61 protein-coding genes and 1 tRNA gene (1 of these 62 running past the window's edge) are annotated in these 57,671 nt (G+C 39.7%); 56 read left to right on the top strand and 6 right to left on the bottom strand.

What is annotated here, in order from left to right:
- The 20 genes from dnaA to HCK02_RS02825 form a co-directional block, all read left to right on the top strand.
- Positions 1–251, top strand: the 3' end of a protein-coding gene (gene dnaA / locus HCK02_RS02920; protein ID WP_167628641.1) for a chromosomal replication initiator protein DnaA. Its footprint begins 1,096 nt before the window's first position; 251 of the gene's 1,347 nt are visible here — the last part of the coding sequence; its start codon lies off the left edge, out of view; the stop codon is at positions 249–251.
- Positions 252–428: 177 nt separating this feature from the next.
- Positions 429–1,574 carry a DNA polymerase III subunit beta gene (gene dnaN, locus HCK02_RS02915; RefSeq protein ID WP_167628640.1) on the top strand — a complete coding sequence of 382 codons (1,146 nt, stop codon included), beginning with the start codon at positions 429–431 and terminating at the stop codon, positions 1,572–1,574.
- A 214-nt stretch (positions 1,575–1,788) separates the two neighbouring features.
- On the top strand, positions 1,789–2,007 hold the full coding sequence (gene yaaA / locus HCK02_RS02910) for a S4 domain-containing protein YaaA (protein WP_167628639.1): 219 nt from the start codon (positions 1,789–1,791) through the stop codon (positions 2,005–2,007).
- Positions 2,008–2,016: 9 nt separating this feature from the next.
- Positions 2,017–3,123: a DNA replication/repair protein RecF gene (recF, locus tag HCK02_RS02905; RefSeq protein WP_167628638.1), complete on the top strand. Its 1,107-nt coding sequence runs from the start codon at positions 2,017–2,019 to the stop codon at positions 3,121–3,123.
- Between the two features lie 46 nt (positions 3,124–3,169).
- Positions 3,170–5,107, top strand: a complete 1,938-nt coding sequence (gene gyrB / locus HCK02_RS02900; RefSeq protein ID WP_167628637.1) for a DNA topoisomerase (ATP-hydrolyzing) subunit B — start codon at positions 3,170–3,172, stop codon at positions 5,105–5,107.
- A 65-nt stretch (positions 5,108–5,172) separates the two neighbouring features.
- Positions 5,173–7,704, top strand: coding sequence for a DNA gyrase subunit A (gyrA, locus tag HCK02_RS02895; RefSeq protein ID WP_167628636.1), 2,532 nt, complete (start codon positions 5,173–5,175; stop codon positions 7,702–7,704).
- A gap of 167 nt (positions 7,705–7,871) precedes the next feature.
- The gene (locus HCK02_RS02890; protein WP_115753567.1) at positions 7,872–8,126 is read left to right on the top strand and encodes a hypothetical protein; all 255 of its coding nucleotides are present in this window, start codon (positions 7,872–7,874) and stop codon (positions 8,124–8,126) included.
- Positions 8,123–9,475, top strand: a complete 1,353-nt coding sequence (locus HCK02_RS02885) for a tripartite tricarboxylate transporter permease (RefSeq protein WP_167628635.1) — start codon at positions 8,123–8,125, stop codon at positions 9,473–9,475. Before HCK02_RS02890 ends, HCK02_RS02885 begins: the two co-directional genes overlap by 4 nt.
- Before the next feature lie 22 nt (positions 9,476–9,497).
- Positions 9,498–10,466, top strand: coding sequence for a mevalonate kinase (gene mvk / locus HCK02_RS02880; protein ID WP_167628634.1), 969 nt, complete (start codon positions 9,498–9,500; stop codon positions 10,464–10,466).
- Positions 10,423–11,394, top strand: a complete 972-nt coding sequence (gene mvaD / locus HCK02_RS02875; protein ID WP_167628633.1) for a diphosphomevalonate decarboxylase — start codon at positions 10,423–10,425, stop codon at positions 11,392–11,394. The genes mvk and mvaD overlap by 44 nt, the downstream gene beginning before the upstream one ends.
- Complete coding sequence (locus tag HCK02_RS02870) at positions 11,384–12,448, top strand: phosphomevalonate kinase (protein ID WP_167628632.1); 1,065 nt, start codon at positions 11,384–11,386, stop codon at positions 12,446–12,448. The genes mvaD and HCK02_RS02870 overlap by 11 nt, the downstream gene beginning before the upstream one ends.
- A 258-nt stretch (positions 12,449–12,706) precedes the next feature.
- Positions 12,707–13,813, top strand: a complete 1,107-nt coding sequence (gene qoxA, locus HCK02_RS02865) for a cytochrome aa3 quinol oxidase subunit II (protein WP_167628631.1) — start codon at positions 12,707–12,709, stop codon at positions 13,811–13,813.
- 16 nt (positions 13,814–13,829) lie between these two features.
- Positions 13,830–15,815, top strand: a complete 1,986-nt coding sequence (gene qoxB, locus HCK02_RS02860) for a cytochrome aa3 quinol oxidase subunit I (protein WP_167628630.1) — start codon at positions 13,830–13,832, stop codon at positions 15,813–15,815.
- Positions 15,803–16,414: a cytochrome aa3 quinol oxidase subunit III gene (gene qoxC / locus HCK02_RS02855; protein ID WP_167628629.1), complete on the top strand. Its 612-nt coding sequence runs from the start codon at positions 15,803–15,805 to the stop codon at positions 16,412–16,414. The genes qoxB and qoxC overlap by 13 nt, the downstream gene beginning before the upstream one ends.
- Positions 16,415–16,747 carry a cytochrome aa3 quinol oxidase subunit IV gene (qoxD, locus tag HCK02_RS02850; protein ID WP_167628628.1) on the top strand — a complete coding sequence of 111 codons (333 nt, stop codon included), beginning with the start codon at positions 16,415–16,417 and terminating at the stop codon, positions 16,745–16,747.
- Between the two features lie 188 nt (positions 16,748–16,935).
- Positions 16,936–17,595: a deoxyribose-phosphate aldolase gene (deoC, locus tag HCK02_RS02845; protein ID WP_167628627.1), complete on the top strand. Its 660-nt coding sequence runs from the start codon at positions 16,936–16,938 to the stop codon at positions 17,593–17,595.
- A gap of 139 nt (positions 17,596–17,734) precedes the next feature.
- The gene (locus tag HCK02_RS02840; protein ID WP_167628626.1) at positions 17,735–18,925 is read left to right on the top strand and encodes a phosphopentomutase; all 1,191 of its coding nucleotides are present in this window, start codon (positions 17,735–17,737) and stop codon (positions 18,923–18,925) included.
- Between the two features lie 28 nt (positions 18,926–18,953).
- Positions 18,954–19,901 carry a sugar-binding transcriptional regulator gene (locus HCK02_RS02835; RefSeq protein WP_122865707.1) on the top strand — a complete coding sequence of 316 codons (948 nt, stop codon included), beginning with the start codon at positions 18,954–18,956 and terminating at the stop codon, positions 19,899–19,901.
- 5 nt (positions 19,902–19,906) lie between these two features.
- On the top strand, positions 19,907–21,211 hold the full coding sequence (locus HCK02_RS02830; RefSeq protein WP_167628625.1) for a pyrimidine-nucleoside phosphorylase: 1,305 nt from the start codon (positions 19,907–19,909) through the stop codon (positions 21,209–21,211).
- A 64-nt stretch (positions 21,212–21,275) separates the two neighbouring features.
- Positions 21,276–22,469 carry a NupC/NupG family nucleoside CNT transporter gene (locus tag HCK02_RS02825; RefSeq protein ID WP_167628624.1) on the top strand — a complete coding sequence of 398 codons (1,194 nt, stop codon included), beginning with the start codon at positions 21,276–21,278 and terminating at the stop codon, positions 22,467–22,469.
- 292 nt (positions 22,470–22,761) lie between these two features.
- Here HCK02_RS02825 and HCK02_RS02820 read toward each other — a convergent pair whose 3' ends face one another.
- A complete protein-coding gene (locus HCK02_RS02820; protein ID WP_167628623.1) occupies positions 22,762–23,223 on the bottom strand; it encodes an NUDIX hydrolase in 462 nt (153 codons plus the stop codon).
- A gap of 337 nt (positions 23,224–23,560) precedes the next feature.
- On the opposite strand from HCK02_RS02820, the gene HCK02_RS02815 reads away from it, so the two are divergent.
- The 8 genes from HCK02_RS02815 (at position 23,561) to ahpF (ending at position 32,403) form a co-directional block, all read left to right on the top strand.
- On the top strand, positions 23,561–25,000 hold the full coding sequence (locus HCK02_RS02815) for a 6-phospho-beta-glucosidase (RefSeq protein WP_167628622.1): 1,440 nt from the start codon (positions 23,561–23,563) through the stop codon (positions 24,998–25,000).
- Positions 25,001–25,275: 275 nt separating this feature from the next.
- Positions 25,276–27,180: a beta-glucoside-specific PTS transporter subunit IIABC gene (locus tag HCK02_RS02810; RefSeq protein ID WP_167628621.1), complete on the top strand. Its 1,905-nt coding sequence runs from the start codon at positions 25,276–25,278 to the stop codon at positions 27,178–27,180.
- 13 nt (positions 27,181–27,193) lie between these two features.
- Positions 27,194–27,997 carry a histidine phosphatase family protein gene (locus HCK02_RS02805; protein ID WP_167628620.1) on the top strand — a complete coding sequence of 268 codons (804 nt, stop codon included), beginning with the start codon at positions 27,194–27,196 and terminating at the stop codon, positions 27,995–27,997.
- Between the two features lie 13 nt (positions 27,998–28,010).
- On the top strand, positions 28,011–28,739 hold the full coding sequence (locus tag HCK02_RS02800; protein ID WP_167628619.1) for a glucosamine-6-phosphate deaminase: 729 nt from the start codon (positions 28,011–28,013) through the stop codon (positions 28,737–28,739).
- 83 nt (positions 28,740–28,822) lie between these two features.
- A complete protein-coding gene (locus HCK02_RS02795; protein ID WP_115753592.1) occupies positions 28,823–29,161 on the top strand; it encodes a DUF4064 domain-containing protein in 339 nt (112 codons plus the stop codon).
- A 286-nt stretch (positions 29,162–29,447) separates the two neighbouring features.
- The gene (locus tag HCK02_RS02790) at positions 29,448–30,110 is read left to right on the top strand and encodes a DedA family protein (protein WP_167628618.1); all 663 of its coding nucleotides are present in this window, start codon (positions 29,448–29,450) and stop codon (positions 30,108–30,110) included.
- Between the two features lie 188 nt (positions 30,111–30,298).
- Positions 30,299–30,862, top strand: a complete 564-nt coding sequence (gene ahpC, locus HCK02_RS02785) for an alkyl hydroperoxide reductase subunit C (RefSeq protein ID WP_115753594.1) — start codon at positions 30,299–30,301, stop codon at positions 30,860–30,862.
- Positions 30,863–30,876: 14 nt separating this feature from the next.
- Entirely contained in the window at positions 30,877–32,403 is a 1,527-nt protein-coding gene (gene ahpF, locus HCK02_RS02780; RefSeq protein ID WP_167628617.1) for an alkyl hydroperoxide reductase subunit F, read from the top strand.
- Here the strand turns inward: ahpF and HCK02_RS02775 are convergent.
- Complete coding sequence (locus tag HCK02_RS02775) at positions 32,400–33,020, bottom strand: hypothetical protein (protein WP_167628616.1); 621 nt, start codon at positions 33,018–33,020, stop codon at positions 32,400–32,402. The two genes, ahpF and HCK02_RS02775, sit on opposite strands and share 4 nt — an antisense overlap.
- Before the next feature lie 425 nt (positions 33,021–33,445).
- Between HCK02_RS02775 and rpsF the strand changes: the two genes are divergently transcribed.
- The 18 genes from rpsF (at position 33,446) to HCK02_RS02685 (ending at position 49,728) form a co-directional block, all read left to right on the top strand.
- Positions 33,446–33,739, top strand: coding sequence for a 30S ribosomal protein S6 (gene rpsF / locus HCK02_RS02770; RefSeq protein WP_115753597.1), 294 nt, complete (start codon positions 33,446–33,448; stop codon positions 33,737–33,739).
- A 60-nt stretch (positions 33,740–33,799) separates the two neighbouring features.
- Positions 33,800–34,309, top strand: coding sequence for a single-stranded DNA-binding protein (ssb, locus tag HCK02_RS02765; protein WP_167628615.1), 510 nt, complete (start codon positions 33,800–33,802; stop codon positions 34,307–34,309).
- Positions 34,310–34,366: 57 nt separating this feature from the next.
- Entirely contained in the window at positions 34,367–34,606 is a 240-nt protein-coding gene (rpsR, locus tag HCK02_RS02760) for a 30S ribosomal protein S18 (RefSeq protein WP_036073876.1), read from the top strand.
- A gap of 225 nt (positions 34,607–34,831) precedes the next feature.
- On the top strand, positions 34,832–35,446 hold the full coding sequence (locus tag HCK02_RS02755) for an accessory gene regulator B family protein (RefSeq protein ID WP_167628614.1): 615 nt from the start codon (positions 34,832–34,834) through the stop codon (positions 35,444–35,446).
- Positions 35,430–35,588, top strand: coding sequence for a cyclic lactone autoinducer peptide (locus HCK02_RS02750; protein ID WP_167628613.1), 159 nt, complete (start codon positions 35,430–35,432; stop codon positions 35,586–35,588). The genes HCK02_RS02755 and HCK02_RS02750 overlap by 17 nt, the downstream gene beginning before the upstream one ends.
- Before the next feature lie 80 nt (positions 35,589–35,668).
- A complete protein-coding gene (locus tag HCK02_RS02745; protein ID WP_167628612.1) occupies positions 35,669–36,985 on the top strand; it encodes a sensor histidine kinase in 1,317 nt (438 codons plus the stop codon).
- A 16-nt stretch (positions 36,986–37,001) separates the two neighbouring features.
- On the top strand, positions 37,002–37,730 hold the full coding sequence (locus HCK02_RS02740; protein ID WP_167628611.1) for a LytR/AlgR family response regulator transcription factor: 729 nt from the start codon (positions 37,002–37,004) through the stop codon (positions 37,728–37,730).
- A gap of 150 nt (positions 37,731–37,880) precedes the next feature.
- Positions 37,881–39,854, top strand: a complete 1,974-nt coding sequence (locus HCK02_RS02735; protein ID WP_167628610.1) for a DHH family phosphoesterase — start codon at positions 37,881–37,883, stop codon at positions 39,852–39,854.
- A gap of 3 nt (positions 39,855–39,857) precedes the next feature.
- Positions 39,858–40,304 (top strand): 50S ribosomal protein L9, encoded by a 447-nt coding sequence (gene rplI / locus HCK02_RS02730; protein WP_115753604.1) that lies wholly within the window; start codon positions 39,858–39,860, stop codon positions 40,302–40,304.
- 27 nt (positions 40,305–40,331) lie between these two features.
- Complete coding sequence (gene dnaB, locus HCK02_RS02725; RefSeq protein ID WP_167628609.1) at positions 40,332–41,693, top strand: replicative DNA helicase; 1,362 nt, start codon at positions 40,332–40,334, stop codon at positions 41,691–41,693.
- A gap of 98 nt (positions 41,694–41,791) precedes the next feature.
- On the top strand, positions 41,792–42,247 hold the full coding sequence (locus HCK02_RS02720; protein ID WP_246215515.1) for a universal stress protein: 456 nt from the start codon (positions 41,792–41,794) through the stop codon (positions 42,245–42,247).
- 90 nt (positions 42,248–42,337) lie between these two features.
- Positions 42,338–43,009 (top strand): response regulator transcription factor, encoded by a 672-nt coding sequence (locus tag HCK02_RS02715; protein WP_167628608.1) that lies wholly within the window; start codon positions 42,338–42,340, stop codon positions 43,007–43,009.
- Complete coding sequence (locus tag HCK02_RS02710) at positions 43,006–44,394, top strand: sensor histidine kinase (RefSeq protein WP_167628607.1); 1,389 nt, start codon at positions 43,006–43,008, stop codon at positions 44,392–44,394. The genes HCK02_RS02715 and HCK02_RS02710 overlap by 4 nt, the downstream gene beginning before the upstream one ends.
- Positions 44,395–44,461: 67 nt before the next feature.
- Entirely contained in the window at positions 44,462–45,538 is a 1,077-nt protein-coding gene (locus HCK02_RS02705; RefSeq protein ID WP_167628606.1) for an ABC transporter permease, read from the top strand.
- Between the two features lies 1 nt (position 45,539).
- On the top strand, positions 45,540–46,220 hold the full coding sequence (locus tag HCK02_RS02700; protein ID WP_167628605.1) for an ABC transporter ATP-binding protein: 681 nt from the start codon (positions 45,540–45,542) through the stop codon (positions 46,218–46,220).
- Between the two features lie 152 nt (positions 46,221–46,372).
- Positions 46,373–47,665, top strand: coding sequence for an adenylosuccinate synthase (locus HCK02_RS02695; RefSeq protein WP_167628604.1), 1,293 nt, complete (start codon positions 46,373–46,375; stop codon positions 47,663–47,665).
- A gap of 488 nt (positions 47,666–48,153) precedes the next feature.
- On the top strand, positions 48,154–49,536 hold the full coding sequence (locus HCK02_RS02690) for an amino acid permease (RefSeq protein WP_167628603.1): 1,383 nt from the start codon (positions 48,154–48,156) through the stop codon (positions 49,534–49,536).
- Positions 49,537–49,655: 119 nt separating this feature from the next.
- A tRNA-Lys gene (locus HCK02_RS02685) sits at positions 49,656–49,728 on the top strand.
- A gap of 105 nt (positions 49,729–49,833) precedes the next feature.
- On the opposite strand, the gene HCK02_RS02680 is transcribed toward HCK02_RS02685, so the two are convergent.
- Genes HCK02_RS02680 through HCK02_RS02670 form a run of 3 tightly spaced genes read right to left on the bottom strand, consistent with a single transcriptional unit; the run spans position 49,834 to position 51,839 of the window.
- Positions 49,834–50,958 carry a tyrosine-type recombinase/integrase gene (locus HCK02_RS02680; RefSeq protein WP_246215514.1) on the bottom strand — a complete coding sequence of 375 codons (1,125 nt, stop codon included), beginning with the start codon at positions 50,956–50,958 and terminating at the stop codon, positions 49,834–49,836.
- A gap of 32 nt (positions 50,959–50,990) precedes the next feature.
- Positions 50,991–51,485: an ImmA/IrrE family metallo-endopeptidase gene (locus tag HCK02_RS02675; protein ID WP_167628602.1), complete on the bottom strand. Its 495-nt coding sequence runs from the start codon at positions 51,483–51,485 to the stop codon at positions 50,991–50,993.
- Positions 51,486–51,506: 21 nt separating this feature from the next.
- Positions 51,507–51,839: a helix-turn-helix domain-containing protein gene (locus tag HCK02_RS02670; protein ID WP_167628601.1), complete on the bottom strand. Its 333-nt coding sequence runs from the start codon at positions 51,837–51,839 to the stop codon at positions 51,507–51,509.
- A gap of 185 nt (positions 51,840–52,024) precedes the next feature.
- Between HCK02_RS02670 and HCK02_RS02665 the strand changes: the two genes are divergently transcribed.
- The 10 genes from HCK02_RS02665 (at position 52,025) to HCK02_RS02620 (ending at position 57,100) form a co-directional block, all read left to right on the top strand.
- The gene (locus HCK02_RS02665; protein WP_167628600.1) at positions 52,025–52,228 is read left to right on the top strand and encodes a helix-turn-helix domain-containing protein; all 204 of its coding nucleotides are present in this window, start codon (positions 52,025–52,027) and stop codon (positions 52,226–52,228) included.
- Complete coding sequence (locus HCK02_RS02660; RefSeq protein WP_425482845.1) at positions 52,206–52,445, top strand: hypothetical protein; 240 nt, start codon at positions 52,206–52,208, stop codon at positions 52,443–52,445. Before HCK02_RS02665 ends, HCK02_RS02660 begins: the two co-directional genes overlap by 23 nt.
- 749 nt (positions 52,446–53,194) lie before the next feature.
- Complete coding sequence (locus HCK02_RS02655) at positions 53,195–53,497, top strand: hypothetical protein (protein ID WP_167628599.1); 303 nt, start codon at positions 53,195–53,197, stop codon at positions 53,495–53,497.
- Positions 53,498–53,525: 28 nt separating this feature from the next.
- Positions 53,526–53,816, top strand: a complete 291-nt coding sequence (locus HCK02_RS02650; RefSeq protein ID WP_167628598.1) for a hypothetical protein — start codon at positions 53,526–53,528, stop codon at positions 53,814–53,816.
- A gap of 226 nt (positions 53,817–54,042) precedes the next feature.
- A complete protein-coding gene (locus HCK02_RS02645) occupies positions 54,043–54,234 on the top strand; it encodes a hypothetical protein (RefSeq protein ID WP_167628597.1) in 192 nt (63 codons plus the stop codon).
- 107 nt (positions 54,235–54,341) lie between these two features.
- Complete coding sequence (locus HCK02_RS02640) at positions 54,342–54,653, top strand: DUF961 family protein (protein WP_167628596.1); 312 nt, start codon at positions 54,342–54,344, stop codon at positions 54,651–54,653.
- 35 nt (positions 54,654–54,688) lie between these two features.
- Entirely contained in the window at positions 54,689–55,093 is a 405-nt protein-coding gene (locus HCK02_RS02635; RefSeq protein WP_167628595.1) for a DUF961 family protein, read from the top strand.
- 12 nt (positions 55,094–55,105) lie between these two features.
- Complete coding sequence (locus tag HCK02_RS02630; RefSeq protein WP_167628594.1) at positions 55,106–56,515, top strand: cell division protein FtsK; 1,410 nt, start codon at positions 55,106–55,108, stop codon at positions 56,513–56,515.
- 27 nt (positions 56,516–56,542) lie between these two features.
- Positions 56,543–56,830: a hypothetical protein gene (locus HCK02_RS02625; protein WP_167628593.1), complete on the top strand. Its 288-nt coding sequence runs from the start codon at positions 56,543–56,545 to the stop codon at positions 56,828–56,830.
- Between the two features lie 24 nt (positions 56,831–56,854).
- Positions 56,855–57,100: a hypothetical protein gene (locus HCK02_RS02620; protein WP_167628592.1), complete on the top strand. Its 246-nt coding sequence runs from the start codon at positions 56,855–56,857 to the stop codon at positions 57,098–57,100.
- Between the two features lie 64 nt (positions 57,101–57,164).
- Here the strand turns inward: HCK02_RS02620 and HCK02_RS02615 are convergent, their stop codons facing one another.
- Positions 57,165–57,503, bottom strand: a complete 339-nt coding sequence (locus HCK02_RS02615; RefSeq protein ID WP_167628591.1) for a hypothetical protein — start codon at positions 57,501–57,503, stop codon at positions 57,165–57,167.
- Positions 57,504–57,671 lie beyond the last annotated feature (168 nt).

The raw sequence follows: 57,671 nt of genomic DNA, 5'->3' as shown, positions 1-57,671 counted from the left end.
ATTTCCACGTTAAACTCGAAGATTTTAAAGCTAAAAAAAGAACCAAAAGCATTGCCTTCCCTAGACAAATCGCCATGTACATGTCACGGGAATTAACCGATGCTTCACTTCCAAAAATTGGCGATGAATTTGGTGGGCGTGACCATACAACTGTCATTCATGCTCACGAAAAAATTTCACAGATGCTAAAAAGTGATCAAGTTTTAAAAAACGATATTCAAGAAATAGAAAAAAATCTGCGTAAAAACTAAACTGTGGATAATGTGGATAACAGGACACTAGTTTTCCACTGGTTATACACATGTGGAAAACTTAGAAGAAAAATGGATTAGCTTACTTATCCACAAATCCACAAGGCCTATTACTATTATTACGATTTTCTTATTAATTAATTAAAGAACATCATAAAAATGAACGGGGGATTTTTCATGAAATTTGTCATCGATCGAGATCATTTGGTCAATGCTGTTAACGAAGTTACACGTGCTATTTCTGCTCGAACAACGATTCCAATTCTTACTGGGATTAAAATTGATGTGAATGATGAGGGTGTTACGCTTACCGGGAGCGATTCAGATATTTCCATCGAAGCTTTTATTCCACTTATTGAACAAGATGAAGTAATTGTTGAAGTCGAATCGTTTGGCGGAATCGTTTTACAATCGAAATATTTTGGAGATATCGTTAGACGACTGCCAGATAAAAACGTTGAAATCGAAGTAACGACTAATAACCAAACGACGATTCGTTCCGGACAAGCATTCTTTACACTGAATGGCTTAGACGTTTTAGAATACCCGAAACTTCCTGAGGTATCTGAAGGAAAACAAATTCGGATTCCAATCCATGTCCTCAAAAACATTATTCGCCAAACAGTTTTTGCTGTTTCAACGATTGAAGTTCGTCCTGTACTTACTGGGGTAAATTGGATCATTAAAAATGGAACTTTAACTGCTGTTGCAACGGATAGTCATAGACTTGCGCTTCGGGAAATTCCAATTGAAGCTCCTGAAGCTGAAGAATATAACATTGTTATCCCAGGAAAAAGTTTGTCAGAACTCAATAAAATTTTGGATGAAGCTTCTGATTCACTTGAAATCATCCTAGCCAACAACCAAATTTTATTTAAATTAAAAGATTTACTATTTTACTCGCGTTTACTCGAAGGAAGCTATCCTGATACTTCAAGACTGATTCCAGCTGAAACAAAATCAGAGCTGATTATTAACGCGAAAGCCTTTTTACAAGCGATTGACCGTGCTTCCCTACTCGCAAGAGAAAATCGCAATAATGTAATTAAACTTTCCACATTGGAAAATGGACAAGTAGAGGTTTCGTCTAACTCTCCTGAAATTGGGAATGTTTCTGAAAAACTCTTCAGTCAAAGCTTTACTGGCGAAGATTTACAAATTTCCTTTAACGGAAAATACATGATGGATGCTTTGCGTGCGTTTGAAGGCGACGATATTCAAATTTCGTTTTCTGGAACAATGCGTCCTTTCGTTCTTCGTCCACGTGATGCGGAAAATCCAAATGAAATTTTACAATTGATTACACCTGTTCGAACTTATTAATAGATAAAAAGCTCACCAATTTAGGTGGGCTTTTTTTTGTGAATTTTACAGAAGCTCCATATTAGCCTTAAATTTCATTTTTCACTTAAAATAGTATCCCCCCATTATTTTTAGTAAAAAACCGAAAAACGATGCTTTAGAAAATAATCTTTGTAATTATAGGCAAACTTTAGTAAAATAGAAGATAGCGATAAAATAGATTGGGTGTGAGGTTTTGGCGAATATTGTAACAATAGACAGTGACTATGTAACACTGGGACAGCTTTTGCAGATGCTTGATGTTGTTGAATCTGGGGGAATGGTAAAAGTATTTCTAAGCGAACATCCGATTTATGTAAACGGCGAACAAGATAACAGACGAGGCAGGAAACTGCGGAATGGCGATGTCATTTTAGTTCCCGGAAAAGGAAAAGTTAAGATTGAACAATCTTAGGAAAAAAGCATGCTGTTAAAACAATTAACGCTTAAAAATTTCCGAAACTATCATGAACTTACACTCGATCTCGACCCGTCTATCAATGTATTTCTTGGCGAAAATGCTCAAGGAAAAACAAATTTATTAGAAGCGATATTGATGCTTTCGCTTGCTAAGTCGCATCGGACGACAAATGACAAAGATTTTATCCAGTGGGATAAAGCGGAAGCAAAGATCAGCGGACGAATTGAAAAACACGGACAAACTCTGCCACTTGAACTCACGCTTACTCAACAAGGAAAAAAAGCAAAGGTCAATCACATTGAGCAAAAAAAGTTGAGTCAGTATGTTGGAAATTTAAATGTGGTCATGTTTGCCCCAGAAGATTTAACGCTTGTAAAAGGTGCACCAGGCGTAAGACGACGCTTTATGAATATGGAAATCGGCCAAATGCAGCCTGTTTATTTACATGATTTAAGTGTTTTTCAGCGGATCTTACATCAGCGAAACCAATTTTTAAAGCAAGCAAAACTGAAGAAGAACTTTGATGAAGTCATGCTCGGCATTCTTGATGAGCAATTTGCAGAGGTCGCCATTAAATTGACGGAAAGGCGTTCCGCGTTTATCCAAAAGTTGCAAGCTTATGCAGCTCCGATCCATCATGATATTTCGCGAGGGCTTGAAACGCTGCAAATTGAGTATAAGCCTTCCGTTTCACTCGATCAGGACGGCGATTATTTACAGAACTTACTTGAAAAAATGAAAACCATTCGGCAAAGAGAAATCGACCGAGGCGTCACACTTATCGGACCGCATCGGGATGATTCTCTATTTTATGTTAATGGGCAAAATGTACAAGTGTTCGGCTCGCAAGGTCAACAGCGGACAACAGCTTTATCTGTAAAACTTGCTGAAATTGACTTGATTCATGAAGAAACAAAGGAATATCCCCTCCTCTTGCTTGATGATGTGTTAAGTGAACTTGATGACTATAGGCAGTCTCATTTGCTTGAAACGATTTCTGGCAAAGTACAAACATTTGTTACGACAACAAGTGTGAGCGGGATTAAACACGCAAAGCTTGAACAAGCTACTACTTTTGAAGTGGAAAAAGGTCACATAAAAAAATCCTAATTTTAGGTTGATATAATAGAAAATGAGAAAGTGCGGTGAAGCTTAGATGTCAGAAGAAAATATTACAAATGTACATGAAAATGCTTCGGACTATAATGACAATCAAATTCAGGTTTTAGAAGGATTAGAAGCCGTAAGAAAACGGCCAGGTATGTATATAGGTTCAACCAGTCAGCGCGGACTTCACCATTTAGTTTGGGAAATCGTTGATAACTCAATTGACGAAGCTTTAGCTGGTTTTTGTACAGAAATCGAGATTACGATTGAAGCCGATAACAGTATTACTGTTCAAGATAATGGACGTGGAATGCCAACAGGAATCAATGAAAAAGTAGGTCGACCAACAATTGAAGTTATTTTCACAGTGCTTCATGCTGGCGGTAAGTTCGGCGGTGGCGGCTACAAAGTGTCTGGTGGTCTTCACGGTGTTGGGGCTTCCGTTGTTAATGCTCTTTCAACAGAGCTAGAAGTTTACGTGCATCGAGATGGAAAAAAATATTATCAACGTTTTGAACGTGGAAATGTTGTATCAGATCTTGAAAATCAAGGGGAAACGGATTATCGTGGTACGATTGTCCACTTTAAACCAGATCCTGAAATTTTCACCGAAACTGTGGAATTTGACTACGAAGTTTTACGGACACGTGTCCGCGAATTAGCTTTCTTAAATCGTGGATTAATGATTTCGATTGAAGATAAACGTACTGAACATCAAGTGAAAAAGGAATACCACTATGAAGGCGGAATTAAATCGTATGTTGATCACTTAAATCAATCGAAAGAAGTCATTCATGACGAGCCGATTTACATTGAAGGTGAACGTGATGGCATCATGGTGGAAGTGGCTATCCAATATAATTCTGGATTTTCAAGTTCGATCATTTCCTTTGCCAACAATATTCACACTTATGAAGGTGGAACACATGAATCTGGCTTTAAAACAGCACTTACGCGTGTAATCAATGATTATGCAAGACGTAATAAGCTTTTTAAAGATAATGATGAAAATTTGTCTGGTGAAGATGTGCGAGAAGGTTTAACTGCGATTATTTCGGTTAAACACCCTGACCCACAATTTGAAGGGCAAACGAAAACCAAATTGGGAAATTCAGAAACGCGCTCGATTACAGATAAGCTTTTTTCAGAAGCTTTGAGCAAGTTCATGTTGGAAAATCCAGATGTCAGCAAGAAAATTGTTGAAAAAGGAGTTATGGCTTCGAGAGCTCGACTAGCAGCAAAACGTGCCCGCGAAGTTGCTCGTAAAAAAACTGGGCTTGAAATTTCCAATTTGCCAGGGAAACTTGCGGATTGTTCGTCCAGAAACCCAGAAATCAGTGAGCTTTATATCGTTGAGGGGGATTCAGCCGGCGGTTCTGCTAAACAAGGACGTGATCGACTTTTCCAGGCAATTCTCCCAATCCGTGGTAAAATCTTGAATGTTGAAAAAGCGCGTCTCGATAAAATTTTAGCAAACGAAGAAATCCGAACGATCTTTACGGCAATGGGAACTGGTTTTGGTGGCGATTTTGATGTTTCAAAAGCACGCTATCATAAACTGATTATCATGACGGATGCCGATGTGGATGGTGCGCACATCCGGACGCTACTGCTTACGCTTTTCTATCGTTATATGCGTCCGCTTGTAGATGCTGGTTATATTTATATTGCTCAGCCTCCCCTTTATCAAATTAAACACGGGAAACAAGTTGAATATGTGTATTCAGATGAGCAATTAGATGATTATTTGGCAAAATTAGGCGATGAAAAATATGCCATTCAGCGTTATAAAGGGCTTGGAGAAATGAATCCGGAACAACTTTGGGATACGACAATGAATCCTGAAAACCGGACGTTGCTACAAGTTAGCGTTAATGATGCCATTGATGCGGATGAAACATTTGAAATGCTTATGGGTGACCGAGTTGAACCACGTCGTAAGTTCATCGAAGAAAATGCTCAGTATGTTAAAAACTTGGATATTTAATTTTATTTCCTGGGAAATAATCAAATCTAATTTAGCTTAGAATTGGAAAGGGAGGTTTCGCTATAATGGCAGAAACACCAGATCATCGAGTCAAAGAAGTTAATTTAAATAAAGAAATGCGAACGTCTTTCCTAGATTATGCAATGAGTGTTATCGTTGCTCGTGCCCTTCCTGATGTGCGTGACGGACTTAAACCCGTTCACCGCAGGATTTTATATGCAATGAATGATCTGGGAATGACTTCTGACAAGGCCTACAAAAAATCGGCTCGTATTGTCGGTGAAGTAATTGGTAAGTATCATCCGCATGGTGACTCAGCTGTGTACTTCACGATGGTTCGGATGGCGCAGGATTTCAGTTATCGTTATATGCTTGTTGATGGACACGGAAACTTTGGTTCTGTCGATGGAGATATGGCTGCTGCGATGCGTTATACGGAAGCGCGGATGTCAAAAATCTCGATGGAACTTTTGCGAGATATCAATAAAGACACGATTGATTATGAAGATAACTATGATGGTTCGGAAAAAGAGCCGTCAATTTTGCCAGCACGTTTTCCAAACTTGCTTGTCAATGGTTCATCTGGGATTGCGGTTGGGATGGCTACAAATATTCCAACGCACCATCTTGGTGAAGTCATTGATGGGGTCCTTGCATTAAGTCATAATCCAGATATTTCGATTCGAGAACTAATGGAATATATTCCGGGACCTGACTTCCCTACTGCTGGTCTTATTATGGGACGTAGCGGAATTAGACGGGCTTATGAAACAGGACGTGGATCCATCACTGTTCGTGCTCGCGTGGATATTGAAACAAAGAGTAATGGAAAAGAAACCATTTTGATTACGGAATTGCCTTATCAAGTGAATAAAGCACGGCTGATTGAGCGGATTGCTGAATTGGCTCGTGAGAAGAAAATTGATGGAATTACTGAACTGAATGATGAATCTGACCGTTCAGGTATGCGGATTGTCATTGAAGTTCGTCGTGACATTAGTGCAAGTGTAGTTGTCAATAATTTGTATAAAATGACAGCACTACAAACTACTTTTGGGATTAACATGTTGGCGCTTGTTGACAGCCATCCAAAAGTGTTGAATTTAAAACAAATTCTATATCATTATCTAGAACATCAAAAAGTCGTTATTCGTCGTAGAACTGAATTTGATTTGCGTAAAGCGGAAGCACGTGCGCATATTTTGGAAGGTTTACGAATTGCACTTGATAATATTGATGCCGTGATTAGTTTGATTCGAGGATCGAAGACAACTGAAATCGCTAAAGAAGGCTTGATGACACAATTTAGCTTGTCTGAAAAGCAATCACAAGCCATTCTCGATATGCGTTTGCAACGTTTAACAGGTTTAGAACGCGAGAAAATCGAGGAAGAATACAACAATTTGATGCAGCTAATCAATGAATTAAAAGCGATTCTGGCTGATGAAGAACGTATTCTCGAAGTTATTCGTGAAGAATTAGAAGAAATCAAACAGAAGTATAGCGATAAACGCCGCACAGAAATCTTAACGGGAGACCTTGTCAGCATTGAAGATGAGGACCTTATTCCTGAAGAAGAAGTGGCAATTACATTAACGAAAAAAGGCTACATCAAGCGTTTGCCGCTGTCTACGTATCGGAGTCAGCGCCGTGGTGGTCGTGGAATTCAAGGCATGTCCACTCATGAAGATGACTTTGTGGAACATTTGATCGCAACGAGCACGCATGATACTCTCCTATTCTTTACGAATACAGGGAAAGTCTACCGGGCGAAAGGTTACGAGGTTCCTGAGTACGGACGTACGGCAAAAGGAATCCCGCTAATCAATTTGCTAGGCATTGAAAGCCAAGAACAAGTGAATACGGTCATCAATTTAAGTGAATTCACTGATGATGATTATCTCTTCTTTGCAACGAAACACGGTGTTGTGAAGCGCTCTGCCCTTTCTCAATTTGCGAATATCCGTCAAAGCGGTTTACGTGCAGTGGATCTTCGTGAAAATGATGAACTCATCTCTGTTCAAATGACTGATGGCAGTAAGAAGATGATTATTGCAACGAAAGCAGGTCAATCAATTTATTTCCCAGAAGATAATATTCGGGTAATGGGTCGTACGGCTGCTGGAGTGCGCGGAATTCGTCTTCATAATGATGATGAAGTAATTGGCATGGAAGTGCTTGAAGATGACCAGAACGTGCTTGTCGTGACGGAGAACGGTTACGGGAAACAAACCCCTGCCGAACAGTATCCGCTTCGTAATCGTGGCGGTATGGGTGTTAAAACCGTATCTATTACTGAAAAGAATGGTCCACTTGTTTCGATGAAGACCGTTTCTGGCGATGAAGATATCATGTTGATGACGATTCATGGCGTCTTGATTCGTTTTGAAGTGGAAACTGTATCTGAAACTGGAAGAAGCACGATGGGTGTGAAACTGATTCGTTTGGATGAAAACGAAAAAGTTGCTACTGTTGCTAAAGTTCCTAAAGAAGATGATGAAATACTTGAGGAAGAAGAAACAGAAGACGATCAAACCTTAAGAACAGAAGTTCCAGATGAAAGTTTTGAAGAAGACGGACCAAACTTAGAAGAATAATGAAATTATATGCGGATGGCACGTTGAGATTCTTCTCAATGTGCCATCTGTTTTTTTATGAATAAAAATTTACAGTCAAGTAAGATTGAAAAAAATCAATGAAATGATTATCATTATCATAGTAGTCTATTTTAATAGCAAACCTTGTGCAGAAAGTAGGAGAAAGAATGACCAAGAAAAACAAGGATTCGCAAAATGTTGAAATTTGGGCGGATCTTGTCAACATAAAGGATTTGATTCTTGCAATCATTATTTGTATAGGATTTACCATGGGAGGTTATTTTATTGCTCCCGGGAAAGCACCAATGCCCCTTTTCTTTGGGCTAGGCGGTGCCATCATCGGCTTCATCATTTCAAGTTTAATCATCAAGCCGAAACGAACGCTTCGTGAAAGTGATGAGACGGAGGCGACTGACAAATGACGCTTCAACTTGTGATTGAAATGATTCTTGATTCTGTTCTCGCAGCTGGAATTTATACGATTATTGGGATTGCTCCCGGGACAGATGAAACAGCAGTACTTGCTCCTGTGACTCTTGCTCTCGTTTTATTAGGCGTTTCGCCGATGGTTGTGCTTGCTTTTTTTGTTTCGGCTGTTGTGACGCTTAATTTGACGGACGCAGTACCTGTCGCTGTTGCAGGAACACCGGGTGGGGTTATGGCCTCGCCAATGGTCCCTTATGGGCTCACCTTGAAAGAGGCTGGTCAATCAGTTGTTGGGATACGCAAAATGGCTTCTGGTGCTGCTATCGGAACAATTGTGGCTGTTCCAATTAGTTTAGCTTTGGCAGGTCTTTTGGCCCCGCTATCCGAAGTGATTACGAAGTACTCGGCCCCTGTTTTCTTTATTGGCGCTATATTTCTTGCCTTAGTAAGTAAAAATAAAATTTTATCGTTACTCGCTATTTTACCTTTCAGTTTGCTCATCGAGGGAATGCGTTATTTGTATTGGGGTGTTGGCGCGGTTCCTGAAACGAAAACGATCACGATTTCATTTTTCCTTGGGATTACGATCGGTCCGATGATTTTTAGTATGATTTCGCTGCTGAATAAAGAACATCGTGAAAAATTGCCTAAACAAGATAAGCGCGAGATTGTGATTGCAAATGTTGAAAAACAAAAGGGATTTCCTAATCCGTTCAAGGTATTAACGAAGCAAGAATCTTGGGCGACGCTTGGAACTTCTATTGCTGGCTGTTTTACCTTTTTTATGAGTCCGGTTGGAATGACAGTGCTATTTGGTGAAGCGGTTGTGAGCCGAGTGAAGAATCCGATTAAGAAGGCAAAAATTGCTCTGGCTAGTATGGAAGGTTTGGCACATTCGACTTATTTGGCGGGGCTATTGATTCCACTTATCGCACTTGGGGTTCCCCTGTCGCCTGTTGCGATTGGTCCGGCAAATCCGCTTTTTAATGCCCCTCCTGTTTTCACGTTAGAGAAAAATATGCACCACTTGCTCACGATGTCGGAATTCACGATTGCAACGATTGTCGGTTCAGTTGTAGGACTTGGACTAACATATTATGTTATCATGAAGTATTCCCAGCAAATTTGTCGTTTTGTGTTTAAATTTATTCCACATGAAGCGATTTTAGGATTATTTATTGCGCTTGTCATGATGCTTAGCTACATGGATGGTGGATTTATCAATATGATGGGTGTACTTCTTGTCGCAATTGTGTCAGGCGCACTTAGTCGACTCGGGATCAACTTTGGTGTGTTATTTATGACGCTTTATGCTGCACCTTGGATTGTCACAACGTTATTCTAAAATCAGGAAGGAATGGAGCCAATTGGCTACAGGACGTGCAACTGCAAAATTAATACTATGTGGCGAACACGCTGTTGTTTATGGTGAACCTGCAATTGCTGTACCTTTTTCGCAGGCTGTCATTGAAACAGAGGTTTTGCCAACTAATCAAAAAACTAAATTCTCGTCTGCTTTTTTTACAGGCGATTTGGATAATATGCCCCCGATTCTCTTTGGGATTAAAGAAATGGTCGAGGCCATTTTAACGAAGATTGGAACGGAACCCGTTTTGATTCGCGTTTTGACGGAAATACCAATCGGACGTGGTCTCGGCTCAAGTGCTGCGGTAGCGGCAAGTGTAGCCCGTGCCTTATTTGCCTATTTTAAGCAAGAACTGACAGATGAGGCGTTGCTCGAATTTGTAAATCAATCTGAAAAAATAGCTCATGGGAACCCAAGTGGTATCGATGCAGTCACGGTTGTAACTGAAAAGCCAGTTTGGTTTGAAAGAGATTTGGCCCTTGAAACGATGCACTTTCATGAAAAGCTCTTTTTGGTAGTAGCTGACACGGGGATTCCCAGTGAGACGCGCGCCGCGGTTGCGGATGTTGGAAGGTTGCTTGAAACGCAGCCGAAAAAATTCAAACCGATGATTCAGGAACTTGGAAATATTTCCCGGGAAATACGGAAGCAACTTGAAGGTGAAGCGGACATTCAGCAAGTAGGAAAAGCGATGAATGCTGCTCAAGCTATTTTGGAGGAACTTACGGTTAGTGATGCAAGCCTAGAAAAGCTGATTCATGTAGCCTTGCAAAATGGTGCAGCGGGTGCGAAGTTGACCGGAGGCGGACGTGGCGGTTGTATGGTAGCTCTTGTTTCTAGCAAAAAGCAAGCTGAATCGTTAGTGAAGGCTCTCCATGAAGCGGGTGCTAGTGAAGAATGGATTTTTACGATTGGAGAAGGAACGCATGAAAGTAACAGCGGTAGCTCACACCAATATAGCGCTTATTAAGTATTGGGGTAAACGGGATGAAAAGTTGATTTTGCCTTCCAACAGCAGTTTATCAATTACGCTTGATAAGTTTTTTACGGAAACCACTTTTGAATGGATCGATTCGCAGAAAAAGGATCTACTCATTTTAAATGGTGAGGAACGCGAAGACAAGAAAGTTCAGCGGTATTTGAATGTTTTGCGACATGAATTTGGTATTACTTCGCGCGCGGTGATCCATTCGGAAAATCATGTGCCTACTGCGGCAGGGCTGGCTTCTTCTGCTTCGGCGTTTGCAGCTCTTGCAACTGCGGCTTCAGCGTCACTTGGGCGAAAGGATTCGAAGATGGCTCTATCTCGACTCGCCCGGCTTGGATCTGGCTCTGCTAGTCGTTCTATTTTTGGCGGCTTGGCGATTTGGCAAAAAGGTGAAAATGCGGATGGATCGGATTCTTATGCGGTTCCTTTTGAAAGTGATTTAACTGATCAACTTGCTGTTGTCGTCGCGATTGTGTCTGATCAACCTAAAAAAATTTCCAGTCGAAATGGAATGAAACAAACGGTTCTTACCTCCCCTTTTTTTGCTGAATGGACGAGAACAGCTGAACTGGATTTGGAAGCTATCAAAAAAGCTTTCGCGAACTCTGATTTCACACAAGTTGGTGAGATTTTGGAGCATAATGCAATGAAAATGCACGCAACAACATTAAGTGCCAACCCGCCATTCACGTATTTTAGTCAGGAATCACTGCTTGTGATGGAAGCTGTGAGAGAGTTGCGGGCTGACGGAATTGAAGCTTATTTTACAATGGATGCTGGACCAAATGTTAAAATTGTATGTTTAAGGCAAGACGAAGAAAAGGTAGCCAGTCGAATTGATCAATTGGTAGGTCGCGTTTTAATTTGTCACGCAGGTGAAGGAGCTAAGGTGATTCAGAATGAAAATTAAAATTAAAATTCCTGGAAAACTTTATATAGCAGGTGAATATGCAGTAGTTGAATCTGGCCACACGGCGGTTTTAGCTGCAGTGGATCGCTACATCACATTGGTTCTTGAAGACGCGCCAAAAAATGAACTCAAAATTCCGCATTATGAAGACCAAGTGACTTGGAAAACGGGCGAAGAGATGAAAGCAAGCGGAGAACACTGGTCATTTACAGCTGAAGCGATCAATACCGTGACGGCTTATTTGAAAGCTCGGGGAATTCCGCTTACGCCGGTTAAGATGACGATTCAAACAGAATTGATCGATGCTTCCGGTTTTAAATACGGACTTGGTTCAAGTGCTGCGGCAACAGTGGCTGTTGTCAATGCGCTGCTTGAAAAATTTGCGCCAGAAACAGATTTGCTGACAAGATTTAAACTTGCTGCCCTTTCACATCTTGTTGTGCAGGGAAATGGTTCTTGCGGAGATATTGCTTCTTGTATGTATGGTGGCTTTATTGCCTATACAACTTTTGATCAGGAATGGATCAAGCGGCATTTGCCTTATGAATCTTTAAACTGGTTTATTGAAAACGATTGGCCAGCTTTAAAAATTGAAAGACTAACGATGCCTGACTGGCCATTTTTAGTTGGTTGGACGGGGAAACCTGTTAGTACGGGTCGTCTTGTTTCTGAAATTCAGTTGTTTAAGCAAAAAAATCAATTGGCTTATAAGCAATTTTTAGCGGATTCAACAGCCGCCGTCAATCATTTGCTAACTGGGTTAAAAAAACAAGATCAAGCCATTGTATTTGAGGCGATTAAGGAAAATAGAGGCTTACTTCAAAATCTCGGCTTGCAGGCAGGAGTACAAATTGAAACGGAGCTCCTTGAAAAATTAGCTCAAATCGCGGCGGATTGTTCTGGTGCAGGAAAATCATCTGGTTCTGGCGGCGGCGATTGCGGTATTGCTTTCTTGCCTGACTCTAAAGCGGCGGAAAAGGTCAAAAGTACTTGGCAAAAAGCGGGAATTATGCCACTTCCATTTCATGCGGGACAAGTGACGATTAAAAAATAAAGGTTAAAAACTCGATCTGATTTCACTAGGTCGGGTCTTTTTTTGTTTGTGAAAAATTTAATATGTGCAGCCTTTGAATAATTGATAGATATAGGTTATAATATTAAGCGAATATGCACATAGTGTTTTTTATTGCTTGAGAAGTTTGTGAAAATAATCGAATACATGCTTTGCGGGAGTAGAAAACGAATCAGGAATTTTAATATTTTATGCGCGTTATACGAATTGTATACTTCAAAAGGAAAAGAGGGGATTAGGGTGTCAAAGATACTGAAATCATTGCTTCTTACCGTTTTAGCTGGATTTCTAGCTGTATTGAGCGGTTGTGGTGATTTAGCGGTACTAGATCCAAAGGGACCGGTTGCCAAAGATCAGAGTAATCTAATTATCTATTCGATATTCTTCATGCTACTGATCGTGTTAACCATTTTTGTGTTGCTTACGATTATTCTATTTAAATACCGTGAACGAAAAAATCCAAAGAATTACGAACCAAATATGCACGGGAGCCGTAAACTGGAAATTTTATGGACGCTTATTCCAGTCGTAATCGTTATTGCACTTGCAATTCCAACTGTCAAAACGATTTATGCGGGCGAAGAAGCTCCAAAAGTAACATCGCATAAGGATCCAGTTGTGATTTATGCGACGAGTGTAGACTGGAAATGGATATTCAGTTATCCAAATGAAAGTATCGAGACTGTCAACTATGTACATATTCCTACAGATCGACCAGTTCTCTTCAAATTAACATCTGCAGATACAATGACTAGTTTTTGGGTGCCGCAATTAGGTGGTCAAAAATATGCCATGACTGGTATGACGATGAACTTGTATTTACAAGCTGATGAAGAAGGAACTTATAAAGGACGCAATGCGAACTTTAACGGAGAAGGCTTCCATGAACAACGCTTTAACGTAATCGCACAATCTGAAAGCGACTATAAAGCGTGGGCGAAGAAAACAAAAGATAATTCTCCACTGATGACACAAGATATTTATGACCGTTTGCTTATTCCAGAAGGTTCGAAAGAAAAGAGTTATTCAGGAACTCACTTAGCCTTTGTTGATGTGGCTGCAGACCCTGAATATGTCTTTTATGCGTATGAACGTTTTGGCTACAAGCTAACGAATCCGCATAATCCAAATGAAAAAGTGACAATTTCTGATAAGCCACTTAAACCCGCTCGTCCAGTTACGGTTACAAATCCGCAATTTGAACGGCACAACATGGATCCAATGATCATTAAAAATGGCGAGAAATATCACTCAGATAAGCACTATGATAAAGAAATGAAGAAAATGGAAGACGACATCCAAACGAACGAATTTAATAAAAAAGAATCTGACCATGAGGGCCATTAAAGGGGGAAACTAAAACATGAAATGGAACGAATTTATCATCACTGGCGACCCTCTGATCTTAGGTGCGCAAGTGTCGATTGCACTCGTTAGTATTGGGATTGTCGTGCTGTTAACGTACACGAAAAAATGGAAATGGCTTTTCAAAGAATGGATTTCTTCCGTTGACCATAAACGGATTGGAATCATGTATTTGATTGCTGCTGTTTTAATGTTCTTCCGGGGCGGCGTGGATGCGCTCATGATGCGTACCCAACTTGCTTTACCTGGAATGAAGTTTTTAGATGCACAGCACTATAACGAAGTCTTTACAACACACGGAACGATCATGATTTTGTTCATGGCGATGCCGTTTGTTATCGGGTTAATGAACATCGCAGTACCGCTTCAAATTGGCGCACGCGACGTAGCATTCCCATTCTTAAATAATTTGAGTTTCTGGACATTCTTCATGGGGGCAATGCTTTTCAACTTGTCCTTTGTAATCGGCGGTTCTCCAGCAGCAGGCTGGACAAACTATGCGCCACTTGCAGAAGAATTTAGCCAAGGTTATGGAATTAACTTTTACTTGCTCGGTGTTCAGATAGCCGGGATAGGAACGCTTATGACAGGGATTAATTTCTTTGTCACGATAATGCGGATGCGTGCTAAAGGCATGACGCTGATGAAAATGCCAATGTTTACTTGGACGATTTTGATCACTTCCCTAATTATCATCTTTGCTTTCCCTGTTTTGACAGTGGCACTTGCACTCATGTCATTTGACCGCTTATTCGGGACAGCATTCTTTACGCTAGCAAACGGAGGTTTACCGATGATGTGGGCCAACCTTTTCTGGGTTTGGGGGCATCCGGAGGTATACATTGTTATCCTGCCAGCATTCGGGATTTTCTCAGAAGTTATTTCTACCTTCTCGAAAAAGAAACTGTTCGGTTATCCAGCCATGGTTGCTGCCATCGTTGTCATCTCCATTTTGAGTTTCATCGTTTGGGTCCATCACTTCTTCACGATGGGTTCAGGTGCGCTTGTTAACTCATTCTTCTCGATCACGACGATGATGATTGCAATACCAACTGGGATTAAAATATTCAACTGGCTATTTACGATGTATAAAGGCCAGATTCGATTTGATACACCAATGCTTTGGTCGCTTGCTTTCATACCAAACTTTGTTATTGGTGGGGTAACTGGGGTTATGCTTGCCATGGCCGCGGCTGACTATCAATATCACAATACGTATTTCCTTGTATCTCACTTCCACTATGTGTTGATCGCAGGAACCGTATTCTCTTGTTTCGCCGGTTTAATTTACTGGTATCCAAAACTGTTTGGCTACAAGCTGAATGAAAAAATTGGTAAATGGTTCTTCTGGATCTTTGTAATCGGCTTTAATGTCTGCTTCTTCCCACAATATTTCTTGGGACTCGACGGCATGCCACGTCGACTTTACACTTATACACAAGGAGACGGTTGGACAACCTTAAACTTTATTTCCTCTATCGGAGGATTCCTGATGGGAATAGCATTCTTAATTCTTTGCTGGAATATCGTTTACAGCTTCAAACATTCAAAACGCGAAGTAAGTGGCGACTCGTGGGACGGAGCTGGGCGTACACTTGAATGGGCAACAAGCTCTGCGGTTGCACCAAAATATAACTTTGCAATTCTACCAGAATGGCACAGCATTGATGATTTTTGGAATAAGAAGCAAGAAGGCAAGTCTTACTTGGACGATAAAAATTATCAGCCTATTCATATGCCAAGCAACACAATGCTCGGATTTGTGATGTCTGTCTTCTTCTTCATCGGCGCGTTTGGTCTTGTCTTCTACTGGTACTGGCTTGGACTCCTTGGAGGACTAGGCGTACTAGGCTGCATGATTTATCGTTCTTTCCAAAAAGACGATGGTTATCATGTTTCAGTTGAAGAAATTCGTGCGACAGAAGAGCATGCTGCTCACGAACGTGAAACGGGCGTAAAGGAGGGTAACCCATGGAATCTGTAAAAACAAATTCGAACCTTCCACTTGAGTATCAATCTGAACAAGGGAGACTGAACATTCTTGGCTTCTGGATTTTCCTTGGTGCAGAAATTGCGCTTTTTGCAACGCTTTTTGCGACTTATTTTGTGATGATGAAAGCCGGTTCGAATGCGGGACATCCGCCAGCAGAGATGTTCGAACTACCGCTTGTACTTATCATGACATTCTTGCTACTTACAAGTAGTTTCACTTGTGGTTTAGCTATTGGTGAAATGCGAAAAGGTAACACGAAAATGTTGATGGTTTATTCGATCATCACATTACTTCTAGGTGCTGGCTTTGTTGGATTTGAAATCTATGAGTTTACACATTACATTATGGAAGGCGTAACGATGCAAGTTGGATCTTACTGGTCTTCGTTCTTCGTTCTACTTGGAACTCACGGAGCCCATGTAACGATCGGTTTATTCTGGATTACGTTTATCCTCATTCAAATTAAAATGCGCGGTTTGACGCCACGTGCAGCATCCAAAGTCTTTATTTCAAGCCTATATTGGCATTTCTTGGATGTTGTCTGGATTTTCATCTTCACGGGTGTCTACCTGTTAGGGATGGTGAACTAAATGGCTGAAAACAAGAATACAAATAGCGCACATGCTGAATCGGGTATTCCGTGGAAGCATATCATTGGGTTTGTTTTATCCATCGTATTAACTTTGCTAGCTGTTTGGGTAGCACTTTACTCTTCGCTTAACTATAGCGTGAAGCTAGTCATTATCTTCATCTTTGCATTCATTCAAGCAGCCTTACAGCTTTTGATGTTTATGCACATGACAGAAGGTCGCGATGGCCGTATCCAAGTCGGCAACATCCTTTTCGCAGCGTTTATTGCGATTGTGGTTGTCATTGGCTCTTATTGGGTCATGGAAATCGGACATATGAACCATTTAATGTAAAATTTTATTAAAATAAAACAGGAGTTAGGGAAAATATTTCCTAGACTCCTGTTTTTTATTGGTGAAAATGTTTTTGTAGCAACGTTTCAAGCGATTTATATTTTTTATGAACAAAATTTCAAAAATACATTTTACAAATGTAAAAGTGTGTGCTATGATAAATTTGTAAAAAGAAAGGGGTTACAAAAATGAATATAACGACTGCAGAATTAGCCAAATATTTAGATCACACAAATTTAAAACCAAATGCGACAAAAAGCGACATTGAGGTCACTTGTCAGGAAGCATTAAAATATAACACTGCTTCTGTTTGTGTTAACGCTTACTGGATTCCATTTGTTGCAGAACAACTGAAAGGTTCAACAGTAAAACCAATCGCTGTTGTTGGGTTCCCACTTGGAGCGACAACAACGAAATCAAAAGTATTCGAAACACAAGTTGCCATTCAAGATGGTGCTGAAGAAATTGATATGGTTTTAAATATCGGGGAACTGATTGCTGGAAACCATGGTGAAGTTGAAAAAGATATTCATGACGTGGCTCTAGAAACTCACAAAACAGGCAAATTATTAAAAGTTATCATTGAAACTTCTTACTTGAACAACGAACAAATCGTAGCTGCTTGTGAAATTTCAGAAAAAGCTGGCGCAGATTATGTGAAAACTTCAACAGGATTTAGTTCAGCTGGTGCAAAAGTAGAAGATGTTGCTTTAATGCGTAAAACAGTTGGAGATCGTCTAGGAGTGAAAGCTTCTGGTGGAATCCACTCTAAAGAAGAAGCTTTAGCAATGATCGAAGCTGGGGCTAGCCGTCTTGGTGTAAGTGCGACAAAACAAATATTGGCTTAAGATAGACATTCCATGTAAAATGTAAGAAGAGAAATAACGAAAAAACTGCTTAAAGAAGATTTAAGTAGAAACCAGGTATTTCGCTCAATTACAATGAATTGTGTAATCGAGTAACTTTAATAGAGAAGGAGACTTTTTCATGAACAAGTACAATCGAGTTTTTGCGATCGTGATTGATTCTGTTGGAACTGGAGCCGCACCGGATGCTGATAAATTTGGTGACGTTGGTTCAGATACGTTAGGTCACGTCGGTGAAGCGTATCAAGGAAAACTGAAATTACCAAACTTGCAAAAATTAGGCTTATCGAATCTTAGAGAAACTGCGATTGAAGGTGTGGCGAAGGCGGAACAGCCGCTTGGCTATTATGGCAAAATGACAGAGATTTCGGCGGGGAAAGATAGTATGGATGGTCACTGGGAAATGATGGGACTGCCTGTTACAGAGCCGCTCAGTTATTTTCCAAATGGTTTCCCGGAAGAACTGCTAGCTAAGATTTCAGAGTTCTCAGGTCGAAAAATTGTTGGTAATAAGCCGGCTTCTGGAACCGAAATTATTAAAGAACTTGGTGAACATCAGCTAGAAACTGGGGATTTGATTATTTACACTTCGGGCGATTCCGTATTACAGATTGCTGCGCATGAAGAAGTCATCCCAGTTGATGAGCTTTACAAAATTTGTGAGTTTGCTCGTGGCTTAGTGAATGGCCCTGAATATGTAGTAGGACGTGTCATTGCTAGACCATACGTGGGAACGAATAAAGATAACTTTACAAGAACCGCTAACCGACATGATTTTGCATTAAAACCAACAAGCAAAACCGACTTGGATGATCTTCAAGCGGCTGGCATTCATACAGTTGGAATTGGCAAAATCAATGATATTTTTTCCGGTCAAGGATTAGATGAAGTTTATCATAATGAAAGCAATATGGACGGCATGGATCATTTAGATCACGTCATGGCAAAAGACTTCAATGGCTTTTGTTTCGTAAATTTAGTGGATTTTGATTCAATGTATGGCCATCGCCGTGATCCAATTGGTTTTGGTCAAGCTTTGATGGACTTTGATGAACGACTCGGTCAAGTTTTAGCCAACTTGAAAGAGGATGATTTGTTGATGATAACAGCAGATCATGGTAATGATCCAGGCTTTAAAGGAACCGATCATACGCGCGAACAAGTGCCACTTTTAGCTTATTCGCCAAGCATGAAACAAGGAAACAGTTTAGGCATTCGCAAAACATTTGCTGATTTAGGCGCTACTGTAACAGACAACTTTGGCGTTTCCGGTAGCAAAGTGGGAACAAGCTTTTTAGCAGAATTAAACTAAAGGGAAAACGGGGAGGAAGAGGATAACAATGACAGATGAAGAAAAAATCAAGCAAAGTTTGCTAGTAGCACATCTTTATTATGAAGAAAATATGGGGCAAGCTGCCATTGCAAAAAAATTGAATCTTTCTCGCCCGACCATTTCCCGGTTATTACGAAGTGCTAGAGATAGCGGTCTTGTTAAAATCCAGATTTTTAACCCGCTGTTAAACGCTGATGAGCTGTCGCAGCAATTGTCCAAAAAATATGGGGCAAAAATCATGGTCGTTCCGTCGAATTTTAACGGTGAAACGTTGTCGATTAACAGTGTCGGCGCTTATACGGCAGATTTTTTGACCAAGATCGTTCGGCCAGACGATATTATCGGAATCGGCTGGGGAAAGACTATTCATTCTGTAACCACGAGAATGGAGAATCAAGAAGTCCCTGGCGTTCAAGTTGTACAATTAAAAGGAAGCGTTAACTTTGAAAATGAACGAACTTACGCCTATGAAAGTATTAATGAATTAGGCCGCGTTTATCATACACAACCGCAATATTTGCCGCTACCGACAATTTTTGATAATCAAGTGACAAAAGAAATGGTGGAGCAAGATCGTTTTATTAAGGCTGTTTTAGATTGTGGGAAAAAAGCTAATATTGCTATATTTAGCGTCGGAACAGTTCGTAAAAGTGCTTTATTATTTCAATTAGGTTATTTTGATGAAGGCCAAAAAGAAAATCTGCAAGACCATGCAGTTGGTGATATTGTTTCTCGCTTTATTAATAAAGATGGCGAATTGGTTGATGAAAAATTAAATGAACGAACAGTTGGAATCCAATTATCCGACTTAAAAGAAAAACGTTATTCAATCCTAGTTGCTAGTGGTGTTGCAAAACTTGCAGGCGTAAATGCCGTGTTAACAGCAGGTTATGCTAATCATGCAGTGATCGATTTAGCACTAGCGCAAGCATTAATAGATTACGAGAGGGAGTAAGAGATATGAGAATGATAGATGTAATTGACCACAAACGCAATGGTGGCGAATTAACAGATGAAGAAATTCAATTTTTTGTAGACGGTGTTGTAAACGGAACCATTCCTGATTATCAAATCAGTGCGCTCCTTATGGCGATTTATTTCCAAAACATGACGAAAGAAGAACGTGCGAGCTTAACCATCAAAATGATGGAATCTGGTGAACACTTGGATCTATCTGAAATCCCCGGTATCAAAGTAGATAAACACTCGACTGGCGGCGTAGGTGATAAAGTGAGCTTGCCACTTGCAGCAGTTGTTGCGGCAGTTGGCATTCCTGTTCCGATGATCTCAGGTCGCGGTTTAGGACATACAGGCGGTACTTTAGACAAATTGGAAGCGATACCAGGATATCAAATTGAAATCAGTGAAAAAGACTTTATCAGCCAAGTAAAAGTTGAAAAATTGGCAATTATCGGAGCAACTGGTGATATTGCCCCAGCAGATAAGAAGATATATTCACTACGTGACGTTACAGATACCGTGGATTCCATCGCTCTGATTGCAAGTTCGATCATGAGTAAAAAAATTGCTTCAGGAACAGATGCACTTGTGATTGATGTTAAGACAGGTTCTGGAGCATTTATGAAGACGCTTGAAGATTCAACAGAACTAGCGGAAGCGCTAGTTGATATCGGAAAAGGTGTTGGAATGAAATGTATGGCGCTTATTTCGGATATGAACCAACCGCTGGGAAATAAAATCGGAAATGCGTTAGAAATTGAAGAATCGATTGATTTATTAAAAGGCAAGGGACCAAAAGATTTAGTTGATCTTGTGTTGACACTTGGAAGTTATATGGTATTACTAGGTGAAAAGGCAAATACATTTGATGAAGCTAAACAAATGCTTGAAAAAACCATTGCTGACGGTTCTGCACTAGATCGTTTCAAAGCAATGATTAAAGCTCAAGGTGGCGATGAACGTGTGATTGAAGACTATACCATCATGCCACAAGCTAAATATAAAATCGAACTTCCAGCAAAAGAAGCTGGTGTTGTCGCTAAAATAACAGCTGATGAAATTGGCATTGCCAGTATGTTACTTGGTGGCGGACGACAAAAAGCTAGTGATAAATTAGATTATGCAGTTGGAATTGAATTACACAAAAAAATTGGTGACGCAGTTCAAGCAGGCGAGTCACTAATGACGATTTATGCCAATCAACCAGAAGCAGAAATCGAATCCATTAAAGACTTAATTTATCAAAATGTTGAAATTGCGGAGACAGCAACGGCACCAAAAATGATTTATAAAATCATTGATTAATCACAGAAAAATGTTTCTTAAATAGACATAGAAATGTAAACTTAATGAGAGAGGTGTAAGAAACGTGCGATTTATCTTTTTATTCACTGGTTTAGCGCTTGTTTTTGGGATTGGCTGGCTAGTCAGCAGCGATCGCAAGAACATCAAATTAAAAAAAATGGGCATCATGTTTGCCTTACAATTAGTAATTTCCTTCTTGTGTTTAAATACAACAGGTGGAATTCAAGTTTTATCCAGTATTTCCTCCTTTTTCGGCTGGCTGATGGAACAAGCAGCGGGCGGAATCAACTTTGTATTTGGTGGCCTTGTCATTCAAAAAGGCGCATCCGTCTTTTTCCTAAACGTATTGATGCCAATCGTCTTCATTTCGGCACTAGTTGGTATCTTGAATTACATCAAAGTTTTACCATTTATCATCAAATGGACAGGTTGGGCGCTTAACAAAGTGGCGCGAATGGGCGAACTAGAAAGTTATTTTGCGATTTCAACAGCGATCCTTGGCCAACCAGAAGTTTTCCTAACTGTAAAAGATGAAATTCCAAAATTGAATGCCAAACGTTTATACACGATTTGTGCATCGGCAATGAGTGCCGTATCGGCCGCAGTTCTTGCAGCATATATGGAACTTGTTCCTGGTAAATTCGTTGTTACAGCTGTTTTCTTGAATATTTTATCTGCATTAATCGTTTCCTGTATCGTAAATCCTTATGACGTAGGTCCAGAAGATGAAATCACAAGAGACGAATTAACAGGTGAGGCGGCTAAAGAGCCATTTTTCCAAGTATTAGGGAACTATATCTTACAAGGATTCAAATTAGCGGTAACTGTCGCAGCGATGCTAATTGGGTTTGTAGCACTTGTAACCTTCTTAAATAGTACTTTTACAGCCGTTTTACACATCAGCTTTACACAGATTTTGGGCTATATCTTCTCGCCGATCGCCTTCTTGATGGGGGTACCCGTTAGTGACATTACCGAAGTAGGTAGCTTGATGGCCACTAAATTATTGACGAACGAATTTGTAGCGATGGGCGATTTACATCAATTAGCGTCGCAACTAACGCCAAAAGGCAATGCGATCATTTCCTCTTACCTCGTTTCATTTGCAAACTTCAGTGTAGTTGGGATTATCACAGGTTCAATCAAATCGATCAGCGAAAAACAAAGCGTTTCCGTTGCGAAGTTTTCAATGAAACTATTGCTAGGAGCAACACTTGCTTCGATTTTGACCGGAACTATTGTTGGATTGTATTTTTAAATGGGAAAAGCGTGCGGAAGCGCGCTTTTTTTGTTATGGAAGTAATTTTGTATAGATGGGGAAGGTAGCCGTGCGAGTTGGAAAGTCTGTTTATGCTACTGCCTATTATTTTTTGGGCGTAGGTTTTGAAAAGAGTAATTATAAATATGGAAAATTTTAATTGTAGGGTTTTTTGAGCAGCTAATTTTGAATGCATCTAATTTTTTATAAGAATGGCTGCAATTAGACAGAATTTGTAGTTCATAGTTATATTTTTGAAATCATTAATAAAAGTTTCAGTGCATTTAGATCTCTATCTAATAAATACTTGCCCATCATAATTTTTTAAATCTGTAAAAAAATCTTCGTGTTGTTTATTAACTAACGGTGGCATGTTATTTTCTTTAAAGTATTTAAGGCCCAATGTTTCTTCATCTTGTGTAGATAATTTTCCACTAAGAAGCTCCAGTTCAAAAAAATAGGAAATGGGTTGGACTTTGTCACCATTTGGATAACTGTCTTCGTATTTGGAATATATACCAATTAAGGATTTCATCTTAATTTGAAGCCCCGTCTCTTCCAAAATTTCCCTTACAAGAGCTTCCTCAATGGATTCTCCTAATTCAATAGCTCCACCTGGAAATCCCCAAACATTCTTATCCTTTCTTTTTTGGAGTAAAATTTCTCCTTCGTTATTTTTAATATAGCCTCCTACAAAATTTAAAATAATTTTTTCATTTCCTACTTTTTTTCTTATCTCTCTGATGTAGTCCATGTTTTTACCCGCCTTTAATCTAAGTTTCACATACTTTTCAAATTTTATGCACACATTATACCATAAAAACGCGCTCATAATTGCAAAAAATGCGAATATTTCATTTATAAATATATTTTCGGATTTGTAGACAAATTTTAAAGGTATCAAATATAGAAGGGACTGAGCATGTCGTTCGGATATTGTAGTGCGCCTCTAAAGTCAGGCTAAAAACCTAACTTTAGGGACACGCTACATAACGTATGGATTTTTCATCGACCTCAAAAAAAGTTCTTGCTCTGTAATGCATTACAGAGTTTATAGTGAAACTAGAGACAAGATAGGAGGAGAAAAAGACATGAAAAAACAAGATTTACGCTTCCCTGACGGTTTTTTGTGGGGTGGAGCAGTTGCAGCAAATCAGTGCGAAGGCGCTTACCAAGAAGATGGGAAAGGGCTGTCTCTCGTTGATTTACTTCCAGCAGCCGAAGGAGGGCGCTGGGACGCGCTTCAAGACCCTAAAAAAGCCATGGAAACCAAGTATGACTACTATCCAAGTCATGAATCCATTGATTTTTACCATCGCTATAAAGAAGATATTAAACTATTTGCGGAAATGGGCTTCAAATGTTTCCGCTTATCGATCAGCTGGCCACGGATCTATCCAAATGGCGATGAAACTATGCCAAATGAAAAAGGCCTTGAATTTTATGATAACGTATTCGCAGAATGCTTAAAATACGGCATTGAACCCGTTGTAACCATCAACCATTTCGATACACCTGTTGGCTTGATGAAAGACTATAACGGTTGGGCTAACCGAAAAACGATTGATTTCTACCTTAACTTCTGCGAAACCATCTTCAAACGCTATAAAAACCAAGTCAAATATTGGATGACCTTCAACGAAATCAACATGATTTTGCATATTCCAATGTTCGGCGGCGGTATGGATATAACGGGCGTAGAAAACCCAGAAGAACTAAAATACCAAGCGATTCATCATCAACTAGTAGCATCCGCGCGGGCAACTAAACTTGCGCATGAAATCAATCCGGATAACCAAATTGGATGCATGCTTGCGGCCGGATCCACCTATCCGAATACCCCAAATCCAAAAGACGTTTTTGCGGCGCTTGAAGCGGACCGGGAAGGCTATTTCTTTGTGGATGTGCAGGCGCGTGGATACTATCCAAGTTATAGCAAGCGTCTTTTCAAGGAAAAAAATATCAATTTGAACATTGCTGACGGTGATTTAGAGGTGCTTCGTGACCATACAGTGGACTATGTAGCGTTTAGCTATTACTCATCAAAATTAACAAGCGCTGACCCCGAGGTTCTTGATAAAACAGAGGGAAATGTCTTTGCAACGCTTAAAAATCCATATTTGGAGGCAAGCGAATGGGGCTGGCAAATTGACCCAATCGGGCTTCGGATTACGATGAATGAAATCTATGATCGCTATCAAAAACCGCTGTTTATCGTGGAAAATGGGCTTGGCGCCGTTGATAAAGTGGAAGCGGACGGTTCGATCAATGACGATTACCGGATTGATTATTTGCGGGAACACGTGCGTGAGATGCGCGAGGCAATGGAAGATGGCGTTGAACTGATCGGTTACACACCTTGGGGTTGTATTGACCTTGTGAGCGCCGGAACGGGTGAAATGAAGAAACGTTACGGCTTCATCTACGTTGATCGCGATAACGAGGGGCACGGAACGCTCAATCGTTCGAAGAAAAAGTCATTTGATTGGTACAAAAAAGTGATTGCTTCGAATGGAACAGATTTAGACTAAAAGTTGAAAGCTTCTTTTGCTGATGCAAGAATCGGCAAGAGAGGCTTTTTCATTTTATGTCTATCAATGATTTAACTCCAAGGAAAAAAATTTAAAAATAGTCTTGAAAGCGTTTTACACATATGATATAGTTGGATTATCAAAAAGGATTGTTACCAATTTTGGGCAAAACCTAAACTGATTTGTAGGAATTTTTGTGTCGCTTTCTGGCGCACGTTCCTCGAATGAGTTTAGGTTTTTCTTTTGCCCAAAAATAAGAAAGGATGATTTGAGAGATGAAAAAGTATGAAGCACTCGCAAAGGACATCTTGGAAAATGTCGGAGGCGTCGAAAACATCAATAGCGTGTTTCATTGTGTGACGCGGCTGAGATTTAAACTTAAAGATGAGAAAATTGCCAATACTGAAAAAATTAAAGCTTTGGATGGCGTTGTTTCCGTCGTACAAAGTGGCGGTCAGTATCAAGTGGTTATTGGAAACAATGTTCCAGATGTCTATAGTACATTTATTGAAGTAGCCGGCATTAATCCAGAAGGAGCTGGTGAAGAAAAAGCAACTGGAAATATTTTTAACCGATTCATTGACTTCATTTCCGGTGTATTTACGCCCGTTCTTGGTGTTTTAGCTGCAACCGGGATGATTAAAGGCTTTGCTGCGATGTTCCTTGCGTTCGGATGGGTGACTGAGCAGTCTGGTACTTACCAATTGCTTTATGCCGTAGGGGACAGCTTGTTCAACTTCTTCCCGATCTTCCTCGGTTACACAGCAAGTAAAAAATTTGGTTCGAACATCTTTATTGGGATGGCTATCGGGGCGTCGATGGTTTACCCGACACTTGCAGGAATTATGGCAGGAAAACCGCTATATACACTCTTCGAAGGCACAGTTATTGCTTCACCAATTCATGTGACTTTCCTTGGGATACCTGTCATTTTAATGAGCTACGCTTCTTCCGTTATTCCAATTTTGATTGCGATTTGGTTTAGCTCCAAAGTTGAAAACTGGATAAAAAAAATCATTCCAGATGTAGTGAAAACTTTCTTAGTTCCATTTTTCACCCTTTTGATTGTTGTTCCGCTCACTTTCTTAGTCATCGGTCCAATTGCAACTTGGGCAGGACAATTACTCGGCGCAGCAACCATCTGGGTTTACAATTTGAGTCCGATTGTAGCCGGCCTTTTACTTGGTGGCTTCTGGCAAGTCTTTGTTATCTTCGGCTTGCACTGGGGACTTATCCCGATCGCAATGAACAACTTGGCTCAAATGCACTTTGATCCAATCTTGGCGATGAGTTTCGCGGCATCCTTCGCTCAAATCGGTGCGGTACTCGCAGTCATGATCAAATCGAAAAACGAAAAACTCAAATCTCTTAGCGTTCCTGCCTTCATCTCGGGTATTTTCGGTGTAACAGAACCCGCGATTTACGGTGTTACGCTGCCGCTCAAAAAACCGTTCATCATGAGCTGTATCGGTGGTGCCATTGGTGGCGCGATCATTGGCGGTGCGCACGTAAAATCTTATATCATGGGCGGTCTTGGCATTTTCGGTATTCCAAACTTCTTCAAACCAGGAGAATCAATTGGTTTCAGCGTGCTAATGGTGATTATCGCGATCGTTGTAGCATTTATTGTTGGCGCCGTGCTGACTTTGATTTTCGGATTTAAAGACCCAGCGAGCGCAAAAGCAGAGACAGAAGCAGGAAACCGTGAAACAGAAACCCTGATTGAGCGAGAAATTTTGGTAAGCCCTTTGGAAGGCGAAGTGATTACTTTGGCTGAAGTACCAGACGAAGCCTTTGCATCTGGTGCGCTTGGAAAAGGAACAGCCATCAAACCGCAAGAAGGCAAAGTATATGCTCCAGCAAGTGGTGTGGCGACAACCGTTTTCCCAACTGGGCATGCAATTGGCATAAAAACAGATGATGGCGCAGAAGTGCTCATTCACATTGGATTAAATACCGTTCAATTAAACGGTGAACATTTTACAACACATATTAAGCAAGGCGACCGGGTTGAAGCAGGTGAATTACTATCAGAATTTGACATCGAAAAAATCACAGCGGCCGGCTATGACGTAACAACGCCAGTGATTATAACGAATTCGGATAAGTATTTGGATATTTTAGTCGTAGATGACCAAATCGTGAAAGTAGGCGACAGGCTGATCACGCTGGTTATTTAAAGGAGCTTGTAAAATGAAAAAACAAATAGGGAAGATTTGGATCCTTTGTATGGCAGTATTGCTCGTTTTAGCTGGCTGTGGTTCAGGACAGGGAGCTAAAGAGGCAAATGGTTCCAAAAAAACCGAGAAAGATGTTGTTATCTACGTGACACGTCATGGAAAAACAATGCTGAATCAAGAAAAACGTGTTCAAGGCTTTGCGGATTCGCCGCTTATTGATTCTGGAGCGGAAGTTGCGGAACAACTTGGGAAAGGCTTGAAGGGAACCCATTTTGATGCAGTTTATTCAAGTGACTCTGGTAGAGCGCGCGAAACAGCGGAGGCTATTTTAGAAACCCAGGGACAAAAGAATTTAAAATTACATGAAAGCAAGAAGCTACGCGAAGTTTGCTTTGGCAAATATGAAGGCGATTTGGATGCGAATATGTGGGGCGATATTGCCAAACAGTTTGGTTATCCAGATCAGCCAACTCTTATGAAAGCTATTTCGGCGCAGAAAGTAACTATTGAGCAGAGTCTCGAGAAATTACAAAAGTTAGATGATACAGGCATGGCAGAAACTTATCCAGCCGTTCGAAATAGAATGCAACAAGAACTCACAAAAGTTGCCAAAAAACAAGCCGATCAAGGCGGCAATGTGTTGCTAGTAAGTCATGGAATGGCCATCGGCGCTTTGGTTTCTAACTTGACAGATGATTACCACGGTGAACCTTTTGAAAATGCAAGTGTCACAAAAATTCGTTATAAACATGGAAAATTTCATGTTGAGAGCATTAATGATATGAGCTATGTCGAAAAAGGCAAATCCAAAGACTAGAGGAGGCAACAGAATGAAAATAATCGTGGAACAAGACTATGATGCGATGAGCAAAACCGCAGAACAAATCTTGCTTGGGGAAATGCTACAAGAAAAAAGAGTCAACCTTGCCATTACAGCTGGGAGCACACCCGTTAAAATGTATCAATACTTGGCGGAAGCCGTGCGTGACAAGCCGCATTTCAACAATGTTCACTATTACAATTTTGATGAAATCCCCGTTAAAGGTGCAGAATTTGGCGTCACCATGTCCAATTTAAATCAGTTATACTTTTCGCCAGCTAAAATCAACCAAGCCAACATCCACGTTCTTGACGAAAAAAATTACAAAGATCAAGATGCGCGGATCGCGGCAGACGGCGGATTAGACTTGATTTTACTTGGCATCGGCGAAGACGGTCATTTTTGTGGCAACCTTCCAGGAACTACTCGATTTGAGTGCTTAACGTCACGCGTGGAAAGTGACGCAACACCCGGCATGCGCGAAGTAATGATCAGTGAAGTCGGTGGAGACGAATCCAAATGCCCAGATTATTACGTGACAATGGGGCCGAAAAGTGTCATGCAAAGCAGACGAATTGTGTTATTTGCAAACGGACAGAAAAAAGCAGCAACCATCCGAAAAGCCCTTTTTGGACCAGTTACAAACGAACACCCATCTTCCATTTTACAAATGCATCCCAACCTAACTGTTGTGTTGGACGAAGAGGCAGCAAGCGAAATCCAAGCTTTTCTTGACTAAACTGTGAAAATGTAGGCGTTTTATTGTTTTCTTGCAGGAGAGGTGGTAACATAGAATAAAAGCACAAAAAAGGAGAGTTATTTATGAAATTAGAAGGATTACTTGGCTTTTTGGGGTCAGCGCTGGCCATTGCTTTTAGTTTAATGGTACTTACTATCCCTGGTATTTCACAAGCTTTAGAAGAAGAATCGTTTTTCTTCTACCTACTAACAGCTGGTACGCTTATTCTTTCTATTCTTGGTCTTGTTGGCTCATTCGTTGTAGCTCACAAACCACGCATGGGGGCAGTATTCATGATCGCAGCGGCGATTGGCGGAACAATGTCTGTTTCAGTAATGTTCCTAATCCCAATCATGCTTCTAGGTCTAGGAGGCTTAATTGCTTTAGTCAACCAAGAAGAAATCGCGCTTGATGGGGAATAAAACAAAAAGAGAGGCACGCCATCGCGGCGTGCCTCTCTTTTTGTACAAAAAAATAACGCCTTGTGCCTGTAAGACGTTATTTTCCTTCGAATGAATTTCATACAGTAAAATCCTGTGTCACTATCATACCACGTTTTGATGCAAAATAATGTGGCAATTTATTGACAATTGTAAAAAACTACATCTTTAGCGTTTGTTAAAATTTCGTTAAATCACACTTAAGAATGATAAATATTGGAAAAAGTTGTGTTAAAATGGACACAATACACGAAAAGGAAGTGAAGGCTTGGTAGATTTTATCTCTTGGTTAATTAGTTTTATCTTGCATATTGACCAGCATTTAGTAGAAATTATTAATACATTCGGCATTTGGACATATGTTATTTTGTTTGTTATTGTCTTTGTTGAAACTGGACTTGTTATTTTCCCGTTTTTACCGGGAGATTCATTACTGTTCGCAGCTGGAGCACTCGCAGTCCTAGACGGTTCCATTTTGAAAATTGTCCCGCTAATCATCGTTCTTTGGCTAGCAGCAGTACTTGGCGACACCGTCAACTATCATATCGGTAAAAAAATTGGAACGAGCATTCCTGAAGATAGCTGGTTTGGTAAAATCATTAACCGAGAAAAAATGGAAAAAGCCGAAGCATTCTTCAATAAACATGGCGGAAAGACGATTTTCATTGCACGTTTTATGCCATTTATCCGCACGTTCGCGCCATTTGTGGCTGGAGCAAGCCGAATGAACTATCGCTATTTCCTCAACTACAACATTTTAGGTGCAACCGTTTGGGTACTCCTTTGCACACTTGGTGGCTATTTCTTTGGAAATATTCCCATTGTCAAAGAAAATTTCTCAATAGTTGTAATCGGGATTATCATCGTATCGCTCATCCCGATGTTCATTTCTTTCTTGCGCGCAAAGCTTGCAAAGAAAGGAACCAAGTAAAAATAACTATTCGAAAAAGCACGTTCCAAAAGTGGAACGTGCTTTTCTTGTATCTGATTTCACTTGATAGTTATTCCAATTTAATAAATGTTTTAATTAGCAGTTGACATTGCTTTCTAAATTCATGATAATAAAGAAGTAAAGGGTCACTTTGCATCCTATAGATAACATGAAGGAGGAATTTTTAAATGTCATTAATTGGAAAAGAAGTTGAAGAATTCACAGCAAAAGCTTATCACAAGGGTGAATTCATTGATGTATCTTCAGAAGATTTAAAAGGAAAATGGAGCGTAGTTTGTTTCTATCCAGCTGATTTTTCGTTTGTTTGCCCAACAGAACTTGGGGATTTGCAAGACCAATATGAAACACTTCAATCGCTAGGTGTTGAAGTTTATTCTGTATCAACAGATACGCACTTCACACACAAAGCTTGGCACGATTCCTCAGATGTCATTAATAAAATTAATTACATTATGGTAGGAGATCCATCGCACAAGATTTCGCAAATTTTTGATGTGTTAGATGAAGAAGAAGGACTATCTAATCGTGGAACATTCATCATCGATCCAGATGGGATTGTTCAAACAGTTGAAATCAACGCAGATGGAATCGGACGTGATGCAAGTACACTGATCGATAAAGTAAAAGCTGCTCAATACGTTCGTAAACATCCTGGTGAAGTTTGCCCTGCAAAATGGAAAGAAGGGGAAGAAACTTTAACGCCAAGTCTTGACCTAGTAGGAAAAATTTAAGGAGCGCAAAAAATATGTTGGATGCAGAAATTAAAAAACAGCTAGCTCAGTATTTAGAGCTCCTAGAAGGCGATTTAGTTTTACGCGTCAGCTTGGATGCTAGTGAAAATTCGAAAAAGCTATCTGATTTCGTTGAAGAAATCACATCAATGTCACCCAAAATCACAATGGCTGAAGGCACACTTAGCCGCAAGCCAAGTTTTAGCGTAGATAAAAAAGATCAGGAATCAGGAATCGTCTTTTCGGGCATTCCACTTGGCCACGAATTCACTTCGCTTGTGCTTGCTTTACTCCAAGTAAGTGGACGCGCACCAAAAGTTTCTGAGAAAGTAATCAAACAAATTCAGTCGATTAAAGAAGAACTTCATTTTGAAACCTATGTCAGCTTGTCTTGCCATAACTGTCCAGATGTTGTTCAAGCTTTAAATATTATGAGCGTACTTAACCCGTCCATTTCACATACTATGATTGAAGGTGGCATGTTCCAATCTGAAATCGAAGCCAAAAATGTCATGGGTGTCCCAACCGTTTTTCTTAACGGAGAAGAATTTAGCAACGGTCGAATGACAATCGAACAAATTCTTGAAAAAATCGTAGGGACAGCTGATATTTCTGAATTTGAAAACAAAGATCCTTATGATGTTCTTGTCGTAGGTGGTGGGCCTGCCGGAGCAAGTGCAGCGATTTATGCGGCACGGAAGGGAATCAGAACGGGCATCGTAGCCGAAACTTTCGGAGGACAAGTTCTAGAAACTTTAGGAATTGAGAATGTGATTGGCACGAAGTATATTGAAGGTCCTGAACTCATGCGAACAGTTGAAGAACATGTAAATGAATACGACGTAGATATAATGAAAGCCGTTCGTGCAGCGAAACTCGAGAAAAAGGAGCTAGCTGAACTAACGCTAAATAATGGAGCCGTATTAAAAAGTAAAACCGTTATTCTTTCGACCGGAGCAAGATGGCGCAATATCAACGTTCCAGGCGAGAAAGAATTCAAAAATAAAGGCGTAGCTTATTGCCCGCACTGCGATGGACCACTTTTTGCGGGGAAAAATGTGGCCGTGATAGGCGGCGGGAATTCCGGAATTGAGGCAGCAATTGATCTTGCTGGGCTCGTCAAGCATGTCACAGTTCTTGAGTTCATGTCGGAATTAAAAGCCGATAAAATTTTACAAGAACGACTTCACTCCCTTCCAAACGTCACTGTACTTACCAATGTTCAAACAAAGGAAATTACGGGTACTGAAAAAGTAAATGGACTTACTTACGTTGATCGTGAAACGAATGAAGAAGTTCATCTTGATCTTGAAGGTGTATTTATTTTAATCGGTCTTGTACCAAACACAGAATGGCTTGAAGGCACTGTTGAGCGTGCTAAAACAGGAGAAATTATTGTTGATAAACGCGGTGCGACCAATGTTCCAGGTGTTTTTGCTGCCGGAGATTGCACGGACAGCGCCTATAAGCAAATTATCATTTCAATGGGTTCAGGTGCAACAGCAAGTTTAGGTGCATTTGACTATTTGATTCGAAATTAAAAATTCTTAAAAAGCCGAAAGGAATAGCTCCTTTCGGCTTTTTGTTTGGAAATAAATTTCGTTTCTATATCTCGAAATGAAGCAATGGGTTTATTTTTAGCGTTTGTAAAACTTAAATGGAGTTTTAAATCTTTTTGCATCAAGTTGGTGAATTCTTTTGAAGTGAATGAGGCATGATTTAAGGGAACTATAAAAGAAACCTCGAGGAAGTGCTTGTCAGTATAACGAATGTTTTGGGAAGTAATGGGCACGGAAGCTCCTTTTAATGTGCTGAGCGCGCAAATGTCTTGTGGTAAATCCACCTGCATTCCAAAGTGCTCCACGTAAGCCATCTGCCTGTAGAGGTTAGGGCTAAAAGAAAGCAGGATATTAACATGAAGTTGATTGTTTTCTAGATCAATAGAGGCAGGACTAATGCTAACGTGACTTGTTGAAAGCATATTTTTAAGCTGATCGATGGAAACGACTGGATAAGGTTTCCGAGTAACAGCTTCTTCTCTTTTTTGTAGGCAAAGAGCGCCAACAAAGAAAAGAATTGAAAATAAAATAGCTAATAAGTACAAATTTTTCAAAAGTATAGACCTCCGGAAAGATAAGCTGTTTTCAAATTTTAACATAATCTGATTTTTGTTGCAGGAGAAGACTTTACCATTTTTTTATTGCTATTCAATTGTAAGATAATTAAACATATAAAGTTAAACATTGGCAAATCTAAAGTATAAAAACGAAAAAATTCTAATTATAAATTTCTTGTATAAAAACCCTTATTTGTATGCAACGATATGCACAAAACTGTCACAAAAAGTTCACAAATTACAGTAGATGAGCCTAGATTATTAAAAAAAACAAGAAGAGCTTTTGAAACGAAAATGTTTAAGAAAATGTTTGAAGCAAGTCTTGTCCTGTGGTATAATTTGTTATTGTGAGTAATTATAAATTATTCCTTGCTCGTTCTTGTCGTGTAGGAGTGATGAACTTTGAAACGATGGGGATGCGATTTTTCGCATCAGAGCCGCTAAGACCACAAGGAGGTGTAAAGTAGATGGCTAAAAATTACGAGATTAACTACATCATTCGTCCGAATATCGAGGAAGATGAGAAAAAAGCGTTAGTAGAACGTTTTGACGGAATCTTAACTTCGAATGGGGCTGAGATCATCGAATCAAAAGAATGGGGTAAACGTCGCTTGGCTTATGAAATCCAAGACTTCCATGATGGAATTTACCACATCGTGAAAATCTCTGCTGAAAATGCAGATGGAATCAATGAATTCGATCGTATCGCTAAAATCACGGATGACATCATTCGTCATATCATTGTTAAAGAAGAAGAATAAGACTTATTTTCGAAGGGTTTTGCCCTTTGATTTGACTAAACGAGAGGAGGTTGGTTCTGTATGATGAATCGTGTGGTGTTAGTAGGCCGTTTAACCAAAGACCCTGAACTTCGTTACACTCCAGCAGGTGTTGCAGTTGCGACATTTACACTCGCTGTTAACCGTACATTTACGAATCAGCAAGGAGAGCGGGAGGCCGATTTCATTAATTGTGTAGTTTGGCGAAAACCGGCTGAAAACGTAGCGAATTTCCTTAAAAAAGGAAGCTTAGCAGGCGTTGATGGTCGTGTTCAAACGCGGAATTATGAAGGTCAAGATGGAAAACGTGTCTATGTAACAGAAGTGGTTGCTGAAAGTGTTCAATTCCTAGAGCCTAAAAACGCGACGCATAATGGCGGAAACGGTGGCTATCAAGGAAATTCCGGTGGCGGATATAGCAATAACAACGCTGGCGGTGGATACAATCAGAACCAGCAATCTTCATCTCAAGGTTATGATCGCGCGAACAATGATCCATTCGCAAGTGATGGAAAACCGATCGACATCTCTGATGACGATCTTCCATTCTAACTTGAGAAGGGACAAAGAAGCGCAAGTAGATTTTATTGAGAGATAGGAGGAGAAAACATGGCTGGAGGACGCAGAGGCGGACGTCGTCGTAAAAAGGTTTGTTATTTCACGGCTAACGGAATTACACACATCGATTATAAAGATGTTGAATTACTAAAAAAATTCGTTTCAGAACGTGGTAAAATTTTACCTCGTCGTGTAACAGGTACAAGTGCGAAATATCAACGTAAATTAACAGTTGCTATTAAACGTGCTCGTCAAATGGCATTACTTCCATTTGTTGCGGAAGAAAAATAAGCATACAAGTCAAACTGGCTTTGGATTTACAGAAAATCCAAAGCCAGTTTTTTTATGATAAAGCATAAAACTTTAGTTGTGTTTTAACTAGAAAATTAATAATCATATGTAAAAAAACAAGAAAAAAGCTGTTTTTGCGTCGTTCGCGACTCAGAATCGACATTTCATTACATTTTTGGTCATAATCGCTTATTTCGTTGTAAAATAGAGATGGAGGTGAAAAGTTTGAGCAGTTTGGTGAACAAAGTTCCTTTGACGGAAAGAATTGCGGAAAAGCTCATCTCAAAAGAACGATTTCAAGAAGACGAAGAAAGCTACGAAAAAGTAAAATATGGAATGGAAGTTATTTTGATTAACACGATGAAAATCGGTTTAGTTTACTTAGTTTCCCTTCTTATGGGTGTGTTTTTCGAAACACTGATTGTCCATTTTTCCTTTTTGATTGTGCGACGTTATTCATTTGGGCTACACGCGCTCAAAAGTTTAAACTGTACACTGGCTAGCTTAGTTGCGTTTGTACTAGCTCCATTTTTCTTGCAGCATGTTTCATCTTCAAATTGGATCGTCGTACTTGTTTTCGCAATTATTGCGCTCAATATGTTTTGGTACGCGCCAGCTGATACAGAGAGTCTACCACTTTTAGGAGAAGATAATAGGAGGCAACTTAGAATCAAAGCCGTGCTAAGCGCGCTGTTCTTGATGGTCGTAGCACTCCTTATTCCGATTCCAGAAGTGAAGACACTCATCATGTTTGGAGCGTTTTATCAAATGGTGTGTATGCACCCAATATCTTATAAATTACTCAATAGGAGGAGAAATAACTATGAAATTTATGAATGACAAAGTAATGCAATTTTTAGGGAAAAAACTTGAAGATGAAGCACTTAAAATTGCGAACACATCTATGAAGAAATCTTGCGTTGGTGTTACTTATGAACCTAAAAATCCACTTGTTAATAAATTAGAAATCAAAAATAAATGAGGTTAAGGGATATCGACAATGAAGAAAATATGTTAAGATATGTTTAAAAAGTTGAAGTATGTAAGGTGTGGAGGCTATCAATGGATTCTACAACGACTAACTTGTTATTAATTATCTTAATTCAAACGATTGGATTTTTCGTTGTCGTTCAGATTTTAACTAAATCTATATTCAACTGGAAAGAGGGATTTGTAGTCTTAGTAACTACCATTGCTACAATCCCTCTATTTCTTGTGATCACATATTGGTTAAATTTGGTTTCAATTGCAATTTATGTAGTAGCTCTTTTGTATAAAAAGCAAACAATTTTTCTTTCAGTAACGATCTCTTCATTAACTTTTATCATTTCGATTTTGAGTGATTATTTGTTTAACAATGTTTTTGTTTTCATATCGGATTCTTTCGCAAACGATCTTTATAAAAAACTCTCTGTTTCTGCAGGATACGCCATTAGTATGATGCTGATCGCGAGCGTCATTGCATTTGTTTTGAGAAAATTTGTGGACAAGTGGGACTTATACTCCTATATTAATCAGAAAAAATATGGATTTATAACAGTAGCGATTATTTTGCTCACCTTAATGATCTACCATTTAAACATTTTCTTCAGTGCTGCGGATGGATTTGTTCAAGAAATTGTTCGATTAAACACAATCATTTTTCTAGCTTATTTTACGATTTTGATAGGGATGCTATATCTTGTACTTCAATCAGCTGTGCAAGAAATTAAAATGAAAAACCAACAAGAACAATTCGCGCAACTGCAAGAGTATACGTCAACGCTTGAAGAGTTGCATAATGAAATGCGCGTTTTTAGGCACGATTACATTAATATTTTATCCAGCATGGCTGGCTACATTGATGAAAACGATATGGAAGGCTTGAAAAAGTATTTCGAGAAAAACATCGTACCGCTTAACCACCAAATCGAAACGAATGATTACCGCATCTCTACTTTGCAAAATATTCATGTCACGGAACTAAAAGGTTTACTTGCGATCAAATTGATTCGGGCACAAGAACTGAATATTGATGTAAGTGTAGAGGTGACAGAAGAAATCAATTCGATCAATATGCCAAGTGTTGATCTTTGTAAGGCGGCTGGGATTTTGCTAGATAATGCGGTGGAAGCCGCACTTGGAAGTGAAAGACCAATTATCCGGATTGCGATTTTTAAAAGAGAAGAAGCGACAACAATGTTATTTGCGAATAGTGTACCGAAGGATATGCCGCCAGTTTATAAGATTTTTGAAGATGGCTTTTCAACGAAAGGGACAAATCGTGGGATTGGATTGTCCAGTTTGAGAGATACACTGCAAGAATATCCAAATGTTACTTTGGATACGAAATTGGATGAAGATAAGCAGGAATTTATTCAGGAACTAGAAATCATGTAGAAAAGCGGGGATTATTATGCTTCCGATTTTTGTTTGTGAAGATAATAAGATTCAACGGGAAAGGCTTGTCGGCTATATTAATGATGCGATCATGTTTGAACATTATGATATGGAAATCGTGAAAGCATCGGGAAATCCAGATGAAATTTTGGAGGTTGTTCAACAGCAAAATGGGCTCGGGCTTTATTTTCTTGATATTGATTTGAACCATCTAAAATTTAATGGATTTGAGCTTGCTAAAGAAATTCGCAAGTTTGACCCACGTGGTTTTATTGTTTTCTTTACGACGCACGCTGAAATGACTTATTTAACTTTTACGTATAAAATTGAAGCGATGGATTATATTGTGAAGGATAATCTTTCGGATGTTAAAGAGCGTGTGCATGCTTGTTTGGCGAGCGTTCAGGAAAGAATGACGGATGACCCGGATACGAGCAGTTACTTCACATACCATATTTCAGATAAGAAAGTGATTCATGAAAAAATAGACGATATTCTCTTTTTTGAAACGTCACCTAAAATTCACAGGATTGTAATGCATAGCAAGAACCGGCAAGTGGAGTTTTATGCGAAAATGAAACAAATCGAAAATAGCTTGGGTGAACCGTTTTATAGATGCCATCGGTCTTTCCTTGTCAATAAAAATAATATTAGCGAAGTGGATATGAAAACGGGAACGATTACGATGGTGAACGGCGAAGAGTGTATTGCGTCAAATAAATTAATCAAGGGACTTCAGTTATAGCAAAGAGCCGCATCTATTTATTCAAATAGAACCGGCTCTTTTTACATTATTTGAATCTTGAGGAGAGAAAAGGTAAAATGGTAAGATGAGTAACTGTATTTTTGGACTGGATGAAAGGATTTCATTAACGAACAGGGAGCTGAATGGAACATGCAGAGCTTTTTTGAAAAAAGAATGCTTAAATATCCATTATATGGCTTAATTGCCGCGACCATTATTCTGTGTGTCATCACCTTTTTTTATGCTTGGTGGCTCTCCATTGTTATTTTTGTAGCAGGTATTGTGCTGATTACAGCGATGTTTTACTTTGAACACCGCTTGAACCAGGATGTGCAGAATTATGTTTCTAATTTGACCTACCGGATTAAGCGCAGCGAGGAAGATGCGCTTGTTGAGATGCCGATGGGGATTATGCTGTATGATGAAAATTATAATATCCAATGGGTAAATCCGTTCATGACGAAGTATTTTGATGATAAAAGTGTTATCGGCGATTCTCTCGAGGAAGTGGGGCCGGAATTTCTTTCTGTTATTAAAGAAGAAGGAGCGGAAGGGATTCAGACGATCAGTTGGAAAGATCGACGCTTTGATACCATTATTAAACGAGAAGAACGGATTCTTTATCTTTATGACCGAACGGACTACTATGAACTCAACACCAAATATCGTGAAGAAAAAGCTGTATTTGCGATTATTTTTCTGGATAACTACGATGAATGGGCGCAGGGAATGGATGACCGTCGCAGAAGCGGTTTGAATAGCCTTGTCACAACGATGTTAACAAACTGGGCGCAAGAAAGGCGAATTTACCTTAAGCGAATTAATGCCGATCGGTTCATCGCTTTCTTGAACGAGGAGAAGCTCGATAAATTAGAAGAAGAAAAATTTCAAATTCTTGACCGCATCCGTGAGCGAACTTCGAAACAAAATATTCCACTGACGCTTAGTATCGGAATTGGGCACAAAGAGGAAGATTTGATCGACTTGGCGGAGCTTGCGCAGTCGAGTTTGGATTTAGCACTCGGACGAGGCGGCGACCAAGTGGTTATCAAGGAACCGGAAGGCCACGTGCGCTTCTATGGCGGTAAAACCAATCCGATGGAAAAACGGACTCGAGTTCGGGCGCGAGTGATTTCGCAAGCGCTTCAAGAGCTGATTAGCCAAAGCGATCAGGTTTTCGTGATGGGGCACCGTTTTCCAGATATGGATGTGATCGGGTCAAGCCTTGGCGTGATGCGGATTGCTGAAATGAATGACCGTAACGCGTATGTGGTTGTGGAGCCGGGCAAGATGAGCCCGGATGTGGAACGACTGATGAGCGAAATCGAAGAGTATCCGAATGTGATTAAAAATATCGTGACACCACAAGTGGCGAATGAAAATATTACCAATAAAAGTTTGCTCGTGATTGTCGATACGCATAAGCCTTCGATGGTTATCAATCAGGAATTGCTTGAATCGGCTTCTAATGTGGTCGTAATAGATCATCACAGACGTTCTGAGGAATTTATCGAGAACCCTGTACTCGTTTATATTGAACCGTACGCTTCTTCGACAGCGGAACTTATAACGGAACTGTTTGAATATCAGCCAGATCTCGAACAAGTCGGGAAAATCGAAGCTACTGCACTCTTATCGGGAATTGTTGTAGATACGAAGAACTTCACGCTACGAACGGGGTCAAGAACATTTGATGCGGCTAGTTATTTGCGCTCGCTTGGGGCAGATACGGTGCTCGTGCAAAATTTCCTTAAGGAAGATTTGGCGACGTTCGCGCAGCGGAGCAGTCTAGTTGAAGCGCTTGAGATTTATCATGATGGAATGGCAATTGCTAAGGGCGCTGAAGATGAAGTTTATGGCACGGTGATTGCTGCTCAAGCGGCGGATACGATGCTTTCGATGGAAGGGGTTGAGGCGTCGTTTGTCGTGACGCTTAGACCAGATAAGATGATTGGGATTAGCGCGCGGTCGCTCGGTGAAATCAATGTGCAAGTGATTATGGAAAAACTCGGCGGTGGTGGGCATTTATCGAATGCCGCTACGCAGCTGAAAGGTGTTACAATTGAAGAGGCTACAAAAGAATTGATTGCAGCGATTGACGCTTATTGGAAAGGAGAGACTTGAGATATGAAAGTTATTTTTTTGAAAGATGTAAAAGGTAAAGGGAAAAAAGGCGAAATGAAAGAGGTTGCGGATGGATATGCGCAAAACTTTTTGATTAAAAATGGCTATGCGGCTGAAGCGAATTCGCAAAATATGAGTGCGCTACGCGGGCAACAAAAAAAGGCGGAAAAAGTCGCACAAGAAGAGTTGGATGATGCTAAGGCGCTTAAAGAGAAACTAGAAGGGCTTACGGTTGAACTGAAGGCAAAATCTGGTGAGGGCGGTCGTTTGTTTGGTTCGATTACGTCTAAACAAATTGCTCAAGCCTTGCAAAAAGATGAAGGGATTAAAATCGACAAGCGCAAACTGGAGCTTCCTGACGCGATTCGTGCACTTGGGTATACAAATGTGCCGGTGAAGTTGCACCATGAAGTGACGGCTACGCTTAAGGTGCATGTTGGGGAAGAATAATTTAGCTAGAAGGGGAGCGTAGTGTCAGTGGATACTTTTCAAGATCGTACGCCGCCGCAAAATGTGGAGGCGGAAAAAGCTGTTCTCGGTGCCATTTTTCTTGAACCAAATGCCCTGATTACGGCTTCTGAAATATTGATGCCGGATGATTTTTATCGGCAGTCGCACCAATTGATTTTTGAAACGATGCTCAATTTGAATGACCACGGGAAAGCGGTCGATGTGCTGACAGTTTATGAGGCGCTTTCGGCAAGTGATCAGATTGAAGATGCAGGCGGGCTGCCTTATTTGACGGAGCTAGCAGGTTCTGTTCCAACGGCGGCGAACCTGGAATATTATGCCCACATTATTGAAGATAAGGCGCTCTTACGGCGTTTGATTCGAACGGCAACGCAAATTGCAACGGATGGTTATTCGCGTGAGGATGAGCTTGATTCGCTCATGGATGAAGCGGAAAAAAGTATTTTGGAAGTGTCGCAACGGAAAAATGTTGGGGCGTTCCAGAATATTAAAGATGTGCTCGTTAAGACGTATGATGACATCGAGATGCTGCACAATCGCAAGGGCGATATTACTGGGATCCCAACTGGGTTCCATGAGCTTGATAACATGACAGCGGGCTTTCAGCGTAATGACCTCATCATTGTAGCGGCACGGCCATCTGTTGGTAAAACGGCATTTGCGTTAAACATTGCGCAGAATGTGGCGACGAAAACGGATGAGAATGTGGCGATTTTCAGTCTCGAAATGGGGGCTGAACAGCTCGTGATGCGGATGCTTTGTGCGGAAGGGAATATCAATGCGCAGAACTTGCGGACGGGCTCGCTTACGAATGATGATTGGCAGAAGTTTACGATTGCGATGGGAACATTATCGAATTCAGGGATCTTTATTGATGATACGCCTGGGGTTCGTGTGAATGAAATTCGGTCGAAATGCCGTCGCTTGAAGCAAGAAGCGGGGCTTGGGATGATCGTGATCGACTACTTGCAGCTTATTCAAGGTAGCGGTAGAAGTGGGGAAAATAGACAACAAGAGGTTTCTGAGATCTCAAGGTCACTCAAAGCGCTCGCACGGGAACTCGAGGTTCCTGTTATCGCGCTTTCGCAGTTATCACGGAGCGTTGAGCAACGCCAAGATAAGCGGCCGATGATGTCGGATATCCGGGAATCTGGTTCGATCGAGCAAGATGCGGATATCGTTGCCTTTTTATATCGTGAGGATTACTATGATCGTGAGGGTGAAAATGATGGGACGATTGAAATCATCATTGCTAAACAGCGGAATGGTCCGGTTGGGGATGTGAAGCTGGCCTTTGTGAAGGAATATAATAAGTTTGTAAATCTCGAAGTGCGCTATGATGACGCAATGGCGCCGCCGGGAGCTTAGTTGAAACCTATTTGTTTGAAGTGCGACTTTGTGCTTGAAGCAAGTAGGTTTTTTTTATGGGTTTTGCGGGAATGCAGAAACTGAAGGGGTGAACACGGATGATGAAAGAATATGGTCGAATTTTAACGGCGGTTGATGGCTCGGAAAGTGGGGAAGCGGCTTTTTTCAAGGCAGTTCAAGTTGCGCTTCGCAATCACGCGGAACTGTTAATTGTCAACGTGGTAGATACGCTTTATTTTGCAAACGTGACAGCAGCAGATGGAGGCGCAACGGTTAATCAATTTACGGAAACTTCGAAACAGCTGCTAGAGGATTACAGAAAGCGAGCTGAGGAAATGGGACTTAGCAAGGTGAACGCAGAAGTCATTTATGGCTCGCCGAAAGCGCGGATCGTCGAGATCGCTGAAGATGATTTTCACCCGGACTTGATCGTTGTGGGAGCAGTTGGTCAGTCGAGGCTCGCGCGTATGCTCTTAGGAAGTGTCGCTTCTTACGTAACCGTCCACGCACCTTGCGATGTTTTAGTGGAACGGGAATCGATTTCAAAAAAATAATGGGAGGAAAAGACAAGAGTTCTCGAGCTTTCTTGTCTTTTTCGTTTATAATGAGGAGAGATATAGGCAAGAAAGGGGCGTATGGCTTAGATGGTCAAAGTATTAATTGCGGATGATGATGAGGCGATTCGGAAGCTTGTGGGGCATTATGTGCGCGCTGAAGGATTTGAGCCAATCTTGGCAAGTGATGGAGATGAAGCGTTAGATTTGCTTGAAGTGAATTCAGCTGAGCTTGCGATCGTCGATCTGATGATGCCAAAACGAGATGGCTATTTGGTAACGAAGCACATCCGCGCGTTTTATGATATTCCGATCATTATGTTGACGGCTAAAAATCAATTGTTGGATAAAGAGAAAGGTTTTGAAGCGGGGACGGATGATTATTTGACGAAGCCGTTTGAACCGGAAGAATTGATTTACCGGATTCGCGCGTTGTTGCGGCGCTTTCAGAAGGCAAGTGCAAAAACGATCCAAGTGGGTAATTTAATGATTGATAAGGGAAGTTATGCGGTGAAAGCTGGGCAGAAAGAGTGGCTACTTCCGGTAAAGGAATTCGAGCTGCTTTATCAACTTGCCAGTTTCCCGGAACGTATTTTTACGCGCGAGGAACTGATCGAGCAAATTTGGGGCAAGGATTATGATGGGGTCGACCGCACGGTGGATGTACATATTAAGCGGTTGCGTGACCATTTTAAGCCGGAAAGCGGCATTTTGATTACGACAGTGCGCGGTTTGGGATATAAATTGGAGGAACTGAAATGACAAGGTCGATTTACGGCAAGTTCGTTGCAGCCACGCTTGCAGTGATGTTTATAAGCAGCTTCCTCGGTTTCTTGTTCGCAAATGTTTATTATCAGTGGAAGCTTAAACCGGTTAATGATGCGAAGGTTACGCAAGTCGCTCTGCGGGTAGCGGCGTTTTATCAGGAGAATGAGGAGCTTGATTTGGAACGCTATTTGAATCAAATGGGTGATATGGGCTATCAGCTGCTGTTAACGGACGGGAAAGCGGAGCAGGACTATTTTGGCGGGGATTTTCGAGTGAAAAAACTGGATCAATCCATTATCAAGCAAGTTTTGGCGGGAAAAACGTACCACGGGATTGATCAATTTGATGGCGGCTTATTTGTGACGGGCTTTTTTGATAATCAGCTTAAAAATTCGATCGGTGTTCCGATTAAAACACCGGATGGTCAAAAAGCGCTGTTTGTGCGACCGGATCAAGAAGCGCAATTTGGCGAGTTGCGGTTTTTCTTTGCGCTGATTTTGGTGCTCACGGCGCTGATAAGTATTATTTTGGTCTTTATTAGTACGCGGATGGTCGCGCGGCCGATTCGCAAGCTGACGAAGGCGACGGAAAAAATTGCGGCGGGGGATTTTGATGTGAAACTTGATACGAAGCGTAAAGATGAGATCGGGCAGCTTGGCGCTTCTTTAACGAAAATGACGGATGAGCTCGCGGCTGTCGATGCGGCGCGCCAGGAGTTTGTGGCGAATGTCTCCCATGAATTGCAGTCGCCGCTTACTTCGATGCATGGCTTCGCGGAGCTTCTCGCTCAGGATGAACTCTCGGAAGAAGAGCGGAAATCTTATTTGGCGCTGTTGTCGCAGGAAACGGCCAGACTTTCAAGGCTCACGAAGCAATTGCTTTTGCTGGCATTTTTGGATAAGGAAACCGGAAATATTGGGCAAGAAACGGTGGAACTGGCTCCAGCGATTCGAAAGACCATCCGGATGTTCGAGTGGAAAATTCAGGAGAAGGAGCTTAGCGTGACGATAGACTTGTCAGACGCTATGGTGCAAGGGGATGCGGAATTGATCGAACAAATTTGGCAAAACTTGCTTTCGAATGCGGTGAAATATACGCCGGAACAGGGTTCGATTGAAATTTCAAGCAGAGAGCAGGAAGATTGGGTCGAAATTCGCGTTCGAAATTCCGGGGCGCCCATCCCGGATGAAAAACTTGGAAAAATCTTTGAGCGGTTTTACCGGGGAGATGAATCTCGCTTGCGGAGCGGGGAATCAAGCGGCTTAGGCTTATCTATTGTCGAAAAGATCATCAAGCTTTCTAGCGGGTCGATTTCGGTTCGAAGTGAAGCGGGGCTTGGAACGGAATTTAGCGTTCGGCTCAAAAAGGCAAATTTGTAATCGGAAGTTCACATTCCGTTCACACTGGCATCTTACAGTAAGAGGGTAAGGTAAAGGAGTGAACGGAATGTTTTTAGCATTGAAGGAATTGAAACATGCAAAATTAAAATTTTCGCTAGTCGTTTTGATCATGGTTTTGATCGCTTGGCTTGTGTTATTTGTGACGGGGCTTGCAAATGGACTTGCGAGCGACAATGGTTCCGCGATTGAATCGAGTAAGGCGACGGGATTTTTGGTGGAGAAGGATTCGGATAATCGTTTGACGCGTTCGAGTCTTTCGGAAGAAAAGGTCCAACGAGCGGAAGAAAAGTTTGGGAAAGATGCGACGGCGCTTGGTGTTCAGATGACAACGGTCACAAAGCCGAGCGCAGCGAAAAAAACAGATGTCACTTTTTTTGGAATCGATCCTAGCCGTTTCTTGGTACCAGAACAGGTTTCTGGGGAATCACTTTCGGGGAGCAAGAAAAATAGTGTGATTGCGGACGAGAAACTGAAGGAGAGCGGCTACAAACTTGGTGACAAGGTGAAAGACCAGATGAGCGGATCCGTTTTTGAGATCATTGGTTTTGCGAAAAAAGCCACATATAGTCATACGCCTGTTCTTTATACAAGTTTTGATAGTTTTAAGAAGTTGCAACAACGTGGAGCTAGTTCATATAATGCGGTTGCGCTTCAAAATGATTCAGGAGAAGATTTTGCGCAAAGCGGGCTTGTTTATGCGAGTTCAAAGGAAGTGCTTGAAAATATCCCTGGCTATTCAGAGGAGCAAGGTTCGCTTCTCATGATGATTGCCTTTCTATTTGTGATTGCCGCGTTCGTCTTGGCTGCTTTTTTCTATGTTATTACGATTCAAAAAATGAATCAGTTGGGCATCTTGAAAGCGGTTGGCGCAAAAACTAGCTATTTAGCACGTAGTATCGTTTTTCAAGTTGTTTTCCTAGCTTTTGTCAGTTTAGTAATCAGTAACGCGCTTACGTTCTTAATGGCGCTTGCACTTCCAGATAGCATGCCATTCAATTTAAGTCCGCTTACGGCACTACTGTGCTCGGGGCTGTTCATTTTAATGGCTGTGCTAGGTTCGATATTATCACTCAGCCGCGTTGTTCGTGTCGACGCGCTTGAAGCGATTGGGAGGGCAAACTGATATGCAAACGACTAAATTAAGTTTTAAAGATGTAACGAAATTTTATCATGATGGTGAAACGACGATCGAAGTGTTGCGAGATGTGAATTTGGATGTTCGACAAGGCGAGTTTGTGGCGATTGTAGGTCCTTCTGGATCGGGAAAAAGTACGTTTCTTTCAATCGCCGGAGCGCTCCTTACGCCAAGCTCGGGGCAAGTGTTCGTTGATACTAAGGAAGTCACAAATTTGTCCAAGAAAAAATTGACCCAAACGAGGCTTGAGGAAATTGGTTTTATTTTTCAAGGCGCAAACTTGGTTCCTTACTTGACGGTTCTAGATCAGCTACTTGTGATTCCAGTTTTGAATGGTGAGCGTAAAGCTGGGAAGGCTCGTGCGCTAAGTTTGCTAGCGGAGCTTGGGCTTACACACCGGGAAAATCAGTATCCGGATCGGCTTTCTGGCGGCGAGCGGCAACGCGTAGCGATTGCGCGTGCGCTGATGAATGATCCGGAAGTGATTTTGGCGGATGAACCGACGGCAAGTCTTGATTCGGAGCGTGGTCGGAAAGTGGTCGAGATGATCGCTAGGGAAGTCAAACGCGAAAATAAGGCGGCTGTTATGGTCACACATGATGAGCGGGTTCTCGATTTATGCGACCGCGTTGTTCGGATTGAAGATGGAAGGCTTACGGAAGCGCGCTAAGGGAATCAAAATTTTAAAATGCGAACATTAGGTTTCTTACCTAAAAAATCGTTCGTGATATTGATTGACGAATGGCAGGGGAGACGGTACAATGGAGAATGGAAATACGGAGCTTGCTTTGGCGGGCTTAAATTATTAAAAGAGGTGTTTGCATGTCTTCAGTTGTTGTTGTCGGAACACAATGGGGCGATGAAGGAAAAGGTAAGATTACGGATTTCTTGTCGGAGAACGCGGAAGCAATTGCACGTTATCAAGGTGGGAATAATGCGGGTCACACGATTAAATTTGATGGTGAAACGTATAAACTTCACTTGATTCCGTCGGGGATCTTCTATAAGGATAAGATCAGTGTAATCGGAAACGGGATGGTCGTTGATCCAAAGGCGCTCGTTACGGAATTGAAGTATTTACATGATAAAGGAATTGATACTCGGAATTTGCGAATTTCGAACCGTGCACATTTGATCCTGCCTTACCACATTCGGATTGATGAAGCGGACGAAGAGCGAAAAGGTGCAAATAAAATCGGTACAACGAAAAAAGGCATTGGCCCGGCTTACATGGATAAGGCGGCTCGTGTTGGGATTCGTGTGATTGACTTACTGGATAAAGAAACGTTTAAAGAAAAATTAGAGCAAAACTTGAAAGAGAAAAATCGGCTGTTGGAACGTTTTTATGAACTGGATGGTTTTTCGCTAGAAGAAATTTTGGATGAGTACTACGAATATGGTCAGCAGTTCAAAGAATATGTTTGCGATACGTCTGTTGTTTTAAATGATGCGCTAGATGAAGGAAAGCGGGTTTTATTTGAAGGCGCGCAAGGCGTTATGCTAGATATTGACCAAGGAACTTATCCGTTTGTTACTTCAAGCAATCCGATTGCTGGGGGAGTAACGATCGGAAGTGGCGTAGGTCCATCGAAAATCAACCATGTTGTTGGAGTAGCGAAAGCTTATACTTCTCGTGTAGGTGATGGTCCATTCCCGACAGAACTATTTGATGAAACAGGTGAACGAATTCGTGAAGTGGGTCATGAATACGGAACAACAACTGGACGTGCTCGTCGTGTGGGATGGTTTGACAGTGTTGTTGTGCGCCATGCTCGTCGTGTGAGCGGATTAACCGATTTGTCACTCACTTTGCTTGACGTTTTAACTGGGATTGAAACGCTTAAAATTTGTGTGGCATACAAACTTGATGGAAAGACGATTACTGAATTTCCAGCAAGCTTGAAAGATCTTGCTCGTTGTGAGCCTGTGTATGAAGAATTACCAGGTTGGACAGAAGATATCACAGGTGTAAAATCATTAGATGAGCTTCCTGCTAACGCTCGTCATTATATGGAACGAATCGCGCAACTTACTGGCGTGCAAATTTCGATGTTTTCCGTTGGTCCGGATCGAAACCAAACACATGTCGTAAAAAGCGTGTGGCGTCTTGCTTGATTTTTGAAGAGATGCGTCCGCAACAATTTGCGGGCGCTTTTTTGTTCAATAAAAATTGGTCTATCTAATTGTATTTGAAGTTAATTATTTCTCGGGAAATAATTAGGAAGTAGGCACGCTCTTTACTAATTAAAAATTTCACAATCTATCCATGCTCGAGAGAGTGTGGATAGATTGTTGAAATTAAATTGTAAATTTAACTGTTAAAACCTGAATAAATAGTTATTTTGTCATGTTAAAATGGGAAAAAACGAAAAAAATGGAAGTGTTTTTATTGCATTAAAGGAATAGAGGTGGTAAAATTTCTATATTGACAGCGCTTACATTGTGAAAAGAGAAATTTACTACATTCTTGATATTTTGCAAAATCTCTATTTTAAGCTATGATAAAATTAGAGAAAAAAACTGTTTTGACAAAGCTTTTTTAAAATTGGTAAGGCAGTGAAAAGTTTAAGCAAGACCCAAGAATAATGAGGGGGAAGTACATAATGGAACAGAAACAAGAATTATCACGTGGTTTAAAAAACCGGCACGTTCAGCTGATTGCTATTGGGGGAGCAATTGGTACAGGATTATTCCTTGGTTCAGGAAAATCCATTCATTTAGCTGGTCCATCTATTTTACTTGCTTATATGATTACGGGAGCGATTTGTTTCTTAATCATGCGGGCACTGGGTGAAATTTTGCTCTCAAACTTAAATTACCATTCATTTGTAGACTTTGTGCAAGACTATTTTGGAAACGCGGCAGCATTTGTAACTGGCTGGACTTATTGGTTCTGTTGGATTTCAATTGCGATGGCCGATTTGACAGCAGTAGGGCTTTACACACAATTTTGGTTCCCAAATGTCGCACAGTGGGTGCCAGGGCTAATTGCTCTAGTTCTCTTGCTTGTAATGAACCTAGCAACTGTAAAATTATTTGGTGAAATGGAATTCTGGTTTGCGCTCATCAAAATCATTGCGATTTTAGCGCTTATCGTAATTGGGATATTCATGATTATCAAAGGCTTCTCAACAGATGCGGGAGCATCAACGTTCACTAATTTATGGAGTCACGGGGGTTGGTTCCCGAACGGAGCTAATGGTTTTATTTTATCCTTCCAAATGGTTGTATTTGCCTTTGTGGGTATTGAGCTAGTTGGCTTAACGGCGGGCGAAACTGAAGATCCGGAACACGTTATTCCAAGAGCGATCAACAACATTCCCATTCGGATTTTGATTTTCTACATTGGGGCACTACTTGTTATTATGAGTATTTATCCATGGAATTCGATTGATCCGGCAAAAAGTCCATTCGTACAAGTATTCTCGGCGGTGGGGATCGTAGCAGCAGCGGGAATTATCAACTTTGTAGTTTTAACATCGGCAGCATCGGCTTGTAACAGTGCGGTGTTTAGTACCAGCCGGATGATTTACTCGCTTGCGAAAGAGAAAAACGCGCCAAAAAGAATGACAAAACTAACTTCACATAAAGTACCATCTAACGCATTGTTTTTCTCGTCAATCGTTATTTTAATCGCAGTTGTCTTAAACTACATCATGCCAGAAGGCGTATTTACACTTGTAACGAGTGTATCGACCGTATGTTTCATCTTTATTTGGGGGATTACCGTACTTGCTCATTTAAAATATCGGAAAACACGTCCTGAACTTGCGAAGAAAAGCAAATTCAAAATGCCACTTGCCCCAATTTCGAATTATGTAGTTTTAGTGTTCTTGGCATTCGTGCTTGTTGTACTAGCATTTGCTGAAGACACGCGTGTAGCGCTATTCATTACGCCGCTATGGTTTGTTGGCGTGTTGATTGCTTATTACATTCGCAAATCGCGGATTGAGCATAAAAACGAACGCGAAGGACTAAGCGAATAAAAAATGAAAAGCTTGAGCTGATGGGGGCAAGAAACCAGAGGCTCAGGCTTTTTCGATTAAAAATGCTTGCAAAAAATAAAGAAAGTGGTAGAATTATTCTGTTGGCAATTTTTTTTTACGGGTTATTAGCTCAGTTGGTAGAGCAGCTGACTCTTAATCAGCGGGTCGGGGGTTCGAACCCCTCATAACCCATTGGGTGCCAAACCCTTGAGACCGAAGCTTTTTCGACGTTTTCGGACGTTTGGAAGAAGAGGCTTGCGGTCTTTTTTTATAGTGAAAGTCCTTAAAAATCCTTGTTTAGAAAATATTGTCAAATTTATCACTCATTGATTTTTGTTTATTGGGGAAAAGGTGCCCATACGTATCAATTGTAGTAGTTATACTGGCATGTCCCATTCGTTCTTTTATAGTAACTGTATCTTCGTTGTTATTAATAAGCAAAGCAACGTGCGAGTGTCTGAAGTCATGTAGACGTATAGGTGTTAGATTTGTTCGTTTGCAAATTTTTTGGATCTTTTTGGTACTGAAATTTTCTCTTGCTGGAAGTTCCATGTTGTATTGGAAAACGTGGGCATCTAAAATTGAATGTTTATCTAATAAATAGGATTGAAGAAGGTTGCTTTGATAATTTTTCCATTCTTGGAGTAATGAAGATAATTTGCTATTAATAGTAATATATCTATTGCTAGTACTACTTTTAGGAGATGTTATAATATTTTCTTTATTAACACGTGATAAAGTTTTATTTACATGTATCTCATTGCGTAAAAAATCTATATCTTCCCATTTTAAAGCTAACATTTCCCCTGAACGCATTCCTGTTAGATATGCAGTTGTATAAAATACTTTATAAATGTATTCGTTGTCTTTTAGAGAGTTAATGAATTGTTTGAATTCTAAGGGTGTCCAAAATTTCATTTTTTCTTTTTCGACTTTTAGTTTTTTGATGCTATTACAAGGGTTGATTGAAATTAAATTTTCATCTATTGCGACATCGAAAATTTTTTTAAGTAAAATCATATGTTTGTTAATGCTATTGTTGGATAGGGGATTTTTATTATCGTTTAGTAGATAATCTCGAAATTCAATACAAACCTTTTTGTTAGTTTTAGCAATTAATGTGTTTTTAAAATATGGTAGGATTCTGTGATTGTAATATCCCTTTTGTGTTCTAATGTACGTAGGTTTGTGATTCACAGTATAACTAGAAAAATAGGTTTGACCAATTTCTTCAAAAGTAGTTTTTTGGTTTACTGGTAAAGCACTTTGGTAATATAGTCTCTTGTAATATGCTATTAAATTTTCAGCCTCGGCTTTTGTTTTTATATTTTTTTTCTTTATTCTTCGTTGTTTTCCAGTAATTGGATCGTAACCTAGGCTTATATCAATTTTGTATCCTTTTTCTGTTTTGATAATTGGCAATATAGTTTACCTCCTCTTTAAGAACGTATGTTCTAAATATGGTTAAAAAAAATAGTGTTTTGGATACTTGAATTAGAAATTTTACGTTCATAAATCATTTGAAGTCTTTCTAATGTGTAATCTTCAGGGATGTTGAATAAGTCACTGGTTTCTTTAATTATGTTTTGTGAGTTGAAATTAATAAATCGAAACATGTGTAATGGAATTGCGAGATATAATGAAAATAATCTTGCTTGTTTTTCTAGATCGATGCATTGAGCGGTATATAAGTTATGGTCAAAATGATTATGAGATAATTCATGTAGAAATTCAAATTGTTGGTCTTTTGAATTTTTTTGTTCGTTTATAGAAATAAAGCGATAGTCATTAACAACTAAATAACAAGAAGTTTTTCCAAGTCCGTAATCTAGATTTTCTAGAGTACAGATGTTTTCTATATTTATTTGATAAGGATGGAAAATTTTTAAAGATGTTAAGTAATTTTCTGCATGTTTTTCTAGTGATGTGGGTTCATAAATAAATGGCATTTTCATCACCTCAAGTACGAATTAGTTCTTTTTATTTTTACTCTTTCTTTTTAATGCTTCAATTAGAGTATTAATATATTCTAGGTCTTCATCAGTTAGATTTTCCCGTTCAAAGAAGTGAACTGATATATTGTCCGAATTATTATTGGGGTTGTTAGTTCTACCTAACAAATAGTCTATTGTTGTATCAAATATTTCAGCAAGTTTATTGAGATTTGAATTGTCAGGTTCAATTATATCATTTTCATATTTTGATATCGTTACTTGACTAATTTTTAATTTTTCAGCTAGTTCTTTTTGAGTTAGATTCTTTTTTTTTCGTAAGCTTTTTAATCGTTTGCCGAAACTATACATAAATTTGATTCTCCTTTTTTATTATTTACTAGTATCAATATACAATAAGATTCTTTTCGAGTATATACATCAAAGTTTATTATAATTTATTTGCATTTATAACAAATAAAATACTTTAAAAGTTTATAACTTAATGGTATATTATGTGTAGTTAATATAAATGGTTATAAAAAGGAGGGGTGAATATGAATTTTTTAAATGTCCATCAAGTTGCAAATTTAATGGATATAAGTCTTTCGGGAGCATATCAAGTTATTAGTGAATTAAATAAAGAATTAAAAGAACAAGGTTTTAAGGTAAAACGAGGAAAAGTAAATGCTCTTTATTTTAAAAAGGTATATGGTTTTGCAGAGGAGGAATCAGAGTTTGAATTACAAAAAAACGCATGAGATCATGCGAAAAGCTGTCCCACTCGCAAAGCAAATGGAGGGCGATTGGAATTTGAGAATGAGTATGGCGCTAAAAAGTGTGCTGATAGACCACTATTTGAATGAACCGTTCTCAAAAGAAACTGTATTAAAATTACTTGCTAAAGGCGTGTCTTATCGTCGTATTAGTAAACATTATGGTGTGTATCACCGCCACATTCAAACCATTTTAAATTGATTTCAAAGGTGTGAAGATAGACCACCAATTCGAATCCAACCATTAAAATGGTTCAATGATTATAAATTTTTGTTCTTTGACAATTACATAGCCCAAACAGCTAAGTAAACACAATAAAAATGGGTATAAGAAAAGCGCTCCTGATAAAATCAAGAACGCCTCAAATAAAAACTCAACACTTTTATTATAGAGGTATTCTTTAGATTTGTCACGTGTGACTTTTCGAGCGCCTCGCTTATGAGGAACAATCGGGGATGAGAAACCTTGGGTTGACTGATAGCCAAAAACAGTCTCGGTGGCATCCGATGAAAGCCTACTAGATTATTTTGTATGGGAGCATTAGAAAATAATGCGATGATCTTGAAATAGTTGATAAGCGCCGTGATGGAATCAGAACCTAGCGAGAGGATGGACAAGTTAAAAAAAAGAACGTTAGAAGGATAAACGTTCGTAAAAAACAAGACATTGCGTCAACAATGTTTTGTGATCGTTTTTATAACGATTTAATAGAAAAATTAGTTCCACAATGATTAGGGGAACAAGTAAAACACTTACATTTGAGAGGAGTAGAGAAATGCTTAAGATTAAAAATCAGATGGAGGAAAATTTGTTCTGTTGCTGATCAGCATTTTATTCCAGATCGAGAATGTAGAAATTTTGTTAGAAGGAATGTAGGGTTCTAAAGAAGTAAAATCTACATTCCTTTTTTTTATGAAAAAGGGTCTTTTTTACGAAGGAGTGATGCGAATTTGTTAAAAGTAATCATACAAAATCAAGGACAACTTGAAGATTTCTTAAATGGTTATCATACGAAGCTTTTAGATATTTTGCGCCAACGAGCGGCTAAAATAGAAGAGTTAGAGCCTTTGATGTTTCATGAAGTGTTGGAATTTTTAGAGTCCAACGGATTATCTTTACAAAATGGTGAATCCCTTGGTATTCCCATTAAGATTGAAGTAGCCAATATTCATCAAATCCTGATTTTTGAAAAAATCGAGGATTTATCCGATAAAGATCAAGTCTATGTTCGTTTCTTTTTACAAAAACTATGAGATAAAAAAATGAATGGAGGAATGGCTGTTGGGTGTTTTTGAAATTCTGAATCTGTCTGAAGTAGAAGAGGTGATCAAGAAATTTGATCAGATGTGCTTGAAAGAGAATCTACAGGCTGGTGAATATTTAACAGTGACTATCAGTCAGATTATGGATGGTCTACATGCAGAGTTTGTCCAGCTTCATTGGGGAGAGACCATTTGTTTTGATCTACGAGTCCCAAAATTAAATTATATAGGACGTTTAGATTTTAAGAAAACGGAAGATCAAGAGACGGATGTATTAAACGTTCGTTGTTCCTTTAGGGGGTTCGATTGAATGGTTGCTGTAGAAGATATAAAGCGGTTGATGGTTTAACAATTCCCTGAGAAAAAAGAAGCGATTGATCAATTATGTACGCAGGAAATCTTTGTTTGCTATGTGGCTAAGTTGCATCAGGAAAGTGTGAAAGAGGCTCAAAAATCATTAGGGTATCGTGCTTCTACTGCTGTACAAGAAGCCCTTCGTTTTCAAAAATATGTTCAGTGCGAAGGTGGAGATGGTGATGGAAAAATTTAAAACTGTCTATCAGACTCCGTTAAAAGAGTTATCTATTTTCTATCAGCAACAGGAGGGAATGATTTCTTGTTCTGCGCCTGATGATCTTACAGAGTCGGAAAAAAAGTCTCTATGGGAAAAGAATCAACCTATTTCTCATAAAGTGTTAACGAATGTTGATTTGTTTAGAAAAAGATAGTTAATAAGAGAAAAGAAGTCTAATGGAAAAGAGTGATGTGGCATGGTAGTCTTTGATGAACTACGATGCTTTTTTTATTGAAAAAAATATAAAGGAGAGAAAAAAACATGTTACAAAATATTTATTTTAAAGAATCAGAGTTTGCAAATTTAGAATTCTTAGGGCGGAATGAGTTAGAAGATTTAGTGGAAGGAAACCGACAAAATCGAAAAACGACGCATAATTGTTACAAGCTAATGGGGACTAAACATGTAGGCGGTTTAAATGTTCATATTCCAAGTGATGTACTGGTACAACCTTTTGAAACAAAAACACCTGTAAAATTAGTGAATCCTGTTGTGCAAGGCATCGCAACAAGAAGCCAAAATGGTTCGATTATTAATTGGATTGTCGTGGCGGATAATATTGTTCCAGCCTAAGGAAATTGAAAAAAATTAAAGGAGAGAATTTAAAAATGACAATTAAAATTAATAAACAAAATCCACTGAAAGAAGATCGTTTTGATGTTGAAAAAACACTTGGGAAATTGGAATTTCTAGGTTATGAAGATGATCGTTTAAAAACAGAGGATGGAGAGTATACAGGAGAAGTCGATGCTGTACGTGTAGGTGTGTTTAGTGAAGCTTTAAATGATACACTGGTTATTTTTCTGCCACCCACGGCGGATAAACCTGAAATTGGCTATAAAAAGTTCGTGACGCTTGAAAATGTGTCATTAAGCCCCTATACGGCTTTTTCACTCAATCAAACGAATGTGGTTCAATTTAAAGTGCAGGCAGACGCCATGAAACCAGCAAGCGGAAATGGTTCCAGTGAAAACAAGCCATCCGATGATAAAAAACAAACGCAAAAGGCGTAATGAGGATAAAAGATGAAAAACTTCATAGAGAAATACATGTATAAGTACCGAGGAAAAAGAATTCGGTATAAGACAAAAAGTGTGGTTATGCGAGTGGGTTTTCTAATTGGGATTCCCACTTTTTTATTGGCTTTTTTGTTGATTAGCGTAACTTTTAAAAGTTATCCTTCTTTCGCTCCGTCAAATTCGTTTGTGGGTGTTAAGGAATGGTTTCTTTCGATTTTGTGGATTCGAATGGGAATTTCGTTTGCTTTAGCGGCTATTTTTACTTTCTTGTGCTTGTTTGGATTGAAAGTATTGTTCTTTGAAAAGTTTACTTTTATGAAGCATCGTCAAAAATTAGCGCGGTTCATTATCGATCGAGGTTGGTATTCAACAAAATCAATTGAAAAAGAAGGCTTTGCTATTTTATCGGCATTTGATTTTGAAAGTAAGAGGGCTTCGAAAACGAAAACGAAAGAAAAGATTGATTATTTTCCTAAAGTGTATTATCGAGTAAAAAAAGATTATATCTATATTCGTTTTCCGTTAGATGGTACCAAGCATCAACATCAATTTTTAGATGTAGCAAAGGAACTTGAACAGACGCTTTTTAGTGAGCTCGTGAAAGAAGAGTTAGAAGAGGGCTATATTTGTTACAAGTTTGTTTATGCGATTCATCGTGATCGGCTTAATATTCAGGAAGTAATCGCGAAAGATGGCAAGTTGCCACTTATGAAACGCTCCGTTTGGGAATTTGATAAGTTGCCTCACATGCTTTTAAGTGGGGGTACAGGTGCAGGTAAAACATATGTGATTCTTTCAGTGTTATTAGGGTTAGTGAAAGGTGAATGCAAGAAAGAAGATATTTACATTGCTGACCCTAAAAATGCCGATTTAGCAGATTTAGAAGGCATTTTTCCTAACGTTTACAGTCAACCAAATGGCATTAAAATGGTCATTAATAAATTTAGAAAAGCGATGGAAGAACGTGCTCGCACCATTAAAGAATTGCCGAACTATGAAACGGGTAAAAATTATCGCTATTTTGGTTTACGTCCGCAATTCTTGATATTTGATGAGATTGTAGCTTTTATGGAAATGTTGAAGTTTAGTGAACGTGACGAAGTGATGACCGATTTAAAACAAATTGTGATGTTAGGTCGTCAAACGGGCTTTTATTTGATTGGTGGTTTGCAACGTCCAGATGCGAAATATCTAGCGGATGGGATACGTGACCAGTTTCATTATCGGATTGCCTTAGGGAAAAATTCAGAAGTGGGCTATGGCATGATGTTTGGAGACGTGGACAAGAAGTTCTCCCAAAAAGAAATTATTGGATTTGGTTATGCGGATGCTGGGAAAGGGGTTATTTCAGAGTTTTATAGCCCTTTTGTGCCAAGCGATTTTGATTTTATTGAGGAGTTTAAGAAAATTAGTTGATTTTTGTTAGTGAAGGTAGTCAAAAAAATGATTGGGGTGCTGTATGTGCATATTGAAATTCAAAATTTGGCTGGTTTAGAAGAGGCTTGTAAAAAACATGAGAAAGCTAATATTGATAGAGCTGTTGAGGCTTTGAGTGTTGTTTGGATTGAGACCGAGGAAGGTGAACCATTTGATTTTGTTTTTGATTTTCAATCGCCGCACTTTCTCGAAGTGTTGCAGTTTACGTTGATTGAAAAGAATGATAGGTATGTGAACTGGCGTTTTGATCGCTATTTTTTTGATGACCAAAGACCAGATGATTGGGATGATTAATAATTATAGTTTGGAGGGAATGGGATGCATATTGAAATGCAAAATAAGAGTGGCTTCGATGAAGCTTGTCAGGAACACCAAGAGGCTCAATTTGCTCTTGTTCGAGAAGCCTTATTTTTTGATGCGAGAAATGTCGAAGAAGGCGAGGCATATGATTTTCCGTTTGGCTATCATTCAGATGATCGTGGCGTTTTTCGCTTTACCTTACTTGAAAAAAACAAACAATTTTCACGTTGGCGTTTTGATGGATATTTACCTGATAAAAAATAACAAAAAATGAATGACTATATTTTCGGAACAATAGGATATAGCGCATGAAAAGTAAATTTAGTGGTTATTTTTGTTTTGGAAATAATAGATCATATACTTGGGTAATAAAGCGAGGAATGTTTCTTTCTAATGGTTGGTTTTTCATATAATCTCGCTTTGCGAGCATTAATTTTGGATGATGCTGAAATAGCCAATACTCTTTGATTTCAAATGGTTTCTTTTTATTTTCATAATACCTTTTAACATCTTTGCAAATACTGATGGTGCAATTAGTCCTGTCAGTATTTATAAACAGCTCAACGTGGATAATCTCGGTATTAGCAGCATCTTCATAAGAGTTTTCAAATTCAAAAATACGGCATATTTCTTGGGCGTGTAGGATTTGTTCAGAACTAAAGCTCATAAAAAAACACTCCTTAAAGGGAAATAGATAAGTCAATTATAGCACAATAGAATGGATGGGATTTTAGTTATATTCTTTTATGTTTTTCAACTGGATAGATGTCAATAAAGTAGACACAAAAAGAGTAAATACTTAAAAATTTTCAAAATAAAGAGCCTCCTTTTCATT

This window comes from Listeria valentina, from assembly GCF_011800755.1.
Classification (GTDB): domain Bacteria; phylum Bacillota; class Bacilli; order Lactobacillales; family Listeriaceae; genus Listeria; species Listeria valentina.
Note: the sequence above shows the minus strand (reverse complement) of the source record. Positions and strands in the feature narration are given on the sequence as shown.

What these genes read in the sequence shown, in the direction of transcription:
- dnaN (WP_167628640.1), top strand. Translation starts at nt 429, where the DNA reads ATGAAATTTGTCATCGATCGAGATCATTTGGTCAATGCTGTTAACGAA.
- recF (WP_167628638.1), top strand. Translation starts at nt 2,017, where the DNA reads ATGCTGTTAAAACAATTAACGCTTAAAAATTTCCGAAACTATCATGAA.
- gyrB (WP_167628637.1), top strand. Translation starts at nt 3,170, where the DNA reads ATGTCAGAAGAAAATATTACAAATGTACATGAAAATGCTTCGGACTAT.
- gyrA (WP_167628636.1), top strand. Translation starts at nt 5,173, where the DNA reads ATGGCAGAAACACCAGATCATCGAGTCAAAGAAGTTAATTTAAATAAA.
- HCK02_RS02890 (WP_115753567.1), top strand. Translation starts at nt 7,872, where the DNA reads ATGACCAAGAAAAACAAGGATTCGCAAAATGTTGAAATTTGGGCGGAT.
- HCK02_RS02885 (WP_167628635.1), top strand. Translation starts at nt 8,123, where the DNA reads ATGACGCTTCAACTTGTGATTGAAATGATTCTTGATTCTGTTCTCGCA.
- mvaD (WP_167628633.1), top strand. Translation starts at nt 10,423, where the DNA reads ATGAAAGTAACAGCGGTAGCTCACACCAATATAGCGCTTATTAAGTAT.
- HCK02_RS02870 (WP_167628632.1), top strand. Translation starts at nt 11,384, where the DNA reads ATGAAAATTAAAATTAAAATTCCTGGAAAACTTTATATAGCAGGTGAA.
- qoxB (WP_167628630.1), top strand. Translation starts at nt 13,830, where the DNA reads ATGAAATGGAACGAATTTATCATCACTGGCGACCCTCTGATCTTAGGT.
- qoxC (WP_167628629.1), top strand. Translation starts at nt 15,803, where the DNA reads ATGGAATCTGTAAAAACAAATTCGAACCTTCCACTTGAGTATCAATCT.
- qoxD (WP_167628628.1), top strand. Translation starts at nt 16,415, where the DNA reads ATGGCTGAAAACAAGAATACAAATAGCGCACATGCTGAATCGGGTATT.
- deoC (WP_167628627.1), top strand. Translation starts at nt 16,936, where the DNA reads ATGAATATAACGACTGCAGAATTAGCCAAATATTTAGATCACACAAAT.
- HCK02_RS02840 (WP_167628626.1), top strand. Translation starts at nt 17,735, where the DNA reads ATGAACAAGTACAATCGAGTTTTTGCGATCGTGATTGATTCTGTTGGA.
- HCK02_RS02835 (WP_122865707.1), top strand. Translation starts at nt 18,954, where the DNA reads ATGACAGATGAAGAAAAAATCAAGCAAAGTTTGCTAGTAGCACATCTT.
- HCK02_RS02830 (WP_167628625.1), top strand. Translation starts at nt 19,907, where the DNA reads ATGAGAATGATAGATGTAATTGACCACAAACGCAATGGTGGCGAATTA.
- HCK02_RS02820 (WP_167628623.1), bottom strand. Translation starts at nt 23,223, where the DNA reads ATGGACTACATCAGAGAGATAAGAAAAAAAGTAGGAAATGAAAAAATT.
- HCK02_RS02815 (WP_167628622.1), top strand. Translation starts at nt 23,561, where the DNA reads ATGAAAAAACAAGATTTACGCTTCCCTGACGGTTTTTTGTGGGGTGGA.
- HCK02_RS02810 (WP_167628621.1), top strand. Translation starts at nt 25,276, where the DNA reads ATGAAAAAGTATGAAGCACTCGCAAAGGACATCTTGGAAAATGTCGGA.
- HCK02_RS02805 (WP_167628620.1), top strand. Translation starts at nt 27,194, where the DNA reads ATGAAAAAACAAATAGGGAAGATTTGGATCCTTTGTATGGCAGTATTG.
- HCK02_RS02800 (WP_167628619.1), top strand. Translation starts at nt 28,011, where the DNA reads ATGAAAATAATCGTGGAACAAGACTATGATGCGATGAGCAAAACCGCA.
- HCK02_RS02795 (WP_115753592.1), top strand. Translation starts at nt 28,823, where the DNA reads ATGAAATTAGAAGGATTACTTGGCTTTTTGGGGTCAGCGCTGGCCATT.
- ahpC (WP_115753594.1), top strand. Translation starts at nt 30,299, where the DNA reads ATGTCATTAATTGGAAAAGAAGTTGAAGAATTCACAGCAAAAGCTTAT.
- ahpF (WP_167628617.1), top strand. Translation starts at nt 30,877, where the DNA reads ATGTTGGATGCAGAAATTAAAAAACAGCTAGCTCAGTATTTAGAGCTC.
- HCK02_RS02775 (WP_167628616.1), bottom strand. Translation starts at nt 33,020, where the DNA reads ATGTTAAAATTTGAAAACAGCTTATCTTTCCGGAGGTCTATACTTTTG.
- rpsF (WP_115753597.1), top strand. Translation starts at nt 33,446, where the DNA reads ATGGCTAAAAATTACGAGATTAACTACATCATTCGTCCGAATATCGAG.
- ssb (WP_167628615.1), top strand. Translation starts at nt 33,800, where the DNA reads ATGATGAATCGTGTGGTGTTAGTAGGCCGTTTAACCAAAGACCCTGAA.
- rpsR (WP_036073876.1), top strand. Translation starts at nt 34,367, where the DNA reads ATGGCTGGAGGACGCAGAGGCGGACGTCGTCGTAAAAAGGTTTGTTAT.
- HCK02_RS02750 (WP_167628613.1), top strand. Translation starts at nt 35,430, where the DNA reads ATGAAATTTATGAATGACAAAGTAATGCAATTTTTAGGGAAAAAACTT.
- HCK02_RS02745 (WP_167628612.1), top strand. Translation starts at nt 35,669, where the DNA reads ATGGATTCTACAACGACTAACTTGTTATTAATTATCTTAATTCAAACG.
- HCK02_RS02740 (WP_167628611.1), top strand. Translation starts at nt 37,002, where the DNA reads ATGCTTCCGATTTTTGTTTGTGAAGATAATAAGATTCAACGGGAAAGG.
- HCK02_RS02735 (WP_167628610.1), top strand. Translation starts at nt 37,881, where the DNA reads ATGCAGAGCTTTTTTGAAAAAAGAATGCTTAAATATCCATTATATGGC.
- rplI (WP_115753604.1), top strand. Translation starts at nt 39,858, where the DNA reads ATGAAAGTTATTTTTTTGAAAGATGTAAAAGGTAAAGGGAAAAAAGGC.
- HCK02_RS02720 (WP_246215515.1), top strand. Translation starts at nt 41,792, where the DNA reads ATGATGAAAGAATATGGTCGAATTTTAACGGCGGTTGATGGCTCGGAA.
- HCK02_RS02715 (WP_167628608.1), top strand. Translation starts at nt 42,338, where the DNA reads ATGGTCAAAGTATTAATTGCGGATGATGATGAGGCGATTCGGAAGCTT.
- HCK02_RS02710 (WP_167628607.1), top strand. Translation starts at nt 43,006, where the DNA reads ATGACAAGGTCGATTTACGGCAAGTTCGTTGCAGCCACGCTTGCAGTG.
- HCK02_RS02705 (WP_167628606.1), top strand. Translation starts at nt 44,462, where the DNA reads ATGTTTTTAGCATTGAAGGAATTGAAACATGCAAAATTAAAATTTTCG.
- HCK02_RS02700 (WP_167628605.1), top strand. Translation starts at nt 45,540, where the DNA reads ATGCAAACGACTAAATTAAGTTTTAAAGATGTAACGAAATTTTATCAT.
- HCK02_RS02695 (WP_167628604.1), top strand. Translation starts at nt 46,373, where the DNA reads ATGTCTTCAGTTGTTGTTGTCGGAACACAATGGGGCGATGAAGGAAAA.
- HCK02_RS02690 (WP_167628603.1), top strand. Translation starts at nt 48,154, where the DNA reads ATGGAACAGAAACAAGAATTATCACGTGGTTTAAAAAACCGGCACGTT.
- HCK02_RS02675 (WP_167628602.1), bottom strand. Translation starts at nt 51,485, where the DNA reads ATGCCATTTATTTATGAACCCACATCACTAGAAAAACATGCAGAAAAT.
- HCK02_RS02670 (WP_167628601.1), bottom strand. Translation starts at nt 51,839, where the DNA reads ATGTATAGTTTCGGCAAACGATTAAAAAGCTTACGAAAAAAAAAGAAT.
- HCK02_RS02665 (WP_167628600.1), top strand. Translation starts at nt 52,025, where the DNA reads ATGAATTTTTTAAATGTCCATCAAGTTGCAAATTTAATGGATATAAGT.
- HCK02_RS02645 (WP_167628597.1), top strand. Translation starts at nt 54,043, where the DNA reads ATGGAAAAATTTAAAACTGTCTATCAGACTCCGTTAAAAGAGTTATCT.
- HCK02_RS02640 (WP_167628596.1), top strand. Translation starts at nt 54,342, where the DNA reads ATGTTACAAAATATTTATTTTAAAGAATCAGAGTTTGCAAATTTAGAA.
- HCK02_RS02635 (WP_167628595.1), top strand. Translation starts at nt 54,689, where the DNA reads ATGACAATTAAAATTAATAAACAAAATCCACTGAAAGAAGATCGTTTT.
- HCK02_RS02630 (WP_167628594.1), top strand. Translation starts at nt 55,106, where the DNA reads ATGAAAAACTTCATAGAGAAATACATGTATAAGTACCGAGGAAAAAGA.
- HCK02_RS02625 (WP_167628593.1), top strand. Translation starts at nt 56,543, where the DNA reads ATGATTGGGGTGCTGTATGTGCATATTGAAATTCAAAATTTGGCTGGT.
- HCK02_RS02620 (WP_167628592.1), top strand. Translation starts at nt 56,855, where the DNA reads ATGCATATTGAAATGCAAAATAAGAGTGGCTTCGATGAAGCTTGTCAG.
- HCK02_RS02615 (WP_167628591.1), bottom strand. Translation starts at nt 57,503, where the DNA reads ATGAGCTTTAGTTCTGAACAAATCCTACACGCCCAAGAAATATGCCGT.